The organism is Nitrososphaera sp. (assembly GCF_036397675.1).
Classification (GTDB): domain Archaea; phylum Thermoproteota; class Nitrososphaeria; order Nitrososphaerales; family Nitrososphaeraceae; genus Nitrososphaera.
The window spans coordinates 1-52293 of record NZ_DASWIL010000023.1 but is presented as its reverse complement, the minus strand read 5'-3'; the positions used below and the strand labels follow the sequence as shown (position 1 = coordinate 52293).

The 52293-nt window shown below is 54.5% G+C and carries 74 protein-coding genes, 1 rRNA gene and 1 pseudogene (1 of these 76 only partly in view); 36 read left to right on the top strand and 40 right to left on the bottom strand.

Features of this window, described 5'->3' with window-relative positions; all coding sequences use genetic code 11:
• Positions 1-209, top strand: the 3' portion of a protein-coding gene (gene speB / locus VGA14_RS04830; RefSeq protein ID WP_331002619.1) for an agmatinase. 724 nt of this gene lie to the left of the window's left edge; 209 of the gene's 933 nt are visible here — the last part of the coding sequence; the start codon falls outside the window, past its left edge; its stop codon occupies positions 207-209.
• On the opposite strand, the gene VGA14_RS04825 is transcribed toward speB, so the two are convergent.
• The 5 genes from VGA14_RS04825 to VGA14_RS04805 form a co-directional block, all read right to left on the bottom strand.
• Positions 199-2091, bottom strand: coding sequence for a threonine--tRNA ligase (locus VGA14_RS04825; protein ID WP_331002618.1), 1893 nt, complete (start codon positions 2089-2091; stop codon positions 199-201). The genes speB and VGA14_RS04825 overlap by 11 nt on opposite strands.
• Before the next feature lie 33 nt (positions 2092-2124).
• On the bottom strand, positions 2125-2532 hold the full coding sequence (locus VGA14_RS04820; RefSeq protein ID WP_331002617.1) for a hypothetical protein: 408 nt from the start codon (positions 2530-2532) through the stop codon (positions 2125-2127).
• Between the two features lie 217 nt (positions 2533-2749).
• Positions 2750-3037, bottom strand: coding sequence for a winged helix-turn-helix domain-containing protein (locus VGA14_RS04815; protein WP_331002616.1), 288 nt, complete (start codon positions 3035-3037; stop codon positions 2750-2752).
• Positions 3024-3653 carry a hypothetical protein gene (locus tag VGA14_RS04810; protein ID WP_331002615.1) on the bottom strand — a complete coding sequence of 210 codons (630 nt, stop codon included), beginning with the start codon at positions 3651-3653 and terminating at the stop codon, positions 3024-3026. Before VGA14_RS04810 ends, VGA14_RS04815 begins: the two co-directional genes overlap by 14 nt.
• A 33-nt stretch (positions 3654-3686) precedes the next feature.
• Positions 3687-3854, bottom strand: coding sequence for a hypothetical protein (locus VGA14_RS04805; protein ID WP_331002614.1), 168 nt, complete (start codon positions 3852-3854; stop codon positions 3687-3689).
• 99 nt (positions 3855-3953) lie between these two features.
• On the opposite strand from VGA14_RS04805, the gene VGA14_RS04800 reads away from it, so the two are divergent.
• A complete protein-coding gene (locus VGA14_RS04800; protein ID WP_331002613.1) occupies positions 3954-4274 on the top strand; it encodes a hypothetical protein in 321 nt (106 codons plus the stop codon).
• Positions 4275-4312: 38 nt separating this feature from the next.
• The gene (locus VGA14_RS04795; protein ID WP_331002612.1) at positions 4313-4570 is read left to right on the top strand and encodes a Fe(2+)-trafficking protein; all 258 of its coding nucleotides are present in this window, start codon (positions 4313-4315) and stop codon (positions 4568-4570) included.
• Here the strand turns inward: VGA14_RS04795 and VGA14_RS04790 are convergent.
• A complete protein-coding gene (locus VGA14_RS04790) occupies positions 4562-5050 on the bottom strand; it encodes a hypothetical protein (RefSeq protein WP_331002611.1) in 489 nt (162 codons plus the stop codon). The two genes, VGA14_RS04795 and VGA14_RS04790, sit on opposite strands and share 9 nt — an antisense overlap.
• A 51-nt stretch (positions 5051-5101) precedes the next feature.
• On the opposite strand from VGA14_RS04790, the gene VGA14_RS04785 reads away from it, so the two are divergent.
• A complete protein-coding gene (locus VGA14_RS04785) occupies positions 5102-6103 on the top strand; it encodes an adenylosuccinate synthetase (RefSeq protein ID WP_331002610.1) in 1002 nt (333 codons plus the stop codon).
• Here VGA14_RS04785 and VGA14_RS04780 read toward each other — a convergent pair.
• Positions 6100-6390 (bottom strand): hypothetical protein, encoded by a 291-nt coding sequence (locus tag VGA14_RS04780; RefSeq protein WP_331002609.1) that lies wholly within the window; start codon positions 6388-6390, stop codon positions 6100-6102. The genes VGA14_RS04785 and VGA14_RS04780 overlap by 4 nt on opposite strands.
• A 55-nt stretch (positions 6391-6445) precedes the next feature.
• On the opposite strand from VGA14_RS04780, the gene VGA14_RS04775 reads away from it, so the two are divergent.
• On the top strand, positions 6446-7123 hold the full coding sequence (locus VGA14_RS04775; protein WP_331002608.1) for a hypothetical protein: 678 nt from the start codon (positions 6446-6448) through the stop codon (positions 7121-7123).
• Positions 7116-7859, top strand: coding sequence for an orotidine-5'-phosphate decarboxylase (pyrF, locus tag VGA14_RS04770; RefSeq protein ID WP_331002607.1), 744 nt, complete (start codon positions 7116-7118; stop codon positions 7857-7859). Before VGA14_RS04775 ends, pyrF begins: the two co-directional genes overlap by 8 nt.
• Here pyrF and VGA14_RS04765 read toward each other — a convergent pair.
• From VGA14_RS04765 to VGA14_RS04735, 7 genes are all read right to left on the bottom strand, one after another.
• Positions 7837-8259: a bis(5'-nucleosyl)-tetraphosphatase gene (locus VGA14_RS04765; protein ID WP_331002606.1), complete on the bottom strand. Its 423-nt coding sequence runs from the start codon at positions 8257-8259 to the stop codon at positions 7837-7839. The genes pyrF and VGA14_RS04765 overlap by 23 nt on opposite strands.
• Before the next feature lie 31 nt (positions 8260-8290).
• Complete coding sequence (locus VGA14_RS04760; RefSeq protein ID WP_331002605.1) at positions 8291-8431, bottom strand: hypothetical protein; 141 nt, start codon at positions 8429-8431, stop codon at positions 8291-8293.
• A 26-nt stretch (positions 8432-8457) separates the two neighbouring features.
• Positions 8458-9624 carry a DUF373 family protein gene (locus VGA14_RS04755; RefSeq protein ID WP_331002604.1) on the bottom strand — a complete coding sequence of 389 codons (1167 nt, stop codon included), beginning with the start codon at positions 9622-9624 and terminating at the stop codon, positions 8458-8460.
• An 87-nt stretch (positions 9625-9711) separates the two neighbouring features.
• The gene (locus VGA14_RS04750; RefSeq protein ID WP_331002603.1) at positions 9712-10308 is read right to left on the bottom strand and encodes an RlmE family RNA methyltransferase; all 597 of its coding nucleotides are present in this window, start codon (positions 10306-10308) and stop codon (positions 9712-9714) included.
• On the bottom strand, positions 10305-10706 hold the full coding sequence (locus tag VGA14_RS04745) for a transcriptional regulator (RefSeq protein WP_331002602.1): 402 nt from the start codon (positions 10704-10706) through the stop codon (positions 10305-10307). Before VGA14_RS04745 ends, VGA14_RS04750 begins: the two co-directional genes overlap by 4 nt.
• 88 nt (positions 10707-10794) lie before the next feature.
• Entirely contained in the window at positions 10795-11160 is a 366-nt protein-coding gene (locus VGA14_RS04740) for a VOC family protein (protein WP_331002601.1), read from the bottom strand.
• 62 nt (positions 11161-11222) lie between these two features.
• Entirely contained in the window at positions 11223-12734 is a 1512-nt protein-coding gene (locus VGA14_RS04735; RefSeq protein WP_331002600.1) for a 4-hydroxyphenylacetate 3-hydroxylase family protein, read from the bottom strand.
• A gap of 150 nt (positions 12735-12884) precedes the next feature.
• Here VGA14_RS04735 and VGA14_RS04730 point away from each other — a divergent pair, with 150 nt between their 5' ends.
• Positions 12885-13103: a hypothetical protein gene (locus VGA14_RS04730; protein ID WP_331002599.1), complete on the top strand. Its 219-nt coding sequence runs from the start codon at positions 12885-12887 to the stop codon at positions 13101-13103.
• On the opposite strand, the gene VGA14_RS04725 is transcribed toward VGA14_RS04730, so the two are convergent.
• Positions 13104-13682, bottom strand: a complete 579-nt coding sequence (locus VGA14_RS04725) for a hypothetical protein (protein WP_331002598.1) — start codon at positions 13680-13682, stop codon at positions 13104-13106.
• A 28-nt stretch (positions 13683-13710) separates the two neighbouring features.
• Here VGA14_RS04725 and VGA14_RS04720 point away from each other — a divergent pair, with 28 nt between their 5' ends.
• Both VGA14_RS04720 and VGA14_RS04715 read left to right on the top strand, forming a co-directional pair.
• Positions 13711-14232, top strand: a complete 522-nt coding sequence (locus tag VGA14_RS04720) for an adenine phosphoribosyltransferase (protein ID WP_414690223.1) — start codon at positions 13711-13713, stop codon at positions 14230-14232.
• Positions 14232-15026, top strand: coding sequence for an S-methyl-5'-thioadenosine phosphorylase (locus VGA14_RS04715; RefSeq protein WP_331002596.1), 795 nt, complete (start codon positions 14232-14234; stop codon positions 15024-15026). The genes VGA14_RS04720 and VGA14_RS04715 overlap by 1 nt, the downstream gene beginning before the upstream one ends.
• Here the strand turns inward: VGA14_RS04715 and VGA14_RS04710 are convergent.
• Genes VGA14_RS04710 through VGA14_RS04690 form a run of 5 tightly spaced genes read right to left on the bottom strand, consistent with a single transcriptional unit; the run spans position 15018 to position 17523 of the window.
• Complete coding sequence (locus tag VGA14_RS04710; RefSeq protein ID WP_331002595.1) at positions 15018-15311, bottom strand: hypothetical protein; 294 nt, start codon at positions 15309-15311, stop codon at positions 15018-15020. The two genes, VGA14_RS04715 and VGA14_RS04710, sit on opposite strands and share 9 nt — an antisense overlap.
• On the bottom strand, positions 15308-15715 hold the full coding sequence (locus tag VGA14_RS04705; RefSeq protein WP_331002594.1) for a hypothetical protein: 408 nt from the start codon (positions 15713-15715) through the stop codon (positions 15308-15310). The genes VGA14_RS04710 and VGA14_RS04705 overlap by 4 nt, the downstream gene beginning before the upstream one ends.
• Before the next feature lie 21 nt (positions 15716-15736).
• The gene (locus VGA14_RS04700; RefSeq protein WP_331002593.1) at positions 15737-16096 is read right to left on the bottom strand and encodes a helix-turn-helix domain-containing protein; all 360 of its coding nucleotides are present in this window, start codon (positions 16094-16096) and stop codon (positions 15737-15739) included.
• Positions 16096-16587 (bottom strand): ferritin-like domain-containing protein, encoded by a 492-nt coding sequence (locus tag VGA14_RS04695; protein ID WP_331002592.1) that lies wholly within the window; start codon positions 16585-16587, stop codon positions 16096-16098. Before VGA14_RS04695 ends, VGA14_RS04700 begins: the two co-directional genes overlap by 1 nt.
• Positions 16588-16620: 33 nt before the next feature.
• Positions 16621-17523 (bottom strand): PfkB family carbohydrate kinase, encoded by a 903-nt coding sequence (locus tag VGA14_RS04690; protein ID WP_331002591.1) that lies wholly within the window; start codon positions 17521-17523, stop codon positions 16621-16623.
• 81 nt (positions 17524-17604) lie between these two features.
• Between VGA14_RS04690 and VGA14_RS04685 the strand changes: the two genes are divergently transcribed.
• Together VGA14_RS04685 and VGA14_RS04680 are read left to right on the top strand one after the other, a co-directional pair.
• On the top strand, positions 17605-18180 hold the full coding sequence (locus tag VGA14_RS04685; protein ID WP_331002590.1) for a UbiX family flavin prenyltransferase: 576 nt from the start codon (positions 17605-17607) through the stop codon (positions 18178-18180).
• Between the two features lie 128 nt (positions 18181-18308).
• A complete protein-coding gene (locus VGA14_RS04680; RefSeq protein WP_331002589.1) occupies positions 18309-18704 on the top strand; it encodes an Hsp20/alpha crystallin family protein in 396 nt (131 codons plus the stop codon).
• Here VGA14_RS04680 and VGA14_RS04675 read toward each other — a convergent pair.
• From VGA14_RS04675 to VGA14_RS04665, 4 genes and pseudogenes are all read right to left on the bottom strand, one after another.
• Complete coding sequence (locus VGA14_RS04675) at positions 18701-19270, bottom strand: KH domain-containing protein (protein WP_331002588.1); 570 nt, start codon at positions 19268-19270, stop codon at positions 18701-18703. The two genes, VGA14_RS04680 and VGA14_RS04675, sit on opposite strands and share 4 nt — an antisense overlap.
• A pseudogene (locus VGA14_RS09635) lies at positions 19267-19371 on the bottom strand (serine protein kinase RIO); the annotation flags it as partial. The pseudogene VGA14_RS09635 and the gene VGA14_RS04675, both read right to left, overlap by 4 nt.
• A gap of 167 nt (positions 19372-19538) precedes the next feature.
• Positions 19539-19841, bottom strand: a complete 303-nt coding sequence (locus tag VGA14_RS04670; protein ID WP_331002587.1) for a DUF424 domain-containing protein — start codon at positions 19839-19841, stop codon at positions 19539-19541.
• Between the two features lie 36 nt (positions 19842-19877).
• On the bottom strand, positions 19878-20699 hold the full coding sequence (locus VGA14_RS04665; RefSeq protein ID WP_331002586.1) for a ferredoxin--NADP reductase: 822 nt from the start codon (positions 20697-20699) through the stop codon (positions 19878-19880).
• 60 nt (positions 20700-20759) lie between these two features.
• On the opposite strand from VGA14_RS04665, the gene VGA14_RS04660 reads away from it, so the two are divergent.
• Positions 20760-21290 carry a hypothetical protein gene (locus VGA14_RS04660; protein WP_331002585.1) on the top strand — a complete coding sequence of 177 codons (531 nt, stop codon included), beginning with the start codon at positions 20760-20762 and terminating at the stop codon, positions 21288-21290.
• Here VGA14_RS04660 and VGA14_RS04655 read toward each other — a convergent pair.
• Complete coding sequence (locus VGA14_RS04655; protein WP_331002584.1) at positions 21283-22410, bottom strand: tRNA (guanine(10)-N(2))-dimethyltransferase; 1128 nt, start codon at positions 22408-22410, stop codon at positions 21283-21285. The genes VGA14_RS04660 and VGA14_RS04655 overlap by 8 nt on opposite strands.
• A gap of 78 nt (positions 22411-22488) precedes the next feature.
• On the opposite strand from VGA14_RS04655, the gene rnhB reads away from it, so the two are divergent.
• Positions 22489-23133 (top strand): ribonuclease HII, encoded by a 645-nt coding sequence (rnhB, locus tag VGA14_RS04650; RefSeq protein WP_331002583.1) that lies wholly within the window; start codon positions 22489-22491, stop codon positions 23131-23133.
• Here rnhB and VGA14_RS04645 read toward each other — a convergent pair.
• Complete coding sequence (locus tag VGA14_RS04645; RefSeq protein ID WP_331002582.1) at positions 23130-23801, bottom strand: fibrillarin-like rRNA/tRNA 2'-O-methyltransferase; 672 nt, start codon at positions 23799-23801, stop codon at positions 23130-23132. The genes rnhB and VGA14_RS04645 overlap by 4 nt on opposite strands.
• Positions 23782-25134: a hypothetical protein gene (locus VGA14_RS04640; protein ID WP_331002581.1), complete on the bottom strand. Its 1353-nt coding sequence runs from the start codon at positions 25132-25134 to the stop codon at positions 23782-23784. Before VGA14_RS04640 ends, VGA14_RS04645 begins: the two co-directional genes overlap by 20 nt.
• 72 nt (positions 25135-25206) lie before the next feature.
• Here VGA14_RS04640 and VGA14_RS04635 point away from each other — a divergent pair, with 72 nt between their 5' ends.
• The 7 genes from VGA14_RS04635 (at position 25207) to VGA14_RS04605 (ending at position 28142) form a co-directional block, all read left to right on the top strand.
• Positions 25207-25500, top strand: a complete 294-nt coding sequence (locus VGA14_RS04635; protein WP_331002580.1) for a hypothetical protein — start codon at positions 25207-25209, stop codon at positions 25498-25500.
• Positions 25501-25537: 37 nt separating this feature from the next.
• Entirely contained in the window at positions 25538-26083 is a 546-nt protein-coding gene (locus VGA14_RS04630; RefSeq protein WP_331002579.1) for a signal peptidase I, read from the top strand.
• On the top strand, positions 26080-26496 hold the full coding sequence (locus VGA14_RS04625) for a secondary thiamine-phosphate synthase enzyme YjbQ (protein WP_331002578.1): 417 nt from the start codon (positions 26080-26082) through the stop codon (positions 26494-26496). The genes VGA14_RS04630 and VGA14_RS04625 overlap by 4 nt, the downstream gene beginning before the upstream one ends.
• Positions 26497-26616: 120 nt before the next feature.
• A complete protein-coding gene (locus VGA14_RS04620) occupies positions 26617-27180 on the top strand; it encodes a TATA-box-binding protein (RefSeq protein ID WP_331002577.1) in 564 nt (187 codons plus the stop codon).
• A 32-nt stretch (positions 27181-27212) separates the two neighbouring features.
• On the top strand, positions 27213-27401 hold the full coding sequence (locus tag VGA14_RS04615; protein ID WP_331002576.1) for a hypothetical protein: 189 nt from the start codon (positions 27213-27215) through the stop codon (positions 27399-27401).
• Positions 27402-27531: 130 nt separating this feature from the next.
• Positions 27532-27705, top strand: coding sequence for a hypothetical protein (locus tag VGA14_RS04610; protein ID WP_331002575.1), 174 nt, complete (start codon positions 27532-27534; stop codon positions 27703-27705).
• Between the two features lie 32 nt (positions 27706-27737).
• Positions 27738-28142, top strand: coding sequence for a LemA family protein (locus VGA14_RS04605; RefSeq protein WP_331002574.1), 405 nt, complete (start codon positions 27738-27740; stop codon positions 28140-28142).
• On the opposite strand, the gene pyrE is transcribed toward VGA14_RS04605, so the two are convergent.
• Complete coding sequence (gene pyrE, locus VGA14_RS04600) at positions 28139-28765, bottom strand: orotate phosphoribosyltransferase (RefSeq protein WP_331002573.1); 627 nt, start codon at positions 28763-28765, stop codon at positions 28139-28141. The genes VGA14_RS04605 and pyrE overlap by 4 nt on opposite strands.
• 48 nt (positions 28766-28813) lie before the next feature.
• Here pyrE and VGA14_RS04595 point away from each other — a divergent pair, with 48 nt between their 5' ends.
• On the top strand, positions 28814-29947 hold the full coding sequence (locus tag VGA14_RS04595; RefSeq protein ID WP_331002572.1) for a hypothetical protein: 1134 nt from the start codon (positions 28814-28816) through the stop codon (positions 29945-29947).
• Here VGA14_RS04595 and VGA14_RS04590 read toward each other — a convergent pair.
• Positions 29931-31097, bottom strand: coding sequence for a site-2 protease family protein (locus VGA14_RS04590; protein WP_331002571.1), 1167 nt, complete (start codon positions 31095-31097; stop codon positions 29931-29933). The genes VGA14_RS04595 and VGA14_RS04590 overlap by 17 nt on opposite strands.
• A gap of 160 nt (positions 31098-31257) precedes the next feature.
• Here VGA14_RS04590 and VGA14_RS04585 point away from each other — a divergent pair, with 160 nt between their 5' ends.
• The 3 genes from VGA14_RS04585 (at position 31258) to VGA14_RS04575 (ending at position 32684) form a co-directional block, all read left to right on the top strand.
• A complete protein-coding gene (locus VGA14_RS04585) occupies positions 31258-31755 on the top strand; it encodes a GNAT family N-acetyltransferase (RefSeq protein ID WP_331002570.1) in 498 nt (165 codons plus the stop codon).
• A gap of 457 nt (positions 31756-32212) precedes the next feature.
• Positions 32213-32422: a dodecin family protein gene (locus VGA14_RS04580; RefSeq protein WP_331002569.1), complete on the top strand. Its 210-nt coding sequence runs from the start codon at positions 32213-32215 to the stop codon at positions 32420-32422.
• A 43-nt stretch (positions 32423-32465) separates the two neighbouring features.
• Positions 32466-32684 carry a hypothetical protein gene (locus tag VGA14_RS04575; protein WP_331002568.1) on the top strand — a complete coding sequence of 73 codons (219 nt, stop codon included), beginning with the start codon at positions 32466-32468 and terminating at the stop codon, positions 32682-32684.
• Here VGA14_RS04575 and VGA14_RS04570 read toward each other — a convergent pair.
• Positions 32671-33507, bottom strand: a complete 837-nt coding sequence (locus tag VGA14_RS04570; RefSeq protein ID WP_331002567.1) for a class I SAM-dependent methyltransferase family protein — start codon at positions 33505-33507, stop codon at positions 32671-32673. The two genes, VGA14_RS04575 and VGA14_RS04570, sit on opposite strands and share 14 nt — an antisense overlap.
• A gap of 10 nt (positions 33508-33517) precedes the next feature.
• On the bottom strand, positions 33518-35323 hold the full coding sequence (locus VGA14_RS04565) for a ribosome biogenesis/translation initiation ATPase RLI (RefSeq protein ID WP_331002566.1): 1806 nt from the start codon (positions 35321-35323) through the stop codon (positions 33518-33520).
• Positions 35324-35411: 88 nt separating this feature from the next.
• On the opposite strand from VGA14_RS04565, the gene rrf reads away from it, so the two are divergent.
• Positions 35412-35531 (top strand): 5S ribosomal RNA (gene rrf, locus VGA14_RS04560).
• Here the strand turns inward: rrf and VGA14_RS04555 are convergent.
• Genes VGA14_RS04555 through VGA14_RS04545 form a run of 3 tightly spaced genes read right to left on the bottom strand, consistent with a single transcriptional unit; the run spans position 35529 to position 38033 of the window.
• Complete coding sequence (locus VGA14_RS04555) at positions 35529-36095, bottom strand: hypothetical protein (protein WP_331002565.1); 567 nt, start codon at positions 36093-36095, stop codon at positions 35529-35531. The genes rrf and VGA14_RS04555 overlap by 3 nt on opposite strands.
• Positions 36096-36107: 12 nt before the next feature.
• Complete coding sequence (locus VGA14_RS04550; RefSeq protein WP_331002564.1) at positions 36108-37604, bottom strand: leucyl aminopeptidase; 1497 nt, start codon at positions 37602-37604, stop codon at positions 36108-36110.
• A gap of 36 nt (positions 37605-37640) precedes the next feature.
• A complete protein-coding gene (locus VGA14_RS04545) occupies positions 37641-38033 on the bottom strand; it encodes a hypothetical protein (protein WP_331002563.1) in 393 nt (130 codons plus the stop codon).
• Between the two features lie 109 nt (positions 38034-38142).
• Between VGA14_RS04545 and VGA14_RS04540 the strand changes: the two genes are divergently transcribed.
• The 3 genes from VGA14_RS04540 to fsa are packed head-to-tail and all read left to right on the top strand — an operon-like array spanning position 38143 to position 41409.
• On the top strand, positions 38143-39783 hold the full coding sequence (locus VGA14_RS04540) for a ribulose-phosphate 3-epimerase (protein ID WP_331002624.1): 1641 nt from the start codon (positions 38143-38145) through the stop codon (positions 39781-39783).
• Positions 39784-39802: 19 nt separating this feature from the next.
• Positions 39803-40747 (top strand): transketolase family protein, encoded by a 945-nt coding sequence (locus VGA14_RS04535; protein ID WP_331002562.1) that lies wholly within the window; start codon positions 39803-39805, stop codon positions 40745-40747.
• A complete protein-coding gene (gene fsa / locus VGA14_RS04530) occupies positions 40744-41409 on the top strand; it encodes a fructose-6-phosphate aldolase (RefSeq protein ID WP_331002561.1) in 666 nt (221 codons plus the stop codon). The genes VGA14_RS04535 and fsa overlap by 4 nt, the downstream gene beginning before the upstream one ends.
• On the opposite strand, the gene VGA14_RS04525 is transcribed toward fsa, so the two are convergent.
• A complete protein-coding gene (locus VGA14_RS04525; RefSeq protein WP_331002560.1) occupies positions 41406-42983 on the bottom strand; it encodes a vWA domain-containing protein in 1578 nt (525 codons plus the stop codon). The two genes, fsa and VGA14_RS04525, sit on opposite strands and share 4 nt — an antisense overlap.
• Positions 42983-43807, bottom strand: coding sequence for a MoxR family ATPase (locus VGA14_RS04520; RefSeq protein ID WP_331002559.1), 825 nt, complete (start codon positions 43805-43807; stop codon positions 42983-42985). The genes VGA14_RS04525 and VGA14_RS04520 overlap by 1 nt, the downstream gene beginning before the upstream one ends.
• A gap of 81 nt (positions 43808-43888) precedes the next feature.
• On the opposite strand from VGA14_RS04520, the gene VGA14_RS04515 reads away from it, so the two are divergent.
• Genes VGA14_RS04515 through VGA14_RS04495 form a run of 5 tightly spaced genes read left to right on the top strand, consistent with a single transcriptional unit; the run spans position 43889 to position 46279 of the window.
• Complete coding sequence (locus tag VGA14_RS04515; protein WP_331002558.1) at positions 43889-44440, top strand: hemerythrin domain-containing protein; 552 nt, start codon at positions 43889-43891, stop codon at positions 44438-44440.
• Between the two features lie 36 nt (positions 44441-44476).
• Complete coding sequence (locus tag VGA14_RS04510) at positions 44477-44791, top strand: antibiotic biosynthesis monooxygenase family protein (RefSeq protein WP_331002557.1); 315 nt, start codon at positions 44477-44479, stop codon at positions 44789-44791.
• A gap of 5 nt (positions 44792-44796) precedes the next feature.
• A complete protein-coding gene (locus tag VGA14_RS04505) occupies positions 44797-45069 on the top strand; it encodes a hypothetical protein (protein WP_331002556.1) in 273 nt (90 codons plus the stop codon).
• Between the two features lie 34 nt (positions 45070-45103).
• Positions 45104-45370, top strand: a complete 267-nt coding sequence (locus tag VGA14_RS04500; protein WP_331002555.1) for a hypothetical protein — start codon at positions 45104-45106, stop codon at positions 45368-45370.
• A 60-nt stretch (positions 45371-45430) separates the two neighbouring features.
• A complete protein-coding gene (locus VGA14_RS04495) occupies positions 45431-46279 on the top strand; it encodes a class I SAM-dependent methyltransferase (RefSeq protein ID WP_331002554.1) in 849 nt (282 codons plus the stop codon).
• A gap of 3 nt (positions 46280-46282) precedes the next feature.
• On the opposite strand, the gene VGA14_RS04490 is transcribed toward VGA14_RS04495, so the two are convergent.
• Positions 46283-46543: a hypothetical protein gene (locus VGA14_RS04490; RefSeq protein WP_331002553.1), complete on the bottom strand. Its 261-nt coding sequence runs from the start codon at positions 46541-46543 to the stop codon at positions 46283-46285.
• 78 nt (positions 46544-46621) lie between these two features.
• On the opposite strand from VGA14_RS04490, the gene VGA14_RS04485 reads away from it, so the two are divergent.
• Together VGA14_RS04485 and VGA14_RS04480 are read left to right on the top strand one after the other, a co-directional pair.
• Positions 46622-46774, top strand: a complete 153-nt coding sequence (locus VGA14_RS04485; RefSeq protein WP_331002552.1) for a CBS domain-containing protein — start codon at positions 46622-46624, stop codon at positions 46772-46774.
• Positions 46775-46901: 127 nt separating this feature from the next.
• Complete coding sequence (locus VGA14_RS04480) at positions 46902-47477, top strand: pyruvoyl-dependent arginine decarboxylase (RefSeq protein WP_331002551.1); 576 nt, start codon at positions 46902-46904, stop codon at positions 47475-47477.
• Between the two features lie 961 nt (positions 47478-48438).
• On the opposite strand, the gene VGA14_RS04475 is transcribed toward VGA14_RS04480, so the two are convergent.
• From VGA14_RS04475 to VGA14_RS04465, 3 genes are all read right to left on the bottom strand, one after another.
• A complete protein-coding gene (locus VGA14_RS04475) occupies positions 48439-50040 on the bottom strand; it encodes a SagB/ThcOx family dehydrogenase (protein WP_331002550.1) in 1602 nt (533 codons plus the stop codon).
• 321 nt (positions 50041-50361) lie between these two features.
• Positions 50362-51408: a hypothetical protein gene (locus tag VGA14_RS04470; protein ID WP_331002549.1), complete on the bottom strand. Its 1047-nt coding sequence runs from the start codon at positions 51406-51408 to the stop codon at positions 50362-50364.
• A gap of 53 nt (positions 51409-51461) precedes the next feature.
• Positions 51462-51734: a nickel-binding protein gene (locus VGA14_RS04465; RefSeq protein WP_331002548.1), complete on the bottom strand. Its 273-nt coding sequence runs from the start codon at positions 51732-51734 to the stop codon at positions 51462-51464.
• Positions 51735-51847: 113 nt separating this feature from the next.
• Between VGA14_RS04465 and VGA14_RS04460 the strand changes: the two genes are divergently transcribed.
• Positions 51848-52293, top strand: a 446-nt coding sequence (locus VGA14_RS04460) for a tyrosine-protein kinase family protein (RefSeq protein ID WP_331002547.1), incomplete at its 3' end; no start/stop codon positions are given.

The window sequence follows — 52293 nt, the reverse complement described above, 5'->3', positions numbered from 1 at the left end:
TGCCGTACGTGCCGTGCACCGGGACGCCAGAGCCCTACGGGCTTGACCCGTTTCAGGCGCTGTACCTGCTCAAGGCCATACATCCGACGGCGCGCCTAGTGGGGATGGACATGGTCGAAGTCGGGCTGAAGAACAACGACTACAGGGAAGGCGCGCTTGCGACGCAGACGTTGCTCAGGATACTATCGCGCAGGTACTCTAGGCCATAATCTGCGGCCTTGACGACAAATAGCGCGGCAGGTTCAGCGGAAGGTAGGGCTTGTCCTTTGTCTGCGTCGTTATCTCGTCAATGAGCTCCTGCATCGTCATCTCGCGCTGCTTGCCCTCAAGTCTGTCCCTGACGACGAGCTTGCCTGACGCCAACTCCTTGTCGCCGATTACCACTGTATAGCGTATCCACTCTGTCTCTGACTCGCGGATCTTCTTGCCCACCGATTCGTCGCGGTCATCGATATCAGCCCTAACCTGGTTTGAGGTAAGCTGCAAAAGTATGCTGTCGCAGTACTGCAGGTGCTCCTTGCTCACCGATATCACCCTAACCTGCGTGTGCGCAAGCCACAGGGGGAACGACGGCACGCCACCTGCCTTTGACACCTTTGCGGCCTTTTCCATCAGCGCATACATCACTCGCTCCACAGCGCCCGAAGGCGAGTTGTGCAGGATTATCGGATTTTTCTTGGTGCCGTCCTCATCGACGTATTCAATGTTGTAGCGCTTGCCGTTCTCCACGTCTATCTGGTCGGTGGATAGCGCCGACGCCTTGGCAAGGCCGTCGATGTAGTTGAACTCCCACTTTAGTGTGAAGTAGAAAAAGCGCTCCTTCCAGACTTCCGCGAGCACCGGCTTCCCAAGTTTATCGATGAGCTCGGTGATGAACGCCTTGTTTTCGTTCCAAAAGTCTTCAGTAAACCTGATGGCCATCTCGATGTCCTCATTCTGCAGGCCCAGCGCGTTTATCACGCTTATCGACAGCTCGAAGCGCTTGCGGAACTCCTCCTTTGCCTGCTCCATGTCCCTGCAAAAGGCGTGGCAGTCAGGCATCGTGAACGCCCGCAGCCGGCGCAGGCCTACAAGCTCGCCGGACTTTTCGCGCCTAAACGAATACCGCGTCAGTTCATAGAGTTTGAAAGGCATATGCTTGTACGACACGTTCATATCCTTGGCTATCAGAAACTGCCCAAAGCACGCGGCGAATCGCAAAAAGAGCTGCTTGTTGTCAGACTGGATGTTATATTGTCGCGCAGGGAAGCGGTTGAAGTAGCTCTCCATCGACGGGTGCTTCGAGTCGTACATGATGGGCGTCTCGACCTCAATGCCGCCGTACTCCATGACCCTGCGGGTCACGTACTGCTCTATCAGTGATTTCATGTGCCGGCCTTTCGGGTAAAAACGCATGTTGCCGGCGTCAGACGCCGGCTCGTAGTCGGCGATAGCCATCTTTTTCATCAACCGCACATGCTCGGGCTGCTGGTTGACCGCCCTGTTTTTTGTGATCTCGTAATTTGTAAGAACCTGCAGGTTTGCGTCCTGCTTCTTGAACTTGTATTCTGCGACAGGAGTCAGCACGCCTCCCGGTTGCAGGACGTACCACGTCGACTTTAGCTTCTCCTCGTTTGCAAGCGCCGTCGAGACCCTGCTCTCGTCGTGACTGTGCTCGTGAAGATGGACGTCACCGGCATGCTTTGATATTGCCTTGGCGTTTTCAGCCAGCGGATGACCTTTGACTTTTATGTTGAAAGCCTTGGTCCAGCCAAATGGCGACCTGTGCACTTCGGCTATTGATTCTTTTGCAAAGGTTTCTACCGTCTTTACCATGACGGCCGCAACATCGGGCGGAGCTAGGTCGGAGCTCAGATGCGCGTACGGGTACAACAAAAGACGCTGGCACTTTACCATGTCCATGTACTTCTTTATCTCGACAGTAGCCGCTTTTGCAACGCTCTCGTCGTCGCCGGCCTCGACTGCCACAAACGCGACCACCAAGTCCTCGAACCTGATTTTTTCCTTGGACGCGATTTCCTCGGCGCTCTTGATCTCTTTTTCAATCGGCTCGTACTCGATAAAGTCTGAATGCAGCTGCAAGAGGCGCATATTCTGTCACCGCTTCCATGCTAATTTATTGTATTAGCCCCATCTTGCTCGCTCGTTCTCCCTATCTTCCTTGGTAGCCTTTTTCCACTCTTTGTAGTGCGCGTGACAGAGGTAGACGCGGTTGGCGCCCCCAAGGTCCATGTCCGGTGCCATGGCGGCCTTGTTCCCACTCATCGAGCGCTCCGCAGGGTTCTGGCACCCGCTTACGCTGCAGGCAACGCCTTTTTCCACTCGGCCCATAACTGCAGAATCAACCGTTTGTGAATATAAAAAGCTGACTGGAGCTATCTTAATACGCAGCTTTTGCACAACACCGGCGTTGCCGTACAACGAGCCCTTGTGCGCCAAGTGCCTCCACCCGATGGAGCTCCACACGTACGTACTTGCTCGCATCGACGGCACGGAGGCCCGGCGCTGCTCCATCGGTACGTGCAGCTGCATAATCATGGCCAAAATCAAATAGTTACATAATGCTTATAACGAACGTATTTTCGGTATAGCTGGATGTCTGAAGACGACGACTTTGAGGACGAGTTTGACGACGATGACGACGACTCGGCTGACGACGACGGCGACGAATAGCAGGCTGTCATTTTTCGCGTTTTGCAGGAATTCAACATCGGCAGTAATAACCGCGCTGCAATACTTTTTAGAACGCCTATACCCGCAGGCCAAAGCCCTCGGCAAAGCCCTTGAACTGCTGATAGCTCTTCAAGAATTCCATGCCCTTCTCGCTGATGCGGTACTTTGACTCCTCGGGAAGCTCTTGCAAAAGCCCCGACGCCTTTAGCTCCGAGACGAGTGAGGAGAGCCGCCCGTGGGGTACGTTTGCCCTGCGGATGAGGTGTGTCACAGTGGCGCCCCTGTCGTGCCCTTCATAGCTGTATTCTCTTGCCGTGTCGAGTATGTCTGCAATAATGCTGATGTGCGTCCTATACCCCGTCAACTTTTTCCATTCTCCCAAGTCCCAGTCTTGAGAACGGCACGAACATGAGGCCAAAGCCTGCCACCTTGGCGGCTAGGGCAGGAATTGCAAACGTGCCTGGAAATATAAAGCCGTACCAAGCCACGATCTCCGCCGCCGCCAATGTGCCAAGACCAGAACCTATCATGAGGGTGCTGTTCTTCCTGGTCTGCATATAAGATGCCATTGTTTCGATCGACACATATACTAATAGAATAAAAGAAATTGACCTGACGAGGTGTTCTATTGAATTACCCGGTATGATGAAGGGGGCGGTCGTCAGAGGGACTAGTAGAAGAGCCGCCACGTGCCGGGACGGAACAAAATCAGACGACGACTTTAGCCCGTGAGACATGGCAATGAAAAAGTAGCCCACAGCCTGGGCCGCCAATCCGCTGGTGTTCATCGCCCCTGAAAACGCGGGCCCGGCGAACAGGGCCGTTGCGATGAGTACAAAGCCGGCGGATATGGAGATGAAGGCAAGCGTGAGGCGGAGCAGGTTTGGGCTCCCGACCGCGGCGTAGCCGGCGTACGCAAACCTCCCTATGATTATGGAAATCGCGAGGCCGGCAAGGTTTGTCGCAAGCTCGATCTCCAACTGAAATGGTGCACGCTTGCAGAGTTAATAACCCTAATGCTTGTAGTCGCTCAGGATGTCCTTGTACCGGGCGTCCTTGTAAGCAATGTGTTTTACGTAGTCGCCATAGGTCATGTCAAATCCGCACGCGGCGCACCTGACGTAGGAAAAGTCGTCTGCCAGCTCGGCTATTTCCTTGCAGTCCGGGCAGGGCACCTTCATCGACTGATCTTGGCCGTGAAGATATAATAACTTTGTCAGGGCGGGATCCGGGCTTATTTTGGAAAAAAGTTCTTAAGCGCAGGATGCGCAGTTTATCTGATGGACAGCAGCCTCAAGCCGGTCCTGAAAAGGCAGGCTATATTCGTTGGCGCCAGCCTTGGTGCTGGACTGCTGCTCACATACTATTTCGGCTTTCTTGTAGGGATGACCGCAAACATCGCCATTTTCATGGCAGCGATGTTTTTCATCAGGTGGCGCCAGCAAAAGGCGCTTAGGTCGTTTGGCTTCGGCAGCCAGACCACCGGGCGGGGCTACGAGGGAGAGGGCGTTAAGATAAAGTACGTCTGTCTGTCCTGCGGCGCCGAGGTCAAGGGCAGCAGGTGCGCCTGCGGCTCGAAGATGAGAAGGCCGCTTTTCTAGCCTAACTTATAATAATGGCAAGCGCGAAAGAGTTGCAGATGAGCAAGACCTGCCTAAAGTGCGGCAAGGCGATAGAGGAGCTCCACGAGGACCCTGCCGCAGAAAAGTATCCGGCGTGCAATACGTGCTGGAAGGAATGGACCACCTACGCGGTCATGGTGATGAACGAGCTCAGGCTAGACATGTCCCTGCCGGAGCACAGAAAAGCACTCCGCAAGTACGAACGGGCGTTCTTTGGGCTTGAAAAGGGCGTAGGCGAGGTTCAGAAAAACCCCGAGCAGCCGCCATCACACTAGTCCCAGAGCCTTTTTAGATTGTTCCGGTATCTGAGCTAGCAGTCTCTCTCTTTTTGGCAGCGAAAAAAGCACTTCCTTGAACGAATCGGCCAGAATCTGGCGCTCCCGCTCTCCAAGCGACAGGAACATCGCGGTGAGCGTCTGAAAGTTCAGCTTTTGTAGCGATTCTGGCTGCAAGAGTATCTGCTTGCAGTAGGTCGAGAATATCGCGGTGCGCTGGCTTGCCTCAAAGCCGGCAAGCACCTCAAGCCACGTCTTGACCAGTACCGAAAGTTTTGCGGGCTCTATCGTCGGCGCTGCGGAAAGTGCGAGCGCAATGGTGTCCTGTCTCTCCTGCTCGCCCATGTCGAAAAACTCTTTCAGCCTTTTTTGCAGCATCGGCCTGCGCAGAAAGTCCGGCAGGTTTGCAAGTATCTGGATGATGTTGCCGGCTGCGCCCCCTGGATCCTGGCCCACGCCGCCTTTTCGGAGCTGGCTCAATTTATTCCTCTCCCCAGAGGAATTAAATAACAACGCAATGGAAAGCAAACCATGCCATGCCTTGTGACAGTCGGTGGATTTTTCGGTGATGAGGGAAAGGGCAAGATCGTGGCGTACCTAGCCAACCGTGATAACCCTTCAATCGCGGTCAGGGGTGGCGTCGGGCCAAACGCCGGCCACACTTTTGCGTTTAAGGGCAAGGAGTACAAAGTTCGGATGCTGCCTAGCGCCGCGCTAAACCCCACCACGCGGCTTTTGATTGGAGCCGGCGTGCTTGTCAACCCGCAAATTTTGTTGAACGAAATAGCCATGTTCAATGCAGACGACAGGACGTATGTTGACGCCCAGTGCGGCATAATAGAGCAGTCGCATATCGACCGGGACAACTCAGAGGATCATCTGAAGAGCAAGGTGGGGACGACGGGTACCGGCACGGGGCCGGCAAACGCCGACAGGGCGCTCCGCACGCTAAAGCTTGCAAGAGACGTGCCCGAGCTTTCGCTTTACATCGAGGATGTCAGCAACTCGGTCAACTACGCGCTTGAGGCCCGCGAGAAGGTGCTCGTCGAGGGCACGCAAGGAACATATCTTTCATTGTTCCACGGAGGCTACCCCTACGTCACCTCAAAGGACGTGACTGCGTCCGGGATATGCTCTGATGTCGGCATCGGGCCAAAGCGGGTTGACGACGTGCTCGCCGTCTTCAAGGCCTACGTAACTAGGGTGGGCGGCGGGCCTCTTGAAAACGAGCTTTCAGAGGAGGAGGCCAAAAGGCGCGGCTGGCTCGAGTTTGGCAGCGTGACTGGCAGGCAGCGCAGAGCGGCGCCCTTTGACTTTGGGCTTGCCAAGCGCGCAGTCAGGTTGAACAGCGCGACGCAGCTTGCGGTGACCAAGATGGACGTGCTGTTTCCGGAATGCGCCAAGGTCCGCGACTATGCCAAGATGTCTGCAGGAGCCAGGAAGTTCATCGAAGAAATCGAGGGCGAGCTCGGGGTCAAAGTCACGCTCGTCGGAACGGGGCCGGAGCTTGACGACGTCGTGGACAGGCGCTAGGATTTCGCAAGCGCGGCCTTGAGCGCGTCTCGGCAGGCGCGCAATTCATAGAGCAGTTTCTTCTTGTCCCCGGCAACGTCAAGCCTCGACAACCGCGATTTGGCGTCAGCAAGCAGGTCGTCCTTTTTTGCGGTCCTCTTTGGAGGAACAGGCGGCTCTTCGAGCTCTAAGCTGTGGCGCATCTTGACGTCAAGTATCGCGGACTCGACTGCCACGTAAGCGCGCCACAGCAAATCCTTGTCCAGGTACTCGCCTACAGCCTGCACAAGCTCGCCAAGCCGGTCCAATAGAAATGGAAAGGGCGGATGACTTTAATACTGTACGCGTCAAACCAATGGCGATTTGCGGCTGAAGGCCCCATGTTACATTGCGCTGGCAGACCTGAAGGACTTTGGGAGGCTCGTGTGTGCGCTCGAACGGGTCCCTATGCCGGCTTTCTCGCTCAAGCTGGGTGGAAAAATGGTTCTTGCGGCCCAGCACGACGTCCTGGACGGCAGGCCGGTCATATATTACGCCGAGGTCGACGCGGGCAAGGCGCAGTACCTCGCCTACAGGGTCTCAAGTGGCGTCGAGGAAGTCACGCTTGCAGACTCGGTCGGGAACCCGACGTTTGTCTACTCACCTATTCTGCGGGTGGAGAAATTCCCGCCGGCGCTTTCCAAGTTCGCCAAGGTCGAGAAAAAAGCAGGGTACACGGTGATAAAGCTGTCAGACCTGGCGTCGCTTGCCAAGGTGGCGGCGTACAAGACGATATTCGAAGAGGCGCCGCTCCCGCTCTTCATGTCAAAAGAGCGCGGCAAGATCATAATCGGGACGCCCATGAGCGTGTCCGAGAACGATTCGCAGTCGTACTATTACTACGTGCTCCTAGGAAGCGCCATGCAGGAGCCTTTCCTGCGCTACTCCAGCCAGAAGGCCGAGCAGCCGGCGTTCACCTCATCGCTCGACGAGCACGGCTACATCTACTTGAAGGTAGTGAGGCTCGCAGCGGACCACCCGCTGGTAAAGTCCTATGACTAGCTTTTCAGAGCGTATGGCAAGGGCGGCAAAGAAGAGCAGGATAATTCTCGCGCTGGATCCCGTGTCGCGCAAAAGCAACCTGAAGTACGCCACTGGAAACATTAAGGGCGTCTCGGACCATGTCTGCGCAGTCAAGATAAACTTCCACCTGCTCCTGCCACTGTCTTCCAGCCAGATCAAAGAAATAACGGAGCTGGCGCACAAATCCGGCCTGCAGTGCATAGCGGACATCAAGCTGAACGACATAGACAACACGAACGAGGTCGCGCTTGAGCAGCTCAAGATAATGGGTTTTGACGCGGTAATTGCAAACCCGTTCATGGGCACGAACACCCTAACGTCGCTTGTGCAGATGGCCCACAAGAAGAATATGGGTGTGATTGCGCTCGTCTACATGAGCCACCCCGACGCTTCCGAAGGGTACGGCCTTGAGACAAGCGAGGACATGATGTACAGGATATTCTTTGGAAGGGCCATCACCGCGCAGGCGGACGGCGTCATCATCGGCGCCACCCAGACCGAGATCTTGAGAGAGATAAGCATGAAAAAGAAAGAGCTCGGAGTACCTATCGACGTGTACTCGCCCGGCGTTGGTGCGCAGGGCGCGGATGCAGTTGCCGCCGCTAAGAACGGCTCGGACTACTTGATAGTCGGCAGGGCTATAATCGAGGCAAAGGATCCTGCCAAGCAGGCCCGCGAGATGAAAGACGCAGTCATGCGGGCATTTTCTGCATGAATGCCTTCGCCGCGGCCAGCAGGTTCTTTGCGTTTTTAAACGTGAGCTGCTTCATGGCATCGTCGTATTTCCTCCAAGCATAACCGATGTGCTCGTGCGATATGACCACGGCATTTGTTTTTGTCTGTGCTAGGAAAAGTGCAACTTCCTTGCTCACGACGCGCCTCCCCTTTCTGTACCTGTAGGACACGACCTGCCTGAACCCCTCGATGAACGTGACATCCGTTATGCCTGTCTCTTCTCGTATTTCTCTGATTGCGGTCTGCCTCTCGGTCTCGCCGGCCTCTATGTTGCCCTTGGGGAAATCCCAGTGACCTGCCGTGTAGTGCAAGAGCAGGTAATCCGGCTCGTGGCCGCCTGCGTTAAAGAGGACCGCCCCAGCTGACCGCTCGTCAACCACGTAATGGTGTCGTCGGGCTTGTTTGTATATTTTATCCTTGAAAATCGTCCCCGGCCTCTTGCTCGGTTGCAAGGGGCGCATAGTCATGAACGTCCTCCCACTCGTGCGGGGTCATCCAGTAGCCGCAGAACCATTTGTGCACCTGCGCGTCGTGCTCGCCGTGCTCGGGCATCGCTCTTTTTGAAAATGGCGCGTTATTTAGTGTTTCACGGAATCGCGTGCATGCCTGTGCTTGTAGCGCTGGTAGAAGAACGCGGCGGCCACCAGCGACACTGCAAGCCCTATCAGGAGCGACGAGATGAGCGTGAACGGGCTGGTCCCTTCCGTCAGTATCGAGGCGAACTGGACCATTGGTATGTACAGCAGCCCCAGCACGACGAGGCGCAGGATGTCGGACACTTCACGTGAGCTGCCCTTGAGCCAATTGCCCAAAAATACGCCGCCAAGCACGGTGGCTATTCCTATCCACATGAGTGTTATCGTGCCTTTGGCAAAGCTCCCTACCACGTCCTTGTTGCTGAGTATCTCAAGTGCAGACATCTCTTGCACCGGAATGTTCGGTGGTATGCTCGAGATGCCGGTCGCGATGGCTGCAAGTATGATGAGGATGCCTCCTATCACAGAGAACAGCTTGATAAAGTCGGTCGGCCCCATCTTGCTGACAGAGCTCACCGCTTTGTCTATGTCAAACGCCCTGACTACAAACGCGCCGCCCAGAATAGCAAGTATCATGACTGTCAGCCACTTGGTCTGCTCAAACGCGACCGCAAGGCCTCCTGCCAAAAGCAATGCCCCGGGCACGCCCAGGATGAACTTTGAATATTGCGGGTCGTACATCATGGCCTTAACGTAGCGGCCAAAGATGGCGTACGAGTATTCCACGCTCCTGCTGTGCCTGATTATTATGCGCTGCACCGACACGACAGGCAGCCTTGACTGTATGACAGGGAGCACGGTCTCGTCGTCCTCGCCGTCTGATACTATGACTGCGCCTGTGGCGTCGTATTTTTCAAGTATTGCCTTGACCTCGCGGCTGATTTTTTCGTCGGCTTCAATCCCGCGGTTGAACTTGCCTGCCACTATCGCGACCTCAACAGCGTAGCCCTTGCTTACAAGCTCTTCATAGTGCTTCACGGCAGCAAAGATAGCGTTTGCGTCGGCGTCCTCGGGGTCTTCAATGGCAAGCCGGGTGCCGGCGTTGATGCACTGGTCGCGGCCTACGACGGGCGTCTCTATGCCCCCCTTTGAGCCGATGTCGTCGTCCCTGTCGATGCAAAGTACAAGAAGTCGGCTCTGGGCTGCTTCTGGACCCTTTGGAACTTCCATCTTGTGGTTCCGCTCATAGTCAAAGGGCTGATGTGGCATGTCGCCGCGTTTTACAGGTGCCTGTACAGCTTAATTAATTTAATCAACCAAAGCCAAGGGGAAACCGTGTATTTCAAAATGCTGCCCTCACGCGGGGCGAAAGTTGAGGCAGACCAGGTACATCTCGCTGCTTTCCTGCCGGCTTGCCTGGGGCTTGCTGACGAGCACCTTGGCAAAGCTTTTTCTCATTTCGTCTTTCAGCTCGTTCAGGAACTCACCCTCGAACACCTTGAAAACCGCGCTTCCGCCACCGCCCAAAACCTGCCTCGCAAGCGCAAGGGCGCTCCTCGTGAGGTCGATCTGCCTTGCGTGGTCCACCTCCCACATGCCGCTGATGTTTGGCGCAAGGTCCGATAGAATGACGTCTGCGCGCCCGCCAAGCGCCTCGATGAGGCCGTTGACGGCCGCCGGGTCGTCAATGCTCCCCTGCAGGATGGCGGCCCCTGCAACCGACTCTACCGCCTTGAGGTCCATGCCGGCCACTTTGCCTGAACTTCCAACCTCACTGACTGCAACCTGCAGCCAGCCGCCGGGGGCGCAGCCTATGTCGGCCACCCTGTGGCCCTTCTTGAGAATGTGGTAAGAATCGTTTATCTGCTTGAGCTTGTACGCGGCCCTGCTCCGAAAACCCTGGTCTCGGGCCAGCTTGCGGTAGTGGTCCCGCTTGGCGTCTGCAAGCCTCATTTCGGTTCTTCTGCGTCCTGTTTTTTATGATTTGCCACGTCAAGCGACGAAAGGAGCCAGGTTTCTATTAAGGTGCACGTGATCGGGCTGTACGAGCCGTCAAGGGAGCACATGTGCTCCACGGGGCACGTGAGGCACGGTGCGTTCTCGACGCTTGCCGTGTCTATCGGAAGCTTTGTCGCAAAAAGTTTGTAGGTCCACCGGCCGTTTTCCAGCATCTTTTCCCTCCTTATAAGGGATCTACGCTCCAGCCTGATAGCGACCCGCGAGCCGTCCCTGCTCGTCAGGTCGAGCTCCTTCCACAGCTCGGACTGCAGTATGCCGTCCTTGCCGTTTGAGATAATGGTCCTGAAAACCTTGCCGGTAAGGTCTTCAATCTGTGCTTCGTCAAGTTTCAATCAGCAACAACCTCTAAGATGCTATTTTTACGTTAAACTGATAAATAATCCTTTTCGGCAGGCGCCCGAATTGCACCTGCCGGGGCGCTCACTTGGCGTTCTTGTCTTCCTGGATTATGCCGAACATGTTGCCCTCGGTGTCCTGGCATGTTGCAAAAAAGCCGACGCCGGGTATTGGCATCTTCTGAAGCACCTTGCCGCCGCTATTCTGGACCTTTCCTGCAAAGTCTTCGAGAGACGGCACGCCAATTGTGTTCATGTTGGACATGCCCTGGGGCCCCCTCTTTGAGATGCCGCCGTTTATTCCCGGCTCCTTCTCATCGCCAGTGGTTGCCATCCAATAGTCCATGGGGCCGTCCCACTTCTGAAACTTCCACCCAAACACGACCTGATAGAACTTTATCGCCCTTTCAGGGCTGTCCGCCGTAATGTCGAAATGCACTGGTCGAGGCATGACCGTAAATGGGAATCGAGCTATTTAAAGATGCTTACAAAAAGTAAGCAGAGGAAAGGAAGTTACTTGGTTTTTGCCCCGAATATCTTGTCAAAGTATTCCGAGTTCTCTGTCGCCAATTCCGCCGCCTCGCCTTCGTCGATGTTGGCAAGGTTCTTGGCAAGCCTCTTCTTGTACTCCAGCTGCATCTGCCTCGCAATCTGGATGCGCTGCGCCTGGGGCGAGCCGGCGCCATGCATTGACTCTGTGAGGTATCCCACGGCGTTCCTGCCAAGCGTCATGTTCTCTATCAGGCGGAGTATCCTCATCCTGTTTTCGGTGGAAACGCCCTTTCTTCCCTTCAGGTACTTTTCAAGCAGCGGCCCCGTCTCCGGGCTCCTGAAATCGCGCTCAGACGGCATGGTGACCATGAGCCCGCCGGCAATGTCCTGCGCAAGGCGCCCTATTTCGTACGGGAATCGTGTGACGTTGTGTTTGCACACGTTTGCCAGCATGTCGTCATTCTGCCAGTTGCCCGAAGCCGTTTGGTGCGCCTGATACGACGAGGCGATGCCTGCAGCAAATATCGTCTCGTTGAGGTGCGTCATCTCGACCAGCTTGTCCTTAATGTGCGAGGCGCTCGTGACGCCGTTGTAGTCGGCAATGGCAGCCGCCGCGCCAATGAGCACGTCGCCAAGGCCAGTCTTGCACACGTACGAGCGGCGGTGATAGCACGTAAAGCGCTCGACTAACATGGCCGCGAACTCGTACTCGCCGTCCATAAATATCAGCTCATTTGGAATGAACACATTGTCAAAGATTATCATGGCCTCCTGGCCAGAGAACTTGCTGTTGCCTGCGTCCATGTCGCCGTCGTCCATGCTCCGGGTGTCGCACGACTGTCTGCCATAGATGTAGGTGATTCCAGGCGTGTCCACCGGCACAGCGCCGACAATCGCGTAGCTCTTGTCCTCGGCCTTTAGCCTCATAGTCGGCATGACCATTATCCAGTGGGAATTGATGCAGCCGGTCTGGTGCGCCTTTGCGCCCGTTATGTAGACTCCCTTTGCATCTCTTTTGATAATGTGCACGAACATGTCAGGGTCTGGCTGCTGCGACGGCGACAGGCTGCGGTCGCCCTTGACGTCAGTCATTGCGCCGCCAATGACATAGTTTTCGTGTTGCATCTTTTTGATGAACTCTTTGAGCCGGCCGTGGTACGCTGTCTTGTGCTTCTGGTCGATTTCAAAAGTCGTCGAATACAGTGAATTTAGCGCGTCCATGCCCACGCAGCGCTGGAAGCACGTGCCTGTTAATTGCCCGAGCCGGCGCTGCATCCTGTTCTGGTTGACCAGGTCCGCGGCGCTCTCGGCTATGTGTAGAAAGCGGTTGACGGAAAGGCCGGAAAGCGATGATTTTGCTGACGCCATCTCTGGCTCCTCGTTTGCTAGGTCGTAGGTCGCCGCCACCGCGTTGATGGATGGCCGGATCATTGGGTGATCCACCGGCTCCTTTACCTGCTGTCCGAAAAGATATACCTTGAGCTTCCTACCCCTGAGGCTCTCGATGTACTCGGCCCCGCTCTTTATTGGCATGATGACGTACTTCGGCATGTTCTTATTTATACGTTCAGCACCACTATTATAGTAAGAAGTTGGGTATTTCGGCGGTTTTTCGCTGGAAATTTAGTACAGACTAAGTGCCAGATCTGGAAATCTTAAAGCGGGCGCGGCGTATGGCTGCACGTGGACCGAGAGAAGGTCATAACCGCCGACATCATGGCAGGGCTGTTTGGAGGGCTCGTTGGCGGCCCGGTGGCTTCACTTGCTGATTATTACGCGCCTCCGGAAAAGAGGTTTTGGCTCTTCATCATCCCCGAATTCATCGGCTTTATCTGCATGGGGCTGATGGTCTACTACGGCAAGTCTAAGAAAAAGAAGCGCGAGGCAAGTACGGGCACCTAGTCACTGTATGTACGACTGGCCTGCCTTGTCGAAATCCTTGATTACATGGAATTCTCGCCCGAACTGTGTCTGCACCATCGAGCGCAGCTGCGGGAACAGCGACGACGGGTCTTCCTTGGCCATCTTCGTAGAGCCGTGGTCTTCGCCCAGGATCTCCTTGCACATTTCGTAGGTCATCTGCCTGACGGTATTTTCGTCGACGAGGCCCAAGCTGTGCAGGTACTCGTGGGCAAGCACCATGAAAAGGTAGGCGTTGTACTCCTTGTCACAGCCTGACAACTGCCTGATGGCTGCAAGCACGTAGCTGTTCATCACTATCACGTTGGAGCCAAGGATATGATAGGCTCCAAGGTTGGTGGGCATAACCTGCAATATGAGGCTCAGCCCCGCCCTATGCATTTTGAACTTCTCAAAGACTGCAGACTTTACCATCCCGAACGCCTCGTCAAAGTCCTTTATGCCGGCCACCTTTGCGCGGAACTCCGCCTGCCGCTCTGTTACCACGGCGATGTTTCGCATGACGACCGTATAAAGGAGCCGGTAAGCCACGGCTGACTTCGCAATCTTTTTTAGAGCCACAAAGCGCCTACTTTGCGTGGCTGCCAAGTTGAACCTTGACAGGATAATAACCAAGCACCCGGACTTCCCCAAGCCGGGCATACTGTTCCGCGACATCAACCCGGTTTTCAGAAACGCTGGCGCTTTGAAGTATGTGGCCGGCGCGTTCTCAAAGACGTTTCCAAGGTCGAAATTCGACTCTGTCGCCGGCATCGAATCGAGAGGCTTTATCGTCGCTACGGCACTTGCCATGAAGACAAGCAAGGGTGTAGTCATGATAAGAAAGGCGGGCAAGCTCCCCGGCAACACGATAAAGAAATCGTACGACATCGAGTACGGAAGCGCGACTATGGAGATACAGAACGGCGCCGTGAAAAGGGGAAACAACATACTGATTGCAGACGATCTGATAGCTACGGGCGGAACGGCTGTCGCGGCGGCGCAGCTGGTAGAGGAGCTTGGTGGCAAGGTCGCCGGCTTTGCGTTTGTGATAGAGCTTGCCGGGTTGAAAGGCGCAGACAGGCTGCGCGAAATGGGCTATAAAGTCGAGTCGCTGGTGGTGTACGACTGATGGAAAAGGCAGACATTGGCATAATCGGTGGCACGGGCGTCTACGACTCGGGGCTCTTTTCGGACAAAAAAGAGATCAAGATCCACACACCCTACGGCGAACCCTCTGACCTGATAACGGTAGGCGAGTATGCCGGCAGAAAAGTCGCGTTCCTGCCGAGGCACGGCAAGGGCCACAGAGTGCCGCCTCACATGATAAACGCCCGGGCAAACGTCTGGGCTCTCAAGGAGCTTGGCGTCAAGCGCATAATAGCGCCTTCCGCCGTCGGTAGCCTGAAGGAGGGCTACAAACCCGGCCACATCGCGCTCCCGGACCAATTCATAGACTTTACCAAGGGCCGTGATTACACGTTCTATGACGGCGGGCAGGTTGCTCATGTGTCAATGGCAGACCCGTTCTGTCCGGAGCTGCGTGACATCGCTACAGGGGCAATCAAAAAGCTCGGCTTTGAATTCCAAGGCAACGCGACGTACGTCTGCATTGAAGGCCCGCGTTTTTCAACAAGGGCAGAGTCGAAATTTTTCCGCGACGTGATGAAGGCAGACATTATAGGCATGACACTCGTGCCCGAGTGCACGCTTGCCCGCGAGGGAGAAATCTGCTACCTCTCAATAGCTACTGTCACCGACTATGACGTATGGGCAGACATACCAGTGAGCTCCAGAGAGGTCATTGAAACGCTGCACAAGAACGTGGAAAAGACCAAAAAGATGGTGGCAGAGCTGATACCGGCCGTCCCGCTGGAACGCACAAAATGCACCTGCGGCAGCGCGCTTGAAGGGGCACTACTCTGACGGCGGCCTTATCCCTTCCGGGAGCGTCACGTCGCCTTCAACTATCTTGCGCTGTATGGTCATGATAAGCGCGTCCGGGTCAAAGCCCATCTTGGCCACCTTTGCAAGAGTGTTTTTTGATATTGTGACGCTTGCGTTGTGCCCGCCTATGCGCCCAAACGCGATTGCCCTGAACCTGAATTCCTGTCCCTTGAGGACGAAATATCCGGTCAGCTTGCTTGCAACCTCGCTCCCGGACGTGCTCCTTACAAACACGGTCACCGGGATGTCGTCAGAGTGCATCATTTGCCGTCCACTTCCATGTTGCGGTTGACGTTTTCCTTGACAAGAAAGCTCCACCACTCCCGATCTTTGATGGTATGGTTCTTAACATCCACTTCGACCGGCTTGTCGTCGGCGTCCTCGAACTTGAACCTGCCCTCTTTCATCAGCTTGACAAGTCGCCAGCGCAGGTGCCCCTTTTTTGCGCGGTTGACTGCGACTGCCCACTCTTCCTCTGGCTTTTTCTTGGGCATGCCGATATAGTCTACTATCTCAAGTATCCCGAGGCGCTTTTCCTCGCAAAACATCTCTTTTGTGAGCAGGCTACGCCACACGTCAACAGAGCCGAGCGTCCTGCCGCCCTCGTTTATGTTGATAACCCCAAAATACACGACCTTGTCTCCACCGGTCGGGTCAGAAGTAGCCATGCTTTTTCAGCGGCTCCGCGGCTATTTAGTCCTTGCATCCTCATAGGGCTTTTCAAGCACGATTCCAATGTTGTCCACCCTGAGGTTCTTCTTGAACGGTATGCCGTCCTCGACACACCGGCGCCTGTAGCGGTTTGTTATCGCAAACCGGGGGTGGAGCGACTCGAACTCGGTCTTTGTGAGCTCTATCGCCATGCCCCGGCCGACAAGCGACGCCGCTATCCCGTGGGCGCGCTGCTCATCAAGGCTAGTTGCTTTTGCAATCCGGGCCGCGTCCATCTTGCCGCCCTTTACTATAGCGACAAACGCCCGGGCCTCCTCGGGGCTTATCTTCAGCTCCTCGACTATAGCCGCCTCGACATTTGCAAGGTTGACTGCCATTAATTGACTTCCAGCGACATCAGGATATCTTCGGTATGCTGCTCGTCCTTGACCTCGTCGGTAAGTATCGTCGTGGCAAGGTTGTATGTCACGTAATCGCCAAGCTCCAGCGCCTTTTTCGCAAGCGCGTTGTAATTTTCTACAGCCTTGCCCTCGAATTTAGTGGCACGCTCTAGGGCCAAGCGGAGCGTCAGATGCTTTACCGGATCAAGAGGTCCAATAGTGCTCAGATTCTCCCACTCTGACGGGTTGCTCGGGGCCTTGCCTCCGAGTTCAGAGATCCGGTTGGCCAAAAGCTCGGCGTGCATCAGCTCGCCGGTTGCCTGCGTCTTCAATGCCGGGACATAGGTCACGAGCCCGATTCCTTCCATGTTTATGCCGACGTACCAAAAGTAGTGGAAGATCCGCATTTCGTCAGAGTACGCCTTTTTCAGCGTTTCAATAATGACTTGAGCGTTCTTGCCCAGAATCTTCTTCTCGGTCTTGCCCATGCCTCAAGATACACAGAGTGGTATTTATTTTTGTTAGAACTGCACAAGGTTGCGGTATTTTTCGTAGCGCCCCTCGACGTCATTTTGGGTCAATGCAAGCAGGCGATTGATGCCGAAGTCCTCCACGGCAAACGATCCCATGACGTTGCCGTAGATGACTGCTTCTTTCATCGTGCGAAAGTCAGAGCGGCCCTTGCGCGCGACGTGGCCCAGGAATCCCCCTGCAAACGAGTCGCCTGCGCCCGTCGGGTCCATGATTTCATCCAGAAAGAACGCGGCCGCGGGGAATACTTGCCCCTCCTTGTCAAAGAGCACGGCACCGTGCTCACCCTTTTTTATTATTGTAAACTTCGGCCCAAGTGACAGTATCTTTTTGGCGCACTTGGCAAGGTTGGCCTCGTTGCAGAGGAATCTTGCCTCGCTGTAGTTTATCACCACGCCGTCTGTCTTGCCTATCATCTCAATGACCTTGTTGGGCGCGGTCTGGATCCAGTATTCTATCGTGTCGCATACTACGAGCTTCGGATTGTCAAAGAGCTTTAGGATCTTGATGTTCTGGACGGGATCGTTGTTGGCAAGGTAGACGTACTCGGATTTTGCGTACTGTTCAGGGATGACGGGATCGAAATCGGCAATGACGTTGAGCTCCGTCTTCAGCGTCGTCCTGCTCGACAGGTTATAGTCAAAGGAAGAGTCGTAGTGGAAGCACCTGCCCCCCTTGACTGTCACTATCCCTTTGGTGTCGACACCTTTTTTCTGGAGCGCTAGGATGTTGTCGCCCGGCATGTCCTCGCCGATCGCCGCCACCATAGCCGTCTTTGTAAACGCGCTTGCGGCAAGCGAGCCAAATGTGGCGGCCCCGCCAACAATGCGCTCCTCTGTCCGAAACGGCGTCCGGGTGGTGTCAAGGGCCATAGTGCCAAAGACAGTCAGCACGCCCTTGCAGCGACTGGATTTGACATATATGCCTAGCTGGCAGGCGGTGACATTAAATAACAAACGGCGCGACATTCCCTTGTGCGGCTCGTAATTGCAATCACCGGGGCGTCGGGCGTGATATACGGCATAAGGGCGCTTGAGGTGCTCAAAAGGCTGGGCGTCGAGACGCACCTCGTCCTTAGCGAGTGGGGCGAAAAGACCATCAGGATAGAGACGGACAAAGATGGCGATTACGTCAGGTCGCTTGCGACCAAGGTGTACGACGATGCCAACATGGCCGCGCCTGTTTCATCCGGCTCGTTCCGTACAGACGGCATGGCAGTCATTCCGTGCAGCATGAAGACTCTTGCCGGCATAGCAAACGGGCTTGACGACACCCTGGTGGCAAGGGCCGCCGGCGTCTGCATCAAGGAATCAAGAAAAGTGGTCGTGGTGCCAAGGGAGGCGCCACTCTCAAGGATACATCTGGAAAACATGAGCAAGCTTGCAGGCCTGCCAAACGTCGTCATCATGCCTGCGATGCCGGGCTTTTACCACCGCCCCAAGACGATGGAGGACCTGATAGACCACGTAGTGGGCAAGGTGCTCGACCAGTTTGGGATACAGCACGAGCTTTTCAAAAGGTGGGGCGAAAAGACGGGAACGGACTTTTGATTCTATAAGGTTTTATAATCTCTTTTTGGTAATTAAATTGTGGATGTCTACAGGGGTGGACTGGAATAGCTAGGTACAAGAAGACTTATTCCAGCCGTCCGGTCAATTTCGTGATCCCTCTTTTAGCCATGATGTTGGTAGGCGGCATGTACGTCTTGGCATCCCGGGGCGGCCAAGATGGCGCAAGCTTTATCCTGATTACAATAGCGGCGGGCCTCGTCGTGTACTGGGTTTGGGAGCTGCGCAAGATATCAAGGTCCGAGGATCAAAAGACGGTGCCACGAGAAGTGGAACAAAAAGACTGGGTGTACGACCTCATCAAGAGCAACGACGAGATGGTGTTCGTCGCAGAAGTCCCAGGCCCCGAGGACAAGATAAATGTGAGGCTTGCGGCCGGCATACTCCGCATAAAGGGCGGCCAGAACTTTTCTAAAGATGTCCAGCTGGACCTGACAACCGAAATGGGCATATCCGACTACAAGTATCGCAACGGCGTGCTCACGATAAAGATCCAGAAAGTCTAGAGTTCTTTGTTGTCTTCCCACAGGCGCATCTTGTCTTCCTTGTCGCGCCTGCGCGCCTCCTGCAGCATGCTGTAGACGGTCTTGTGCATGCTCCCCCTTGCAAGCAGGTCGATGGCGTCTGTCGCCAGGCGAAGTTCATGGTACGTCCCGATGAGCGCAACGGTGTGGCCGTACACGGAGATGTAGGCGCCACTCAGCTCCTCTATTGTCCGGCGCGCTTTTCCGCCCTCGCCTATTATCCTGCCCCTTATCCGGGCAAGGGCGCTTGGCGACTTGCCGGCGTAGTCCCGGAGATCCAGCTGTTGGTAGATTTCTTCCTCGCTGAGCAGGCGCATTGCGCGCTCGGGCGAAAATCCACGCGCTATTGCCGACACGATTTCAACGGCCTTGAAAATCTCCATCTGCTCCACCGGCCTGTCGCCCTTTACCATCGCGTCGCCGGACTCGCTGTCCACCTCTATTGCGACGCCACACTTTTTCTCTATGTCCTGCTTTACCTTGCCGCTCTTGCCTATCAGGGCTCCTATCCTCTCCTGAGGGATCTTGACCGTGTGTGAAAAGGTCATGTCGATATCTCTATGAGCCGGTCCGTGTCAAGCAGGCCGATGCCCCGCTTGGCAAAGAACCTGTTCACGTTCTGAACGTCGCGGATTAAAAACTGTTTTGAATTGGGGGCCTTCTGTCAACGGCCGAGTTAAAGTCAAAGAGCATCAGCTCACCTTTCTGGCTCGAATATGATGTATTCGGAGAGGTCGGCGTACACCAGCTTGCCCTTCTTATACAGCACAGTCACTTGCTTAACTTTCTCGTCGTCTGGCCGCTCTCCCGTAGACATCACATTTGCTGGAACTTGAAGATCATCAAAAATGGCACGCCCGATACGCGCTTCACCGAGGCCTCATTTGCCATGCCCATCTCAAGGGCCTGGGCCACTATGCTGTTCCCCACTAGGTTTGCTATAACGCACTTTTTGAGAAGGTCGCCTGCGTGGTCGCTCTCGATGACCTCCTGCTGGAAATACTCTCTTTCAAGGTTGATGACAAGCCCGTCCTGCTCCAGCTTGCTACCGATGAGCGCAAGGTCGCATATATCCACCATGAGCGACCCCTGATAAGGCGTGGTCCTTGCCGCGTACAACTGCGTTTCCTTGTGTAAAGAGTGTAATGAGGCTTTCTAGCCGTACGTTTCTATCTTGATGTCAAACGAGCCGTCCTTGCGCCTGCTCCTGTTGCTCACAAACCCTAGCGGCTGCAGGATGGCAATGACGCTGTCAATCGTGCCCTGGTAGCCGCATATGTGGAAAAACGCGTTTTCCGGCGCCAACCTGTGCCCGACCGCCCGTTCCAGCTCCGACATGCCGCCGTTTGGCACCAGTAGCGTCTCGACCCTGCCCGTGTGGCCGGTCCAGCCCTGCGACGCCGGGTCGCGTGGTCTGCTCACGGTCGGTAGGTAGACAAAATTGGAATTCTCCTTTGCCATGCCCTCGAAAAGCTCCCGATAGCCCAGCTCCCTGATGCTCCTTGCCCCGTGCAGGACGACGACCTTCCTTTTCGAGCCTGCAGCTTTCAGGTGCAGCGCGTAGCTCACAAACGGCGCAAGGCCCGTGCCTGACGCAACGAGGACTAGCGCCCTGTCGTCAGGCGTGCCATCGGCCTTTTTGTCCTCAATTGTAAAGGCGCCGGCTGGCTTGCGCCAGTACAGCGTGTCGCCGACCTTCATGTTGAACAGCGCGGTGGTAAACTTGCCGGGAACCGGCTCCATAGCCCACTTGATGTACAGTTCAAAGTATCGCTTTTCTTCCGGGGGCGACGAAAGCGAGTACGCACGGTTTATTACCTTGTCGCTGCCGTCTAGCTTTAGCCCGAGCGTGACGAACTGGCCGGGCTTGAATTCCGGGACGGGGCTCGAGTCATCGGGTTGTATCCTCAGTATTGCAAGGTCAGGTGTCAGATCCTCCCTGTATACTATCCTGCCAAGTGCCGGCTGCGTGCTCATATGCCATGTGTTCGAAGATAGAGTATATTTTTATTTGGTGCCATTTTACAATACCGCAATTTGGCAAGCGCAAAGGGGATCGCGATTACGGCGGCCATAGTTGTCGGCGTGATAGGCGCAAGCATGTTAGTCTGGTTCGGCCCGCAGGGCGAACCCAACGCGGCCAACTCTGGCCGGGACGTGACTGCCGACAACATCAACAGTTTCCGGAACGATGAGGCATTTGGGTCGATATACACCCGGCACCAGAACCTTGGCGCCGAGGTAGAGTTTGAATATGATAAATGGAAAGCTGGCGACGTAGACTCCTCGCAGATGCTGCGCACCGTTGCCGACGCAAAGGCAGACGTCGCAGAGATGATCGGCGCGCTAGCCGCCGCCAGGCCCCCGGAAGAGTGGCAGGCAAGCTTTGGCCACTACGGGGGTGCGCTTGACAGCTACTCAAGCTACCTTGACGAGATGGATATGATAGTGAGGGCAAGTGACAGGAACCCCGACGAGGCTAATCTTGATACGTACAGGCAGAATTCAGAAGAACAGGTCGAGCTCGCCGCATCGGCGATCCCCGTCAGTCCCGTCAGCTTCAACTGAGCGCCTGCAACACCCGGTCTATTCTGGCGTCGGTCTTGAAGGCGCCGGTGTTAAACGATGTCTTTGACGCCCGGTAACCTGCAGCCTGCAGTTTTTCTATTATCTTAGCTATAGAGTGCGGGCTTGCGCGCATCTTTGATGATATCTCGTCGGCCTTGAAATAGTATGGAACGTCTATTTCGCCTGCAGCCGCGTCAAGCACTTTGTTGCATTTTTCGTCGGCGCCTTCTGCCATTTTTGCAACAAGCTCGCGGTCCTGCAGCGGCCCAGTCCAGAGAAGCCCTGCAGTCCTCATGCCGTGCTGGCACAGCTCACACTTGTCCATTTCGTATTCAGTTACAGCAAGCCTGTGGCCGCAGTTGAAGCAGTGGCGCACGTAGCCAAGGTTGCTGTAGACGTCGTTTGCCTCGCTTGAGCTCACCGCCACCTGCGCGTAGACGCGGAGGTAGTGCATGGTGGCGTGCGCAAACACCGGCCTTATCGCAAGCTCGAGTCTGGAAGCTGTGAGCGCTATCAGCGAGGTAAGGAGCCGGATGGCAGTCTCGTTGCCGTAGCTGTTGTTGAGGGGCCTGCCGTAATATCTCCTACGGCAGACTTTTGGGTAGACGCCGCACAGGACTGCGGTGTCGGTGGCGGTTATCGAGACAAGCCCGCTGTCAAGGACGGCGCGAAGCACGCAGTCGACGTGCCTTGCCGGCGTACCAAATGGATCCAGATCGATAATGCCAAAGCGCTCTTCTTTGTAGTTGCCTTTCAGCAAGAACTTGCACACTTCGTCCACGGAAAACCGGCATTTTGAAGAAACGCCGTTCAGTTCAGCCGCCTTTGTTGCGGCTTCAATCGCGGACGGGTTGGCGTCGTTGCCATACACCTGCTCTATCTCCGGCACCTCGACTGCGACACGCAGCGCCCGGGCGCCCACGCCGGTGAACCCGTCAGCAAGCGTCCGCTCTTTTAGTCGGGGTGCAAAGACGCGGTAGGTAAGTATCGAGAGGTCGCGGTTGAGTTTTGCGGCAGGGTTGAAGAACGCGGGGGTCTTGGGCGGAACCCTCTCTGTCAGCGACAGCGCGGGGACGAGCAACTTGGTCTTCCCCTCGACTATTTCAGTAAACCCTTCCACGCAGAGGTCAGGGCGGTGGCGTTATTTATTGTCAAGCGCAATTCATAATAGCTACCCCATAGCTCACATTGACAGCTTATGCTTATCGGAGGCGTAGACGAGGCTGGCAGGGGTTCCATCCTGGGGCCGCTTGTTGTCGCTGGCGTCAGCGTGCGGCAGTCAAGGCTTACCAACCTGAAAGAGATGGGCGTCCGCGATTCCAAGCTGCTGACGCCGACGGCCCGCGCAAGGCTGGTCGACGAGATAAAGAGCGTCGCGGATCACTATCACGTCCACGCCATCGACACTGCCGAGATTGACAGCAGCGTCCTCCTGAAAGGCTTGAACAGGCTCGAGGCAAAGGCGATGGCTCACGTCATAACCCGTATCAGAGCAGACGAAGTGTACGTGGACTGCTGCGACACAAACCCCGGACGTTACCGCGATCATATTGCAAGCCATCTTGAAGAATGCCCCAAGATACATTCCATGCACCACGCAGACAGGATAAACGTCGCAGTGTCTGCAGCGTCGATACTTGCCAAGGTTACGCGCGACTCTGAAATACAAAAGTTGAAGAAAAAACACCGCAACATCGGCTCTGGTTACCCGTCGGACGAAAAGACAATGCTCTTCATCCGCAACTGGGTTGCGCGCAAAAAGTGCGCGCCCGTGTTTGCCAGAAAGTCGTGGAAGCCGATGAGGCTCCTCCTTGAGGGGCTTGAGCAAAGGGCGCGGGTCTAGGGCTTGAAGACGCAGTATATCATACCATGGTCCTTATCAAACGGCTCGAGGTTAATTATCTGGTCGACCGCAAAGCCGGCCTTTTCCAGCTTTTTTGCCTCCTGGATCACGACTGCTTTTGGGTCCATAGTCACGTCGATGCTACGCGTTTTCACGACAAGGAGCATAATCCCGCCCGGCTTCAGGTAAGCCTGGCAGTTTGCGATGGCAATATCGGTCTGGTCCGGCTGCGCAACGTCGCAGTACACGACGTCGACCTTGCCGAAAACGGAAAAGTATGACCGGGGCTTCCTTGCATCTTCAAGGACGGGGACGACGTTTTTGCGCTTTGACGCTACGTTCTCTATCAGTTCGCGTGCAACCCGCGTCGCGGGCTCTACTGCAAACACGATTCCGGCATTGCCTACAATGTCAGAGACGTGGCTCACAGTCGTCCCGGTCGAGGCGCCAAGATAAAGCACCTTGGTGCCGTGCCTGATTGGCACGTCCTTCAGCCCCCTGCGCATCGCGCCGGCAAGTTTGCTCCGGTACGGATCCCATAACCTGTATTCCTCGCCTCCCTGTTTGACCAGCTTTTCGCCGTAGACGCTGTTTCCCGGAACAAGATTTAGCGTCGCCGCGTGCTTTTCGCCTGCGACGTAAATCCACTTAATACCGTCGTTTTCCAAAGCGTTTTCGGTCCTTTCCCGGCCCGCCCCTGCTTGGCCCTCCAAAGCCCCTTTCGCGGCCGCCTCTTCTGTCAAGACCTCCTCCGCTGCCGTATCCACGCCTTCCGCCGCCAAAGCTTCCGCGCCTGGGGCCCCCTGCTCCTTCGCGGCGCTCGTGCTCCTGGTTTTTCCTCTTGCGCTCTTTCTCTGGCACCGGCTCCTTGTACTTTTCGCGGATTTCTTCAAGCCTAATGTTCAGTTTTTCGCTGATGGCGGCGTCCCTGCCCTCGTGGCGGTAAAAGTCGATCCTCGCCGCTATAGCAACTTTGGACGCGACGGCCCTTGCTATCTTGCCCCTCTGCCACTTTGGCGCCGAATGTATCAATGGATGTTGGAAGAGTATGCCGTGTTTGGGTGGGTTGGCGCCTGTCTTGAGCGCCCGGAACAGCGCCTTTTCAGCGCCCAGAACTTGTATCGTGCTTGCTGGAAGCATAGCAAGCCTCGCAAGGCTGCCGGCCTTGGCTATCAGCCTCGCGCCCACGGCCGCCGTCAATAGTTCCTTGACGTTTGGAGCGACTGCCTCCATGGCAGCCTCGATGTGATCTGAAAGCACGCGTCTGAGATCTGATTGCAGTATCACCTGGTCGGCCAGCTTTTTCACTATTGCAAGGTTCTCCGGAGTCATGTCCCCTCCCTTGCTCCTCTTTGCCGCGTCAAGGATTATCTCCAGCTTCCTGTTCTGAAAGCCGGCGCTCTCTAGGACCTCGTTCGTTATCCTGTCGCGCAGGCCTGCCCTGCTGATTATCTCGGCGTGGGCCACCAGGCTCTGCACCAGGTTGTCAAGCTCGGGGAAATGGAGCCCGTACCACTCCCTCATTCTGGTCCCTATGGTGTTGATTATCTTATCAAGCTCGTCAAGCGCGTTTATCGACTGGACGATATGAAGGTCGAGCCTCTCCGACGCCTCTTTTACGCGCGACGACGACAACTCGATTGCAAATTCTCGCAGCGCCTGCATGGCCTCTGCAGGGCTTGCAGCAAAGCCGGCCTTGACGACGTAGTCGGGCTTGTTTGCCTGGAATTCCTGCTGTTTTTCTTCAGACATCAGATGCGTGTTGAGGCCGGCCTGGCGCAGCATGAGCTCCACGCTCGCGTCGTTGACGGCTATGGCATCAAATGAGCGCAAGCTGTCCACAAAGGGCTTGATCTCGTCCGGCGCGCCCCCACTTTTCAGGAGGCGGTACGAGCGCAGCGCGCTGTCAAACTTCCTTGCGGCGGCTACGTTTCCTGCGCCGTCAAAGGCTACTAGGCCCAGCTCCAGCAGGACCACGGTGCAACTGTTACTAGAAGACATTTGTTGTGTGAGTGCTACAATAATGCCATTAAAAAAGTTAGGGTCAAATACCCACCTGCCAGCAATGTAGGCATGGGCCTGACGGGGGTGGACAGGCGCGAGCTTGAGGCACTGATAAGGGCGGCGGCAAGGGATCCAAGTGTGCCGGTGGACCTTGCGCGAAAGATGGTGCCAAGGCAGGGCGACATAGAGGACTTTGCGTACGGCCTGATATCGGGTATCGTGCTTGGCAACTTCATGGCGCTCTTTGAATCAAGAAACGGGCGGCAACCTGACAGAGACGAAACGGCGGACTTGCTTTCGACCGCGGCTGCCAGGATGCCCCTCCTGCGCAAGTCCATAATGAAGCACCTAGACCTCCGCTAGAAAACGTTTATCTAACGAACGTGAGTCAGAACCTGCGTTGGAGCAAAAGGCAAAGCTGCCGGTTGCAATACGCGACGTCATCATTGTTGTGGCAGGCGTTGCCATCGTGTGGCTCGGTCTGCGTGTAGCGTTTGACACCAATAACCCCTTTTACGTCGTTTCGTCAAACAGCATGGTGCCTACCCTTGAGGTGAACGACGTACTCGTCGTGCGCGACGGGGGCTCGTGGAGCAAGCTAAAGGTGGGTGACATCATAGTCTTTGACAGGCCTGACGGCGAGGACAGGGTCATAGTCCACCGCATCGTGAATATAGACGAAGGGACCAACGGCGAGCGCACAGTGAGGACCAAGGGCGATGCGAACCCGGCCTCAATACCGGGCACGGACTACCCCATACGCGAGGAGAATTATATTGGCATCGTCGTTTACGTGATGCCTGGCGCGGGCCTCATAACCAAGGTGATAAGCCCGCCCGTCAACTACATCATAATAGCAGTCATCCTTGTAATCCTGTTCTTCAGCAAGTGGGGGAGGAAAAAGGATGCCGCACCCGCGCCACCTTCTGCCGGCCAGCAGCCATGAAGTCTAGGACCGAGTACCTGACCTTTAACACGCCGGACCGCAGGGCGTTTATCAACATCACGCCGCAGGTGCGAAAGGTAATAGAAGCAAGCGGCATCAAAGAGGGCATAGTGCTTGTAAACGCGATGCACATCTCGGCAAGCGTGTTTATCAACGACGACGAGAGCGGCCTCCACCAGGACTTTGACAGGTGGCTTGAAGGCCTTGCCCCTTATGCGCCTGAAAGCTACCTGCATAACAGGACTGGCGAGGACAACGCCGACGCCCATTTAAAGAGGCAGGTGATGGGCCGCGAAGTAGTCGTGGCGGTAACGAACGGCAAGCTAGACTTTGGGCCATGGGAGCAGATATTCTATGGCGAGTTTGACGGGCGGCGACCAAAGCGGGTGCTTGTAAAGGTCATCGGCGAGTAGACAATTGTGCAGTATTTGGATTGCGCCATTTTGGGCGATTGAATTTTCCTGAAAAAAATGCCAGGTTAATTCAAAATAATCGCAAGCAGGTATATATACAGCCCCTATATAAAGGGGAATATGCCGCAGACCAAGCCCATAGTTAGCATCGAAAACGTGGTGGCTTCGGCCACCGTGAACCAGACCGTCAACCTTAACCTCATCACCCAGATATTCCCGGACGTGGAATACCACCCGGACCAGTTCCCGGGGCTGGTTTTCAGGTTGAGGAACCCCAAGACTGCGACGCTCATCTTCAGCTCAGGCAAGATGGTTTGCACCGGCGCAAAATCGGAAAAGATGGCAGTAACCGCCGTCAAGAACGTTGTTACAAAGCTGAAGAAAGGAGGGATTCCATTACAGCACGAACCGATGATCGAAATACAGAACATTGTGGCGTCGGCAAGTCTGGGAGGCAAGATTCACCTGGAGCTTGCGGCAAGGGTGCTTCCAAGGAGTATGTACGAGCCGGAACAGTTCCCCGGCCTCATTCACAGGATGCTTGACCCAAAGACCGTGATACTGCTGTTTGCGTCAGGCAAGCTAGTGTGCACCGGCGCTAAGAAGGAGAGCGAGGTGTACCGCGCGGTACAGAACCTGCATGCGCTCCTAGAAGAAAAGAACCTGATGATCTACGAAGGATAGGGGTTACTAGCGCTCCTTCTGTCAGCAACAGCGTGGCTACTCGCCTCGCGCTTTTCTTCGTGCTTTTGCTAGCTGTAGACGCGTCCGCGGCTATGCCGGCGCTTTCGCAGAAAGGATCCCGGCCTGCATACTTCTACGACCAAGCTGATGTCATATCGTCATCATACGAAGACGTTATCGACAGCTACCTGCGCGGTCTCGGTTTGACGATGCTTTTCTGAACACCGTGTATGCAATGGCGGGGCGCGTGGACTACGTGGACGACGGCGCGCCGGCAGGTGGAGGCTCTGGCGGCGGTGGGGCCGGCGGCTAAAACAGTAATAAATAGGCGGCATAAATGACAACCACCGCATGGTCAGTAAAGGCATCCTAATAGGCGGGGCTGCCGCAGGCGTCATCACCATCACAATCAGCATATTGCTCAGCATTTACATTTCCGGCTTTAACTCGGCGCAGGCAAAGGACGAGAATGTCGCGAGGCTTGCGGCGGACATCGACAGCAGCTCCAGCGCCGGTACGACCTGATACCAAACCTTGTCAACTCAGTCAGGGGCTATATGCAGTTTGAGCGCGACGTGTTGGAGCAGGTGACGCAGCTGCGCACAGACTGGCAGCGCGCCCCCACAGTGAACGAGCGCGTCGAGCTTTCGAACCAGATAGAAGAGGCCCTATCAAAGCTGATCCTGACCTACGAAGCGTATCCCGAGCTGAAAGCGGACCAGACGGTCGTCAGACTGATGGACGAGCTTGCAGGGACTGAAAACAGGATAGCAGTCGCAAGGACCTACTACAACGACGGCGTGCGCGACTACAACACGCACCTTCGCGTGTTCCCGAACAGCGTGTTCAACGAGAGTGGATTTCTGGGCGCCAAGCCTTGGGGACTGGAACAGTACACTCCCTACGAGGCAACGCTGGCCGCGCAGACCACCGTCCCACAGGTCGACCTCACGGTGCCCTAGTCGCCCTCGTATTCGCCGCTTTCCCCAACTTGGCTCATGACAGACTGGAGTGTGCTGTCGTCGACAAGGCCGGCGCCGTGCAGCGAATTTACAATCTCGTGGATCGTGGCAACGGCGGTAAGATTGACGCCCATCCCTTGCAGCTTTTCCTCGGCGCCTTCCATCCTGCTGACGACTGCGACAACGTCTTCCACCACGCCGCCGTTTGCCCTGATGGCCTCGACAGCCTTGCTCACGGAAAGGCCGGTTGTCGCGACGTCGTCAACGATGACGACTTTTGCACCTGACGCAAGGTGTCCTTCCACCAGCTTGCTTGTCCCGTACCCTTTCGACTCCTTTCGGACGTAGAGAAATGGCCTGCTCATTTCGTACGCGAGCGCAGAACCAAAGACGAGGCCGGATGTTGGGATGGAGGCGAGGCAGTCAAAGCTTGGGACTCCTTTTTCCACGGCCTGCCTCAGCGCGCCTATGACGAGGCGAAAGTGCGAGGGAAAGCTGGGCAGCATGCGCAGGTCTATGTAGTATGGGCTTGGCTTGCCAGAAGCAAGCGTAAAGGCGCCGAACTTTAGGGCGTTGCTTTTAAGCAGGAACGACGCAAACTCGAGGGTGAAATCGTCTGTCACACATAGTCTATGAAAAGGATTTATTTTATCTTTTATTACCAAGCACGGATGCCAGAGATTTGGCTGAAGTACGGCAGCACCGACGTCGTGCTTGACATCAAATTCGAGAACCTTTCAAGCCAAGTTTCTTCTGGTTTGCAGGCCCTCTCCAACGAGCAAGCAAAAGCCGAGCTTGGCGCGGTGCCTGTGACTGACAGCATGCTGGTCCTTGCGCTCTCATCTTCCAGGCCCGCGGCAAGGGCCATCAGCGCCATCTTTGACAGCGCAAAGGCAAAGGGATTTACAAGCGTAACAGTCGACGTGCCTGCCAAGCTTGCCAGCGAGCTGCGCGCAAGCCTTGCGGCGCTTAGCCCGGACCCGCAGGCTCAGGCAAAATCGATAAACCGCATAGACTACCAGTCGCTCGCAGAGCGCATATCAAAATTCCAGAGCACGGTAGTCATTTCACAAGTGGCATACGACCCGCTTTTCGGGTTTGCCGGGGCGCCAAGCGCGATTTTGCGTAACCTGTACCCGGAAAGGATGGCCGAGGCGTTCTCTGCAAGGCAGGGAAACGCGCCGGCGCCAGGGATTGAGGGCGGGCCTCTAAAAGTCGCGCTTAGCGCGGTCGAGGGCTTGCAGGCAACGTCAGTCGAACTTGTCCCAGGCGGGGCCGGCATCGCAGGCGTGCACACCGGCACGATACTTGAGGCGTTCTCAAAGGCTCTTGCGCAGTTCAAGCCCGCAACCGAGGTGCACGTCGACTCCGTCAGGTCCGCGATAGTAAGCGCCTCGAACGAGGCCGGCGTCCATTCGACGCTTGCCAGTTCGCTCAATTCGCTTTGGAACTGCGCCCACGCAGTTATGGAGGGCGGAACTGTCGTGCTCCTTGCCGAATGCAGGGAAGGACTAGGCGGCGGGGCGCTGCAGGACTATGTCGAGGGCCGGCTCAGACAGGAGCAGCTAGCAAACGCACAATACAGCGAGGGGCTTGAACATCTGCTGTACCTGCAGAAATTGAGGCAGAGAAAAGAGCTCGGGTTGGTGTCAACTCTCCCGCACTATTACGCGACCAAGCTCGGGTTTGCCAGTTTTGGCGGCGCCCGGGACGCGCTTGAGAGCCTGCTTGCCAAGCATGGCAAGAGCCACAAGGCGCTTGTTGTCGCTGACGCGGACGTCACTCTGCTTAGAACAACGGCCTGAACGGCTGCGCCGGGAGAGGGGCACATAGCACCGCAAGGGCCATCGCGACCCAGAAAAGCGCCCGGCGTTTCTTTGAAAGCGGCGACACGTCGTCAAGAGGCGTGCTCTCTGGCGCCCTCGACGCGATGAGAAGCACAAGGAAGGCCATGACAAAGTACCCAAGGCCGGCCAGAACCCCCACGCTGCTGTACGTAAGTATGCGGTGCCACCTGATGCCGAGCGTAGCCCTCAGAATATGTCCGCCGTCAAGCTGCGCTGCCGGCATCAGGTTGAGGAACGTGATGAAAAACCCAACCCAGGCCGCAAAGAGCACTGGCGACATCACCAGCACCGCGTCGCCGTTTGCATCCCCGTTGCCGGCAAGGTAGTGGGTGGCCATCATGAGTATGCTGCTGTTGAGAGGCATCAGCTGGAGCCCCTCGAGCAGGTCCTCTGCCTCCTCTGCCGGTATCAGGATTGACGTGTACGAGCCGTACACCGATACTATCATGGTCACTATCAGCCCCGCTATCGGGCCGGAAATGCCGACGTCAAAGAGCACGTTTCTGTTTGTCATGTTGCTCCTAGTGACTATCAGGGCGCCGAGCGTCGGGATGAAAAATCCCGGTATGAACGGTATGAAATACGGCCAAGACGTCCTGATGCCGTGCCACTTATTGGCTATCATGTGACCCATCTCGTGCACGCCGAGAATGCCCATCAGCGACATCGTGTAGACTGCCGCCAGCAGGAACGGGTCGCGGATGAACACCCTTGCAAAGTCCGAGTCGGCCCTGTACATCCCGTCGATGAACACCACCGCAAGGGTGGCCGCAAAAAGCATGGCTGGAAGGTAGGCCAGGTACCTGTTGCGCGGTCTTGCGCGCATCAGCTTGGACACGGTCACCACTACGCCATTTTCAACAGTAAGGGTAGATGAGGAGAGTGTGGGCAGCAGCCTTGACTCGTATCTTGCCCGCTTGGCAGTGGCTATCATGCCCACCTTGGCAAGCTCTCTCAAGAGTTTTGGAAAAGTGTCGTAAATCGACGACTCGGAAATCAGGAACCTTACGGCGTCTTCTCGTGGGTGCTTCTGCATGTCCACTATCTTGTAAAATGAGGAGACGACGGGTGCAGCCCTGGAATAGTCGCCGTTGAGAAAGGTCGCCACCGCAAATTTCTTGGCTGCAACTGAATTAAAGCCTTGTCCTGACATGGGCTTTGTGTAGAAAGTGCCTGTTGTCTAAAAAGTCTGTCTCAAGAGACACTTTTTAAACAAAGCCTCTGACATGTTAAGGTTAAATAATGTCATTCTTGTTCTAACTTTTGGTTTGCAGACAGCCCTGCGCAAGGTAGGAGATTACGCCATCCGCCGATGCGACGAGCAGGACCTCCCGGCAGTCATCGACATAAACATGGCCGCCCTTCCCGAGCACTACTCCGAGTACTTTTTCGAGTCCATTCTCAGGGAGCTTCCGGAGGCGTTCATAGTAGCCGAGCTCGACGACAAGATAGTGGGCTACATCATGTGCAAGATAGAGTTCGGCTTTTCCAACTTTCGCAAGCTCGGGTTTGTCAAGAAGGGACATGTGGTTTCAGTCGCGGTGCTTGAGGAACACAGGGACAAGGGGGTCGGAAAGGCGCTGATGCTCGAAGGCATCAATGGCGTCCTTCAGCGAAAAGCCGACGAGATCTATCTCGAAGTCAGGGTGAGCAACGGCGGCGCGGTAAAGATGTATGAGAAGCTGCGCTTTGAGACCAAGTCGAGGCTGCGCTCGTACTACCGCGACGGAGAGGACGCGTACCTGATGACGTTGGAACTGAACTAGTCGATTAATGTGTTTGATATGTTGCTGACGGCCTCAATAACACGGGGCCCGTGCGCCTTTTTGTTTATGAGGACCACTATGCTTGAACCCTCGTAGGTTGAGACGACCTCGGCCAACTTGCGCGTGAGAACCTTTCAAATCCAAGCGTGCATATCAGCTCCGTAGCGTTGTCAACGAGCAAGGTCGGCCTTATTCTTAGAGAGTATCTTGAAGCTTGATACAAAACCTTGGTGAGCAGTAGACATCTGCCTTTTGAACTTGATGGCCGTAAACGTGAAGACAGCGGGCGCCGCTATGCGTATGATTGCGATATGGATGAACAGCAGAATCATCCTGATCTTGTAATCGAAAGTAAAGGACGAAGGTGTCTCTATGTAAATATTATCAGGCACTCCCAAGCATGACAAGCACATCACGGGAACGGTGGGTTTAAGAACTCTGTACATCCTATACGCGCATGGTCTTCAAGTACATAGACATCTTGGGCGAGTCCACCGAAGGCTTTGACGACGCAGTCAGAAACGCCATAACGGAGACGGCACAGACGGTCAAGGACATCAGGACCGCCGAGGTGGTCAGGCTGAACGTGATTGTCAACAACGACAAGATAGTTGAATATCAAGCATACATGCGGGTGTCATTCAAGGTCAAGAGGAAGGAAGGCTAGCGCGCATAAAGATTGATAAGATGCGCCGGATGCCATGAACGGCATGAATGCAAAGCGGGGCAACAGAGGTGCAGGCGCGGCCCTACTCGCAGTTGCTGTAGCGGCGTTTTTCATCTACGCGTATTTTCTGCTCGCAAGCGAATACAGCATGCTCATTATCCAATTCACGGTGCTGGCCGCAGTTGGCATACTCTTGGCGGTGCTCGGGTGGATAGGCTACACGATGCTCACGGCGCCAAAAGAAGACCCTAGTCCCGCGTGACTTCCACGTCGGCCACTATCTGGTAAAAACGCGGCCCAACTTCCCGGACGACCGTCGTCTCTGTAACCTTGTGGTCGTAGCCCTTGAACGCCTCGTGTGCGTCTTTTGCGCCAAGCCATTTTGCTTCCTTTTTGGCGCCCGCCCTCACGTGTGCAAAATAATGGATGACACCCTTGTCTTTGAGCGCCATCACCGCAGTTTCAATGAACTCTTTTGCGCGCTCGGGTAGCGGCATCAACACCCTGTCAGCCACGCCCGTCAACTGATCCCGGATTGCGTCGGCCGCGTCGGCGCAGATAGGGACGACGCGGTCATAGACCTTGTTCAGCTTGGCGTTTTCTGCGCACAGGTCGTTTGCGACTGGGTTGGAGTCAATGCTGTAGACTTTGCAGGTCTTGTTTGCCTTTGCGATTACTATGGAATACGTCCCGACGCCGGCAAACATGTTCACTATTGTTTCGTTCTCGCCCACAAGGCAGGCTATTCGCTGCCTCTCTGTCGATAACCGCGGCGAAAAGTACGCTTTTGCTACGTCGACTTTGAACCGGCACCCGTGCTCCTTGTACTCCGTCACCGTCCTGTTCTCGCCGGCAAGAAACTCCAAGTCGCGCACGCGAAAGTCGCCCCTGACTGCCGAGGCCTGCGCAAACACTGCCTTTGCGGTCTTTACATTTGCAAGAATGGCCTCTGCTATTACCGCCTTCTTGCCTGCAAGACCGTCCGGTATTTTGACTATGACTATGTCGCCGACCTGATCAAAAGCCGAGTACACCTGCGCGGCCGCTTCGGCGTCAAGCACGCCGGTTAGCATGTTTTTCAGCATATGAGGCATGTCACTGCTTTACGTAGTAATAGCTGCCCGAGTCTTTCTGCTCCCTGTCCAGCCTGCCGCCCTCCTTGTTTACCCGGGGCCTGCCGGTGGTCTCGTCACGCCTGTATGTTATCGCAAGCGCCGCAAGGAACCTGTTCATGCCGTCTTCCTTACGCATCGGCGCAGTCGCTGTTCCCTTTATTCCGGGCTCGCCCTCGAATATGACAAGCGTGTCCGCCACAAGGTCTATGAGCTGCATATCGTGGTCAATGATTATTGCAGACTTGCCCTGTGCCTTAACAAACCTCTGCAAAAACTTTGCAACAGCTATCCTGTCCTCTGCGTCCAGAAAGGCCGACGGCTCGTCCAGCGCGTAGATGTCGGCCTGACGCAACAGCGACGTGGCGACTGCGACTTTTTGAAGTTCTCCGCCGCTCAGGTTCTTGACGCTTTTTTCGTACAGCTTTTTCGCGCCAAGTGGGACGATTATCTGATCTTCTGCAGCCGAGCCTTCTATCGGCGCCTGGTACGCTGCATACATCAGAGAGCGCACGTCTCCCTCGTAATCTTGGGTAAGGTACTGCGGCTTGTACGAGATCTTGGCACCTACCTCTATCTTGCCCGAGTCAGGGTGGTCTACTCCGGCCAGCATGCGCATGAACGTGGTCTTGCCAAGGGCGTTTGCTCCCACCATGCCGACTATCTCACCTCTGCGGATCTTGCCGGCAGACACCTGCAGGTCAAATGACGGGAACTTTTTCGTGACGTCAGAGTAGCTTGCAACCGGAACGTCCGAGATGACCTCGTCTTCAGAAGTGGCGATGTCAAAGCGGAAGGCCTTGTCCCGGAAGCGCACGTTCTCTGCCGGCAGGAATCCTTCCAAAAAGTTGTTGATGCCCACCTTTGTGCCCTGTAGTGCCGAGACTATGCCGTAGGCTCCCGGCTCGCCGTAAATGATGTGCACGTAATCTGAAAGGTAGTCAAGAAGCGTCATGTCGTGCTCGACTACCATCACGCTCTTGCCCTCTTCAGCAAGGTCTTTGATGACCTTTGCAACCGCAAGGCGTTGGTATACGTCGTTGTAAGAGGACGGCTCATCGAAAAAGTAGTATTCGGCGTCCCTTGCTGCCGTGACTGCGACTGCAAGCCTCTGCAGCTCGCCCCCGCTCAGCGTGCCAAGGTCGCGGTCAAGGATGTTCTGCAGCCCGAGCTGCGTTACCAGTTTGTCTATCACCTTACGCTCGTCGTATTTCTTCAAAAGCTCTTTTGGCGTGCCCTTGAACGCCTTTGCTATCATGTAGACCAGCTGCGGCTTTATCGAAGCGCGCATCTGGTTATTTGCTATTTTCTCAAAGTGCGCTTTTAGCTCGGTGCCCTGGAAATACTTCAGGACGACATCCCACGAGGCCTCCCCCTCATATTTGCCAAGGTTGGGCTTCATGTTGCCCGACAGGACATTCACTATTGTTGATTTGCCCATGCCGTTCCTCCCCACAAGACCGACGACTACCCCCTTTTTCGGGGTGGGAAGCCGGTAAAAGCGAAACGAGTTGATGCCGTATTGATGAATCTTGTCTTCCGACAGCTCCTTCGCAAGGTTGACGATGACTATAGCGTCAAAGGGGCACTTTTTGATGCAGATGCCGCAGCCCGTGCACAGTTCTTCTGATATGAGCGCCTTTCCGTCCTCTTCCCTCTGCACGATGCACTGGCCGCCGGTCTTGTTCACTGGACAGTAGACTATGCACTCGAGCCCGCACTTGCGGGGCTGGCACAGCTCATAGTCCATTACCGCAACCCTGTGAGTAGAGGAAGGGTCGTCTCCCATCGCAGCAAATCTGCGCACGGATGCGTTATATACGTATACTCGGGCGACCGAGAGCAAGGTTAAATTAGCCCTCTCCTGAAAAGGAGGGTAAGCCGGTCATAGCGGCAGGGTGCGACCCGGTCCCATTCCGAACCCGGAAGTCAAACCTGCCGTCGCTGCTGTGTTACTGATCTGCGTGAGCGGTCGGGAAGCAGCAGTGCTGGCATTATCTATCAGCATTCTCCCCAAAGTGTACCTGCTTTAACAATTTGCGTGTGTGCATCGCCATCAGGTCTATTATCCCGAACACGGACGCAAGGCCGGCAGGATCCCACACGCAAGTCTCGATGATGCAGCAATAGTCGTGGGCCTTTACTTTCAGGCGCTTTACCTCCTCTCTTGTTATGCTCTGCGCAATCGCTTGGTTCAGCTTGGCGTCTTTGGCAAGATAGGTTGAAAGCACTCCGCCGCTCCACCCAAGGTTCGTCGCCTTGCCGTTTTTCAGCTGGTAGTAGGGGCTTGCATCAAGCAGGTTGTGAGCGTTGTCGTCGTTGTCAGCAACAAAGTCGTTTGCAACGAGGCAGTGGACATCGAAGAACGGCCCCATCCTGACCACCTCCTCTATGCCGATGTAATCGATATTCCCGCCCTGCATAGTTACAAAGCCATCGCGGTTTTTCAGCCAGCGCTCATAATACGCCTGCCGGTCGGACCTGACATTTGCAAGGCTGCCTGCCTCGCAGCGGCAGCCCTGCTCCAAAAGCAGGCGGACAAGGGCGGCGAGCTCAAACACGGGCAAAAGCTATCACGCCTGGGGCTTTTCTTCCTCCGACAGCAGCTTTACAAGCGTCCTTATGCCAAAGCCCGTTGCTCCCTTGGGGTTGTAGCTTCTTTCATAGGTGCCGTCCTGCGTCCACGCTGTGCCGGCGATGTCCATGTGGACCCAGGGCGCGCTGGTGACAAAGTTTGAGAGAAACGCAGCGGCAGTGATGGCGCCCCCGGGCCTGCCGCCGATGTTCTTGACGTCTGCATATGTGCTCTTTATCTGCTCGTGGAACTCGTCGTACAGCGGGAGGTCCCACATGCGCTCGCCAGCCTTCTCTGCCATCCTGCGCACCCTGTCCGTCAGCTGCTTGTTATTGCCCACAAGCGCAGCTACGTTTGCACCAAGCGCGATTATCGCAGCCCCTGTAAGCGTGGCCAGGTCGATTACCGCCTTTGGACTGTAGGTGGCGATGCCGTAGGCGAGGGCGTCTGCAAGTATCATCCTCCCTTCCGCGTCGGTGTTCAGCACCTCCACGGTCTTGCCGTTGTACATCTTTACGATGTCGCCGGGCCTGAACGAGGTGCTTGACGGCATGTTCTCGACTGAAGGAACAATTCCTACGACGTTTACTGCCAGCTTCATCGACGCAACTGCGCGCAAGAGCGCAAGCACGTTGCATCCGCCGCACTTGTCAAACTTCATCTCGTCCATCTTGTCGCCCGGTTTCAGGGATATTCCGCCCGTGTCAAACGTGACTGCCTTTCCCACCAGCAAATAGGGCTTGGCGTCGCCGGCGCCGCTGTATTCAAGGATTATCAGCTTGGGCGGGTTGTTGCTGCCCTTGCCCACTGCAATGATGCCGCCCATGCCCATAGTCTCCATCTCGTACCGTTCTATTACGCGGGCCTTCATGCCATACTCGGACGCAAGCGACAGTGCCACGGAAGCAAGGTGCGCCGGCGGGCAGTCGTTTGGTGGCAGGTTGCCAAGGTCCCGGGCAAAATTGACGGCCTCTGCGACGTGGCTTGCGCGCTCGGATATCGTCTGAAAGCGCGGCGAGTCGGAGTTTATCAGTATCGTGACTTCTTCCACCTTTATCGATTCGGGGTCCGGCGCCTTGTATTTGTCAAAGGAATAAAGTGCAAGTGCAATCCCTTCAGTCATCGCCTCCACCAGACCTTCATCGAGGTTTGAGAACTGCAGGATGGAGAACTCTTTTGTGCCTAGCTCCCTTGCCCTAAGCGCGGCCTTGCCGGCGCCGATCCGTGCCATCTCGTCTGTGAACTGCTTGCGCTTGCCGAGTCCGAGCAGCAATATCTTTTTCATGGGCCCCTTGCCGAGCGTGTAGACGATCATGCTCGAGCCAAACGTTCCGCGAAAGTCCTTGCCGTCGAGCGTTTCCTTGATGTATGTCAAGACAGCAGGGTCGAGCTCCTTTGACTGCGAAAAGTCCTGCTCGTTTTCAAAAACGCCGATGATTAGGAGTGAGGTCTGCTTTTGGTCTATCTTTGCCTTTTCAACCTTGATCTGGGCCATGCCAAGAGTTGGACGCCTCTCATTATTTTAATGTGATCAGAACCGAAAAGTTGCGCCGTGCGACAGCATCTTCGCCAATCGTTTTAATGCGTTATCGGGCGTGCTGCATACAGGGTTTCGTAGCGCCGAAAACGTGTCGTCGTTCTTGCCGCCCCTGAGCCAGCCCGCCATTATTCCCTGCGTAAGCGGCGCAAGCCCGGACCTTGCGCCAAACGCGCCGTGTTTGTTGATGAGCCAGAACATTTTCGTCGCGTCGTATCCCTCTGGAAACACTGCCGTCTTTGCATTTCTTGCCTCCTGCGAGCCGTGGCCGGCAGTCCTTATCCAGCCCCTCGAGAATCCACTTGCTGCTCTCGCAAACCGCGTGCACGGGCCGCACTCGTCGTCGTATATGAGAAGCGGCCTGGGAAAGAGCGACGACAGTGCCACGGCATAATTTCCCTCGTTCGCCTTTTAAAGCTTGCAAAAGGGGGAGCTATCTTTTTATTTTCCTCAAAGTCAGTTTGAGCTGCAGTGGCATTATCCTCCGGTGAAAGATATGGGCTTTAACATGCGCTACCTTGAGCTGAAGAGGAAGATCCGCGAGGTCCGCATGTGGGCCATCCAGGGCATCGCGGAGGCCGGCTCGGGCCACCCCGGCGCGTCGTTTTCTGCCGCGGAAATCATGGGCACGCTCTATTTCCGCAGGATGAGGCACGACCCGAAAAATCACTCGTGGGACGAGCGGGATTATTTCATTAATTCAAAGGCGCACTCGGCGCCAGGCTTTTACTCTACTCTCGCTGTTGCTGGCTATTTCCCGCCCGAGGAGATAAAGACGCTCCGCAAGCTCGGCTCGCGCCTGCAGGGCCACCCAGTCAGGTACTCGGAACGCCAGAAGCACCACAGCGTTCCCGGCATAGAATACTCTGGTGGCTCCGAGGGCATAGGGCTCTCTGTGGGCGTCGGAATCGCGCTTGCAAGCAGGCTTGACGGCAAGAAAAACCGCGTCTACGTCCTGATCGGAGACGGTGAGTCGAACGAGGGTCAGATATGGGAGGCGTCCATGGCGGCCGCGAAATTCAAGCTAGACAACCTAGTTGCTGTGCTTGACAGGAACCGCGTCCAGCAGGACGGCTTTACCGAGGATATCATGCCCCTAGACCCGACAAAAAACAAGTGGGAGGCTTTCAACTGGCAGGTCTTTGAAGTCGACGGCCACCGCGTCGAGCAGCTTATGGACGCGCTGAACAAGGCTTCTCAGGTAAAGGACAAGCCGGTGATGATAGTCGCAAACACGGTCAAGGGAAACGGCGTGCGCCACATGGCAAACAACCCGCAGTGGCACGGAAAAGCGCCTACGAAAAAACAGACGCCCGTTCTCATGGAAGAGCTGGAAAGCGAGTTCTTTATCGCGCCTTCAATCATAGCCGGTGAGAAGGAGAATTACGAGCAAAAGATCAAAAAGGCCGAGCGCGAGGGCGTAGAGCTCATACACCTTGACGTGATGGACGGCAGGTTCGTCCCGAACAACACGTTCTTGGCAGACACGATAAAGAAACTGAGACCTTCAACGTCATTGCCTTTTGACGCCCACCTTATGATTGAAAAACCCATCGACCACATAGACGAGTACATCGATGCCCGGTGCGACATCATAACCGTGCATGCAGAAGCCTGCATGGAGGACGAGTTTGCCGTTATTCAGGAGAGGTGCCTGGCGGCGGGAATCAGTCCCGGCATCGCGATAAACCCCGAAACCGACGTACCAAAGTGGCTTTACCCCCATTTGCCGGACCTTGACGTCGTGATAGTGATGTCGGTGAACCCCGGCTTTGCGGGGCAGAAGTTCATCCCCGAGACGCTGCCCAAGATGGTCGCAGTCAGCAAGGAGCTGCGCGAGCACGGCTTTAACGGCTACATAGAGGCCGACGGCGGGATCGACGCGACGACCCTTCAGTCCGTGTACGACGCCGGCGCACGCATATTCGTGGCAGGGAACGCAGTATACGGCAACGCCGACATACATTCTGCCGTGATCCAGCTGCGCCACAAGGCCGCAGTCACGCTTGAAAAGAAGTTGCTAGAACACGCCACGCGCCTTGGCATACGCTACGACTGGATGAAGGTGCGTAAACATATATTGATTCCGTACGCATCTGAACTTGGTATAGAGGAAGAGCTTAATGTTATTAAGTAGCGAGAAAAAAACTGCCGACATGAGGGGTGCTTACGGCGACGCCCTCGTGGAGCTCGGCAAGTCCGACCCTCGCGTCGTGTGCGTTGGAGGCGACACGACTGACTCGCTCAAAACCAAGAAGTTCGGCGACAAGTTCCCCGACCGCATGTTTAACGTCGGAATAGCAGAAGCAAACCTTGTGTCTATAGCCGCCGGACTTTCGATTGCAGGCAAGGTGGCGTTCGCAAGCACGTATGCGGCGTTTATCCCCGGCAGGGCGGTTGACCAGATCCGCAACACGATATGCTACCCAGCGCTTAATGTAAAGCTGGTAGTTTCGCATGGCGGCCTCACGGTCGGGCCCGACGGCGCGTCGCACCAGCAGATTGAAGACCTAAGCACGATGCGGGCGATACCCAACATGCGCGTGATTATCCCGGCAGACGCAGTCGCGGTAAAGCACCTGATAAAGACTATTGCAGACACGCCTGGCCCGTTCTACATGCGCCTTGCAAGGCCCACGACAGAGCTTATCTATTCGGAATCGGCGCCGGCAGAACAGTTCACAATTGGCAAGGGAAACGTGCTGACGGACGGATCTGACGCCACGATAATAGCCTGCGGGCTGATGGTCGGAAAGGCCCTTGAGGCGGCGGCATTATTAAAGCGTGAGCATGGCCTGTCAGTGCGTGTAGTCGACATGTTTACAATAAAACCAATCGACACCGAGCTTGTGGCCAAGTGTGCCAAGGAAACCGGCGCGATTGTAACGGCTGAGGAGCACAACATAATCGGCGGCCTCGGTTCAGCTGTGTCAGAGACTGCAGGCGAAACCTGTCCCGTTCCGATAAAGCGGGTCGGCGTGCGCGACACGTTTGGCGAGTCGGCCCGGGACGAGGAAGTGGACGCGCTGCTGGAGCAGTACGGCCTGACCGCAACAGAAATAGCAAAGTCAGTGATTGAAGCAAGGAGTAGGGTCAGATGAAGATCTTTCTCGATACAGCAAACCTCGACTCGATAAGAAAGTACAACGATATGGGGCTCGTCGATGGCGTGACGACAAACCCAACTCTTTTGTCAAAGGAAAAGGGCAGCCCTGCCGAGATTATGCGCGAAATTGTAAAGATTATCAGCGGGCCTGTAAGCCTCGAGGTCGTGGCCACCAACTACGACGGCATGATGGAAGAAGCCCATCGACTGAAAAAGTATGGCAAGAACGTTGTAGTCAAGATCCCCATGATCCCAGAAGGGTTGAAGGCTGTGAAAAAGCTCAAGGAAGAAGGCATACAGACAAACGTGACGCTAGTCTTCTCTGCAAACCAGGCAGTGCTTGCTGCAAAGGCCGGCGCGGCGTACGTCAGCCCGTTCATAGGAAGGCTGGACGACGCGGGCCAGGACGGCATGACGCTCATCCGTGAGATAGTGCAGATTTTCAACAACTACAACTTTGACACGAACGTGCTCGTCGCAAGCATAAGGCACCCGATGCACGTTGTTGAAGCGGGCAAGATAGGCGCGCACGTAGTCACGCTGCCACCTGACATACTGGGCAAGATGGCCACCCACCCGCTCACCGACAAGGGCCTGGCGGCGTTCCTAGCTGACTGGGAGAAGGTCAAGAAGGAAAACCCAAAGATGTCCATCTAGGAACGCAGTAGCTTTATGACTTTCTTAGGCATGTCCTGCAGCCGGCTGACTGCCAAGATTTTTTCATAGTTCAGGTACTTCAGGTTGTGACCAATCTCCACCGCGTCGTTGAGGTGCCTGCCGACTCCTATTGCGACCATCTTGACGCCGGTCTTGCGGTACGAGAGCACCATAGTCCTCACCGCGTCAAAATCTGACGGCTCTCCGTCTGTCAGCGTCACGAAAATGTCGGGCCTGAACGACTTTAACGCCGGCTGCAAGAGTCCATAAACTTCTGCAAGCGGCGTGCCGCCTACCGCTTTGATCTGCGCAAGGCGCCTGGCTGATGCAATAGACCACTTTACGTTTGGGGGCTTTACCACCCAGCACTTGACCTGGCGGTTTTCCGTGGAAAATGCATAGACTGCAAATTTCACGCCAAGGTACGCCAACGCCTCGCACAGCGCCACGGTCGCCTGCTTGTACTCTAGCTCGACGTCAGCTATGCTGCTTGAATGGTCCAGCAGGAGCACGACCTTGGTCTTTATTGAGAGCTTCATGTCGGTCAGGAAGGGCTTTGGCAGGGCCTCCGAGAACGTCTCGATGTCGAGCTCCTCGCCCGTCTCATCGTGCCTCTCTATCCAGCCTGTCTTCCAGTCCCGAAACGCGGCTTTGACTTTCTGTATCAGGTCGAGGTCGTATATCTTGGTCTCGTCAACGTCCATCCTGTCAGGCATCGAGAGCCCGAAATTTTCCAGGCTGTCGTAGCCCTTGTTCTCTGTCTTTTTGCTCTCCTTGACAAGGGTCTCAAACTCGTGCAGCACGTCGCTTCCCTCGTAGATCTCTTTTGCCTTTTCCTCAGAGTCCTTTTCCTTCTTTTTGGTGCGCACCGCCTTTTCTATTTGCTTCAAAAGATCGGTCTGCGAAAGCGACGCGCCCATCCTTGTGCGGGGTGCAAGAACAGGTATAGATACCAGCGGGTCTAGCTCTAGGATTTTTACCAGCTTTGGTATGTGCTGCTCCACCCACTCGGTGCCGTGGCCGTTTTCGATTGCTTCTTTGATTATCTCGTTTGCAAACTCGGTTGCCCTCTGCACCTTGCCCTGCTCGCCCCCGAAGAGCTCGCCCTTGATGTAGCCTGTCAGGAAGTACTGCGAAAACGCCTCGGCTATCTTGTACCGGCCGTATATCGTGTTCAGCAGCTGCCTCGAAATCCACGATATGCCCTCGTTAAATATCAGCTCCCCTTCCATGCCCTCCCAGTCCCGGAGCCCGAGTATCTCGACCCGCTTTGTTTCAAGCGTGTTCAACAGAAAGCCGAATGCGTGTTCGTTTGATAGCACCTTGGAAGAGTGCTTCATGCGCATCGACTCGTACCACAAGGCGACGCGCCATTGACGATATTTCTGAAAGTCCGTACCCACGTAGTACGGCAATCCGGGCAGCGCTATCTGGCTCCTGTCCGGCTTTGTCACGGGCTGCCTGTCCGGCACCAGTGTTACTGTCACGCGGTCGTTGAAGGACCACCTGCGCGAAAGGAACGTGGCAATGTCGAGAAGGACGTCGTTTCTCATAATCGCGCTTGGCCTTGACATTACCTGTCGCCAAAGATTGAAGTTATCATGTCCATTACTTTCTGGTATTCGACCTGACCCCACTGGTCGTACACGTTAGCGTAAACTACTTCGGCTGCCTGCCTGCGGGAAAGCCCGGCGCCAAGCATCTTGGCAAACGCGATGGTCTCGCGAAGTGACGGACTGTAGTACAGCTCTTCTACAGCCGCTGCGTCGCGCAGGCTCCTTGCGAGCTTGATCGCGTGCCTGACATCCCGAGCCGTTTGCTCGTCAAAGTTGACGTGGCGCTTGACTATTTCGAGCTCAAGCTCCTCTGGCGGGTAGTCGAGCCTCATGCGGACCGGGAACCTGCTCAGGAGCTGGGGCGGCAGCTCCTTTGTCCCGACGTGAGAAAGCGGGTTTATCGTGGCTATTGCAAACCATCCCGGCGCCGCCCTTATCACCTGACCCTCGGCCTCCTTCAGGACGAGCTGGCGCCTGTCGTCCAGCGCCTCGTCAAGCCTGAGAAGCACGTCTGCTTCAGCCGCGTTCAGCTCGTCAAGATACAGCATGCTGCCTTCCCTCATCGATTTTACCAGCACGCCTTCAGCAAAGTTGATCTGGCCATTTTCTATGGTGTGGGTGCCCACCAGGTGCGACTCCCTTGTGCGCAGCGAAAAGTTCACAGAATGAAGCGGCTTTTTCATCTTGGCGGCGAACTTGCGCACGAGTGTGGTCTTGCCCGTGCCTTTGGGGCCGATTATGAGCACAAACAGGCCCGAGCTGTAGGCCTTTTCCAGCACGTCAAGGGCGTTGTTCCAGTCAAGGTAAACTATCTCCTGACTGTCCAGTTCTGCTGCTGACATCTGCGCAGTACTTGTCAGTCAAAGGTATTTGAGCGTTTAAGCGTCGTGCGGCTATTATATGGCCCGGCGCCATCCATGTGTGTGAGCACCCGGGAGCTCAAGCAGGATCACGTGGTGGTCAGGCGCGTGCGGGACATTGCGCAGCGCTGCTCTGACAAGCTTTACGCCGGCGAGAGCATCCCGCTTGAAGATATTGAAATCATTTCTGTCGTGATCGAAGAGTTCATCGACGCGTTCCACCATGGCAAGGAGGAAAAGGCTTACTTTCCGTCGACAGAGGTTAAGAATGACACATACGCGAAAGAGGTGCGCAAGTTCAGGATAGAGCACGAGTTCGGACGCAGGGTCGCAGGAATGATGCGGCGCCACTTGAAAGAGTGGAGGAGGGGCATCGATAGTCGCGAGCCGGTCGCCCGCTTTTTGAAAACCTACGCCATCTACGTCACAGACCATACCGGAAAAGAGGACAGGTTCTTTGACATGATCGAAGAAATGAAAAGTTTGTCAGACGAAGAGGACCGCGAGCTATTGAAGCGCTACGAAATTTGCAGAAAAGATGTTGGCGGTGACGCGAGAGTAGAGGAGCTGCTGAGGCTTATTATATATCTAGAAGAGCGCGACTGGATGAAGTGAATTTGTCTTAAATAACGGCTTTTGCAACTTGCTGTCATGGAACTTCCAGTCGTCAACGAGAAAGGCAAGTTTGTGGTGATATCTGACATCGAGCTGAAAAAAGAGTCTATGCAAGACTTCAAGAAGTGGTTTGTCGAGTCAAACAAGGTTGTGTCCAAGTTTGACGGCTTTATCGCAAGGAGGCTCTTAGAGTCGCAGGACGGCCACCACCGCATAATGGTGATGTTCCGTGACAGCGATTCTTTTTCAAAGATGCGCCAGACGCAGGAGCACGCTGCTGTGCACGCGCAGGCAGTACAATTCATGGCCAGACCACCAATGCCGGCGTTCTACAGCGTGGTGGCAGAGTGACAGAAATGGCGGACCTTTCAGAAGCAGAAGCATGGGACATACTAAAGCCCGTATGCCGCGAGCTTTTCGAGCTTGTGAACGAAAATATGCTGTGCTTTGTCTCTGCGAGCGAGAGCAATGGCGCGTTTTCCATACAACTGAAGTCAAGCAGGCTGCACTTTGCGTCGCGCGGGTTCAAGGACAGCATAGGCGATGTCGAGTACGGCGACGGGAAATTGCGGATAGGCATGCGGGCAAATGGCAGGCCGGGCAACGTGTTCATCGACCTAAGCGGGTAGCCTTAATAGCGAGATTTTGCATATTACGGCATTCATGGAAGCCGTCGAGAGCAAGGAGCTTTCCGAGTACATAAGGAGCGTCATCGACGCGGTGAAGGAAGGCACGAAGGGGACAGGCTACCTTGCAGACGGTGAGATAATTTTGGAGCTCACGGTGGTCAACGCCAAGAAGTCAAAGGACGGCGTAAAGATACTTGTTGTTGATTCCAAGGGCAGACATGACAAGGGCACGGTTTCAAAGATCAGGATCCCGCTGAAGGTGGACGAAAGCGTGTCAGGTGTCTTGATGCCAAGCGACTAGTCCCGAGTATTGTGAGCTCTGATTTATAACAGCAATCAACCCGGCAGTAATTGCACGCCGTTGATTTCGGTAAACCCGCTCCAAGCCGTCCTGTGGACTTTTAGGCGCAGCGAACGCGATGTCGTCAACCTATACAATTCCCTCTCGCCGGTTATGCAGCTGGCAACAGGCGGCAACATGCTGAATTTCGGGTACTGGAACGGCGCTCGTAATCCGGTCGCGGCGCAGTGCAACCTGTGCTCTCTGGTAGGCAATATCGCCGAGCTTTCCTCTTCCAAGAGGATGATAGATATCGGAAGCGGGCTTGGCGCGCCGGCTATGTATTGGAAAGAAACGCATGATTGTGGCATCGTCTGCGTGAACATCAATCACAGGCAGCTCTTGTTCGCCACAAAATCGTTTGGCAGCCACGACGGCATTTCGTTTGTGAACGCGACTTGCACCGCGCTTCCCTTTTCCGACCAGTCTGCCGACAGGGTGGTCGCGCTTGAATCCGCCCAGCACTTCAAGCCCCTTGAGAGGTTCATCGCAGAATCAAGGAGGGTCCTGAAAGCTGACGGCATATTGGCAATGGCGCTGCCGGTAATGAAGCAGAACGACGGTCATTTGAAGGCGGCCGTCAAGCTCGGGATCCTTTCGTTTACCTGGTCGTCAGAGCACTATGGGCTGGAGTATGTCAAGTCCGTGATTGAGCGCGGCGGTTTTACGATAAAGGATGTCAGGCACGTTGGCCACCAAGTGTATGAACCGCTGGCAGAATATTACGCTGAAAACAGGCAAGCCCTCAGGAAGAATATCTTGAAGGAATACTCCTCGTTTATCGAAGGCGTCCTGTACAAGTCCCTGTTGAAGATGAAGGACGCTTCCGAAAAGGGGATAATCGACTACGTCATCATAAAGGCGTCGTAGCGCTTACCAGAATCGAAACCCCTTTTGCTTCAGGCGCGGGAATGCCTCTCTCACCAAGCCTTTCACGTCCTTGGGCATGTTCTTGTCTTTGAGTATCTTGTCAAGGTCGTTTTTGTTGATTGCAAGGCCTGCCGGGCTTATCTTGTAGAACCACTCGATGTCAATTTCGCTGATGATGTCGACAGAGTTTTCGCACCCTTTCATGCCGCATCTAACAAGTTCTTTGGCAAAGCTGATGTGGCCGTCACCGCATCGGTAGATCAATTGCTCGTAATCTGGCAATCACCTATTTACAAATGACGTGAAGTGTTGAAAGCACGACGACGCAGCCAAAACCTTACTTTGGCACGACCAGCAAAACAGGCGCTGTCAATTCTAAAAGAGAAAAACATTAACCGGCTGGCTGTCGTAAATGAGAAAGGAGAACTTGAAGGCTTGCTTACTCCAGAGATGATTGCAAAAAGGCTTCCCGAAGATACGATAGCAGAAACATAAACGCGGCCCAGCTTGACGCCATACAGGCGCGGAAGGATCTTACAGGGCATCAACGTTGTCATGGCAGCGACAAACATGCTGTATCCCTAACGCGCATGTTAATTAGACTAGACCGTCAACTTGATACATGGAATCGATGCCGCCGGCTGATCCGCTGTTGTATGTGCCAAAGTTGATGTTTTTTACAAAAGGCAAGGGCACACACAAGGACTTCCTCACAAGTTTTGAGCTGTCTCTTCGGGATGCAGGGATTGGCGACCTCAACTTGGTTTCTGTTTCTAGCATAAAGCCACCGCACTGCAAGATTGTTGGCATGAAAGAAGGCAGGGGATACCTTCGTTCTGGCCAGATCGTATTTGCAGTCATGGCCCGATCTGCAACAAACGAGCCCAATAGGCTGATTGCTGCGTCTGTGGGGCTTGCCAGACCTGTTGATGACAACCAGTTTGGCTACCTGTCTGAACATCACTCGACTGGAGAAACAGAACAAAAAGCTGGAGATTATGCGGAGGATATGGCCATGGAAATGCTTGCCACCACTGTGGGACTGACAAACGACCCGAGCCTTACGTGGGATCAAAAAGAAGAACAGTGGAAGCTATCAGGCAAGATATACAAGACGCAGAATTTCACCCAGTCGGCTGAAGGGAATAAAGACGGCCTATGGACTACCGTGGTAAGCGCAGCTATTCTTATTCTCTGATTCGCACTGACGGCCACTTTTTGTACATTAGTCTTGCAGCGGGCGCGTCTGCTTTAGGTCACATCGCAGATTAAGGCTGCTCTTATTGACAGGGACTTGGGACGAGATAATCAAGCTACAATAACTACGAAGATGCGCGCTCTTTTTGCGAGACCCCAGTGTTTCGTGCCCGTTACCGCAGTTGACAGTAACACCGGGAGGTAGGATTTGTGGGGTACGGTTGATAGAAGGTTGATCATTGTTTCTTGCACTTGTGAGGCAGGTCAGAGCGCCAGTCGAGTGGAATTAGCTTCCCTGTTCTTGTTCGGAAGCCGTCATCAAAGTAAATCGCCACACCACAGTATTTGCATTCTAATCGACGCATGAAATTGGACAGTGTTTGCCACCTATACCATCCTTCAATTACCAGTATCCTCTCATTTACCTTTTGGATCAAATTGAATGCTCTCATATCTATTGTCTAGATTTCCAAGCACAACCCAGTAAGGAATTTTCTCACTCTACCCGTCCCCTTTTCAAAGTCCGGGCTGAAATAATATTCCGTAAATGAACCTGTAACTAGACCATGAAGTCCTAAAAGATGGCATGACTTCAATAACCATGGATATTCGTAGGCTGTAGCGTGCGGAGCTACACTTCATGAGTTGCCGCATTTACTTTCTCCAAATTGACGACTTTTGAAAAGTCATCAGGAAAAGGGGGCCGGAGTTAGGCTCCCCTTTTGCAATTCCTATAACTGCTCTTCCTGATTTCGTTGTTGGCTGTCACTCCGAGCGTAGATCTTACTCGGTGGTTTAAGATAGTATCGCCCATTCAATTGTGGAAAATGGAAAGTCTGTAGCTGTTGAGGGCAACTCTATGAGTAAAATGGTGCGAAGTACAGGGGGTTTGGATTCACGCTTATTTTTACTGGCAGGCGTAGGTTCAGGTTCCATCCTGCCAATGAAAGCCACGTGCCAGATCACTGGTTCGACTCGAGTTCACTTTTTGTCAATCTCGCCGCCAAGATTTTCCCGGGGCTGGCCTTATAAGCAGGTATTCCAACGCCGATGGCTATCATTGCGGCTTTGCCTCTCGCATGTGGAGAGAATAATTCAGTAACTGCATCGTCATAGAACGTAGAGCCAGAGGCCCCCAACCCTTGCGCGTAGGAAGAAAGATAGATCTTGCCAGCAACTACCCCTGCTTCAAATTCGCATGCTCTATAGCCTCTGTTGCCCAGAGCCTTCAAAACGGCATTTAGGTCTGTCATCATAAAGAATACGGCGCTTGCATCGCCAAAAAGGGGCTGCCCAAGACAGAGGTATCCAGATTCATTTCTGCTCGTTATTTCGTTCCTTGTATCAAGCCGTTCCAATGAATTGGCGTGCTGGTTGTAGAAGTAATGTCCTGGCGCCAAGCCGTCAACCGCATTGGCTATGAGATAGATATCAACCGAGCTTCCTCCTTCCTTCAGAAAATCGAGAGGAACGCCTCTGGTTGAGCTATAAAGGATGGTCGATAACTGGTCCTGCGAAATTGCCAGGTGAGAGAATCGTCGGCTTGAACCGCGGCGCAGGATGACATCGCCCAGGCCCCCAGACTGGCCCGGCTGTCTATCCGGGGAAGGGTCCTCTGATTCGACGCGCCTCGGCGGATAAATCCCGCCGCTGAGCCATTCCTTCACCTCCGCATTAGTTACTAGGCTGGATGCTTCGTGAAGCTTCCATATTTCAGGGTACTCTGCCTCCCTTTTTGAGAGGGGAAGATATCTTGGATTGGCAGCAACTGCGAGAGGCTCGGGGTCTGGTTTCAAGTCGTGGAAACTGGCCGCCCCAGTAGGCCGAGAACCGATGGAAGCGAGTACCACGGCGGCTTCTTTTCCTTGTTCTAGGCGAAGAAGATTGTTCACAGCAGAGTCCACAAATCCCATAACAAGAGCGGGTCGCAGACCCGCGGAAATGGCCACCGCAAGTAGGTTGGCAGCTATAACCCCGGAGTCCCAGAACCAGTGACGGTATGAACGAGCTCCATACTTCCAAGCGTTTCTCCAAGCCAAGGATGTAAAGGCCAGTGTTACTGGAGAAGACAGTATGTTGGGATTGCCTCCTGCCATTGCAGCCAGTTTTGGCCTGTAATCCCCGCTGCGCAGCTCTGTCAGCGAAAAATCCCCTGGACAGAAGTGATAAACGCCTGCAGGTAGCCCGCTTATTTCTCGGGAAACAAAATACAGCTCGATTGGATAAAGGGCGCCCGTAGCCGAGGCTGCGCGCATGTAATAGGTGCCAGAGTCAAACTTCATTTCTCTTGTTATTCCTGCTGTGAAGAATAGTATTTGGGCTAATGCGCGCAAGTCAAGCGATGACCCGGGTGAAAGGGGGCGCATACTTTGTATGCAGGTTAGAGCGTCGGAGGCAGGACTTGGAAAGTCCTGTGGAAGAGGAATTGAGGGCAGGTCTGGGTAGACTTTGAAGGCCCGGGGCTTGTTATCCCAATCCAGATAGTGGCGAAACATTTGCAATTTTGCTTCTGAATGCTTTGTCTCTTCGTGATAATCGATAGCGTATTTGATCTCTTTATTCATCTCTAATTTTTCCTTTGCACCTTGGACGAATTAATCATTACTGCAATTAAATGAATAGGAGAAAGGCGCGAAGTGCAGATGCTTGCCTGCAAGAGCGTAAATCCAAACATTGGGGAACATTTGTAGAAAAAGATACTTTGAGCTCGCATGGTGTCCAAACAGCAATTTCTACGAGGAAAACAACCGGTGTCGCGGCCGACATAGTTTTTCGGCTGACAACAAATCATTGCGCGATGATGGCTTCCAACGATAAATTGCCAATACTTGCCAAGAACCTAGTAACCTGTTTTCTTCGCAAACACACTGCACGATCTTGACTACTCACTTGTCCTCGCGCTGTTTTTCATCGAGTTCAAACGACCACCGGCGATTGTAGATTTCATCCTTCAGTTTGAAGCCTTTAAACATCTGAAAATAAACTTGCTTTGTCCTATTTTGTTTGTCCAATTCAGACTGGATCCAGAGAGATTCAAACATGGACGTATTTGAGAACACTGTTGATTCGCTGTTTGAATAGGTAGCGAGTCCGATAGCTTCCTGAAAAGTGTCTTTTGTTGCATCGGTTACTTCTATCACTAGACTCTTTGATTCGTCAATAATGAACGTAGTTATCTTTGATGGTAAGAATTGCTGGAGATAGTTAACCCGTATATCCTGTGTAACCTTGAACTCGGCCTTGGAAATTTCTTTTGTAGCGTTGTCTTCCATAACCAGTATCCTTACTCTGATGCCATTTCTTGACAAAGGCCCAAGCGCTTCTAGAATCCCCTCGCGCTCGGCCAAGAAAAGCATGTTCCTATTTGAGAAGAGGATAGATATCTCATAGATTGCAGAGTTTATTAGATTCAACACAAGTGCCTTGAGACGGTGCGGATCTCTGACGGTTTCCATAAATTCACTCTCGCCACCTTTTCTGATTTCAAGGATCCGCTGTTTTGCAGGAAACGCGTTTTCAATCAGCTTGCTAAAAAGGAACTGCTGGCTGTCAACAAATGACGGAATGCTGATGCGGATCAGCTCCTCCTCACCTTTTTCGCTTATCGCATATCCAAGATACTCTTTTCCATCGATGATCACGAAATTGCCTCTAAGTAAAGGGACGTGGTAAAGATCGAAACACTTCATTATCTCCTTGCAATGAGCCGAGTTCTCCCCAGTAATCTCGGTGATGCACCTGAGCTTCGCACCCTTGGCCTTCAACTGAATCATACCGGGCAAACCAGCAGTAATTGAAGATACATTATTTGCGTCGACATAACAATCAAGGCTCTGACCAAGCGTGGGAACAAGCTGTGGAAGGAACTGGAAAAGGGTGTTACCAGTAACGACTTGGATGCCCTCGAGCCCCGCACCGTCATGAGACGCCAATATCTCTTCTATGCATGAAAATAGAATATAAAGTCACAGTAGGAGGTTCTATTCTATGTGGATGGTTGGCCGAGCTGACCTGGAGGCATAAAGGGCCTTGCCATGCTGACCTCTGTAATCCATTCACACTTGATGTTGACCTTTGCGTGATGTTTCTCGATGGAATCAACGTCAGGCCCTTCCAGAAGGCAAAAACAGACGCCTGCGTCTTTGTTGTAGAACAAGTTGACATGGCTAACTCCAAATTCGTCTCGAGGAGCCATACATAGTTCCTTGAGCTGGTCCTCGCCAAACGGTACTTTGTGCACATCCAGAAAAACTGGCATTAACTTGAAAAGAGGTGTGTATGATATAAGAATTTGCGTGTGCAAGGCGTTTAATCTTAACTTGCGTAAGGATTCGCAGCAACTCTAAATACGTGGACGGTCGTTTAGCCGATGTGACCCGGTGCATCGCCTTCCATTCCTACAAAGGCGGTACAGGCAAGACTACCATTGCATCTAATTTCGCCGCGCTGCTGGCAAAAAAGGGGTACAACGTTTTCCTCCTCGACCTTGACGTCTATGCGCCTAGCATTCAGGCTTACTTTGAGATGAAGCCAAAATTCTGGATCAATGATTACCTTAACAACGAAGCCGAGGTGGACGACGTACTAAATGACCTCACACACCATGTTTCAGAATCCGTTTCTTCACCAGAAGGCATAGGCAAGCTATGGGTGGGCTTTTCCAACCCGAAAAAAGAGGAGATTTTCAAGCTGGAAGGCAGCAAGCAGGACAGCACCAGATTTCAGCTGCTGAGGAGATTCATACAGCTGCGCGAGAAGCTGGTTTCAGACTATGACGCCAACTACATCATAATTGATACAAGCCCCGGAATAAGGTA

Bases quoted from the DNA above. Each gene is read 5' to 3' on its own strand.
- VGA14_RS04540 (WP_331002624.1), top strand. From the start codon at position 38,143: ATGGGCTTTAACATGCGCTACCTTGAGCTGAAGAGGAAGATCCGCGAG.
- VGA14_RS04465 (WP_331002548.1), bottom strand. From the start codon at position 51,734: ATGCCAGTTTTTCTGGATGTGCACAAAGTACCGTTTGGCGAGGACCAG.
- VGA14_RS04525 (WP_331002560.1), bottom strand. From the start codon at position 42,983: ATGTCAAGGCCAAGCGCGATTATGAGAAACGACGTCCTTCTCGACATT.
- VGA14_RS04595 (WP_331002572.1), top strand. From the start codon at position 28,814: ATGCCAGAGATTTGGCTGAAGTACGGCAGCACCGACGTCGTGCTTGAC.
- VGA14_RS04620 (WP_331002577.1), top strand. From the start codon at position 26,617: ATGCCGCAGACCAAGCCCATAGTTAGCATCGAAAACGTGGTGGCTTCG.
- VGA14_RS04610 (WP_331002575.1), top strand. From the start codon at position 27,532: ATGGTCAGTAAAGGCATCCTAATAGGCGGGGCTGCCGCAGGCGTCATC.
- VGA14_RS04715 (WP_331002596.1), top strand. From the start codon at position 14,232: ATGGAAAAGGCAGACATTGGCATAATCGGTGGCACGGGCGTCTACGAC.
- VGA14_RS04500 (WP_331002555.1), top strand. From the start codon at position 45,104: ATGGAAGCCGTCGAGAGCAAGGAGCTTTCCGAGTACATAAGGAGCGTC.
- VGA14_RS04475 (WP_331002550.1), bottom strand. From the start codon at position 50,040: ATGAATAAAGAGATCAAATACGCTATCGATTATCACGAAGAGACAAAG.
- VGA14_RS04480 (WP_331002551.1), top strand. From the start codon at position 46,902: ATGGAATCGATGCCGCCGGCTGATCCGCTGTTGTATGTGCCAAAGTTG.
- VGA14_RS04755 (WP_331002604.1), bottom strand. From the start codon at position 9,624: ATGCCACATCAGCCCTTTGACTATGAGCGGAACCACAAGATGGAAGTT.
- VGA14_RS04705 (WP_331002594.1), bottom strand. From the start codon at position 15,715: ATGGCTACTTCTGACCCGACCGGTGGAGACAAGGTCGTGTATTTTGGG.
- fsa (WP_331002561.1), top strand. From the start codon at position 40,744: ATGAAGATCTTTCTCGATACAGCAAACCTCGACTCGATAAGAAAGTAC.
- VGA14_RS04625 (WP_331002578.1), top strand. From the start codon at position 26,080: ATGAAGTCTAGGACCGAGTACCTGACCTTTAACACGCCGGACCGCAGG.
- VGA14_RS04605 (WP_331002574.1), top strand. From the start codon at position 27,738: ATGCAGTTTGAGCGCGACGTGTTGGAGCAGGTGACGCAGCTGCGCACA.
- VGA14_RS04710 (WP_331002595.1), bottom strand. From the start codon at position 15,311: ATGATGCACTCTGACGACATCCCGGTGACCGTGTTTGTAAGGAGCACG.
- VGA14_RS04805 (WP_331002614.1), bottom strand. From the start codon at position 3,854: ATGAAGGTGCCCTGCCCGGACTGCAAGGAAATAGCCGAGCTGGCAGAC.
- VGA14_RS04760 (WP_331002605.1), bottom strand. From the start codon at position 8,431: ATGCCCGAGCACGGCGAGCACGACGCGCAGGTGCACAAATGGTTCTGC.
- VGA14_RS04640 (WP_331002581.1), bottom strand. From the start codon at position 25,134: ATGTCTTCTAGTAACAGTTGCACCGTGGTCCTGCTGGAGCTGGGCCTA.
- VGA14_RS04680 (WP_331002589.1), top strand. From the start codon at position 18,309: ATGATGTTGGTAGGCGGCATGTACGTCTTGGCATCCCGGGGCGGCCAA.
- VGA14_RS04535 (WP_331002562.1), top strand. From the start codon at position 39,803: ATGAGGGGTGCTTACGGCGACGCCCTCGTGGAGCTCGGCAAGTCCGAC.
- pyrF (WP_331002607.1), top strand. From the start codon at position 7,116: ATGACTAGCTTTTCAGAGCGTATGGCAAGGGCGGCAAAGAAGAGCAGG.
- VGA14_RS04700 (WP_331002593.1), bottom strand. From the start codon at position 16,096: ATGGCAGTCAACCTTGCAAATGTCGAGGCGGCTATAGTCGAGGAGCTG.
- rnhB (WP_331002583.1), top strand. From the start codon at position 22,489: ATGCTTATCGGAGGCGTAGACGAGGCTGGCAGGGGTTCCATCCTGGGG.
- VGA14_RS04565 (WP_331002566.1), bottom strand. From the start codon at position 35,323: ATGGGAGACGACCCTTCCTCTACTCACAGGGTTGCGGTAATGGACTAT.
- VGA14_RS04785 (WP_331002610.1), top strand. From the start codon at position 5,102: ATGCCATGCCTTGTGACAGTCGGTGGATTTTTCGGTGATGAGGGAAAG.
- VGA14_RS04740 (WP_331002601.1), bottom strand. From the start codon at position 11,160: ATGCCTCGACCAGTGCATTTCGACATTACGGCGGACAGCCCTGAAAGG.
- VGA14_RS04520 (WP_331002559.1), bottom strand. From the start codon at position 43,807: ATGTCAGCAGCAGAACTGGACAGTCAGGAGATAGTTTACCTTGACTGG.
- VGA14_RS04665 (WP_331002586.1), bottom strand. From the start codon at position 20,699: ATGAGCACGCAGCCGGCACTTGGCAGGATAGTATACAGGGAGGATCTG.
- VGA14_RS04695 (WP_331002592.1), bottom strand. From the start codon at position 16,587: ATGGGCAAGACCGAGAAGAAGATTCTGGGCAAGAACGCTCAAGTCATT.
- VGA14_RS04550 (WP_331002564.1), bottom strand. From the start codon at position 37,604: ATGGCCCAGATCAAGGTTGAAAAGGCAAAGATAGACCAAAAGCAGACC.
- VGA14_RS04635 (WP_331002580.1), top strand. From the start codon at position 25,207: ATGGGCCTGACGGGGGTGGACAGGCGCGAGCTTGAGGCACTGATAAGG.
- VGA14_RS04750 (WP_331002603.1), bottom strand. From the start codon at position 10,308: ATGAGGCTTGCAGACGCCAAGCGGGACCACTACCGCAAGCTGGCCCGA.
- VGA14_RS04800 (WP_331002613.1), top strand. From the start codon at position 3,954: ATGGACAGCAGCCTCAAGCCGGTCCTGAAAAGGCAGGCTATATTCGTT.
- VGA14_RS04795 (WP_331002612.1), top strand. From the start codon at position 4,313: ATGAGCAAGACCTGCCTAAAGTGCGGCAAGGCGATAGAGGAGCTCCAC.
- VGA14_RS04735 (WP_331002600.1), bottom strand. From the start codon at position 12,734: ATGCCAATAAAGAGCGGGGCCGAGTACATCGAGAGCCTCAGGGGTAGG.
- VGA14_RS04675 (WP_331002588.1), bottom strand. From the start codon at position 19,270: ATGACCTTTTCACACACGGTCAAGATCCCTCAGGAGAGGATAGGAGCC.
- VGA14_RS04510 (WP_331002557.1), top strand. From the start codon at position 44,477: ATGGAACTTCCAGTCGTCAACGAGAAAGGCAAGTTTGTGGTGATATCT.
- VGA14_RS04825 (WP_331002618.1), bottom strand. From the start codon at position 2,091: ATGCGCCTCTTGCAGCTGCATTCAGACTTTATCGAGTACGAGCCGATT.
- VGA14_RS04820 (WP_331002617.1), bottom strand. From the start codon at position 2,532: ATGCAGCTGCACGTACCGATGGAGCAGCGCCGGGCCTCCGTGCCGTCG.
- VGA14_RS04580 (WP_331002569.1), top strand. From the start codon at position 32,213: ATGGTCTTCAAGTACATAGACATCTTGGGCGAGTCCACCGAAGGCTTT.
- VGA14_RS04575 (WP_331002568.1), top strand. From the start codon at position 32,466: ATGAATGCAAAGCGGGGCAACAGAGGTGCAGGCGCGGCCCTACTCGCA.
- VGA14_RS04505 (WP_331002556.1), top strand. From the start codon at position 44,797: ATGGCGGACCTTTCAGAAGCAGAAGCATGGGACATACTAAAGCCCGTA.
- VGA14_RS04570 (WP_331002567.1), bottom strand. From the start codon at position 33,507: ATGCTGAAAAACATGCTAACCGGCGTGCTTGACGCCGAAGCGGCCGCG.